The following is a 55,723-nucleotide window of genomic DNA, read 5'->3' on the forward strand; positions in this document are numbered from 1 at the left end:
CTCGATTTCAGGGAATTGCCGGCAGGCAAGACCCGCGTGAGGCGTTTCGACCTTTCGGGGACGGATTGCGGCAAGATCGGCCGCGTTCTGGTCAACAGCGTCACCGAATGCGGCGGCAACCGCATTGAGCCCACCGCTTGCATGCGCGGCCTCAAGACGGCGAACAAGGCCGGCATCGCCTTCGGCGTCTGACGGAAGCGCCACAATGGGAATGGAGCCAGCCTTTTCGCGAACGACCATTGCCTGGCCCCTGGCCGGGGTTGGCGCCATGCCCCCCGAACCGGACGATCCGGTATTCGCAATTCCGCGCGGCGCGCTTCAGCCGGGGATGCGCGATGCCGGCGAGCGCATCTACATTGCCGACACGAAGGCCGAGCTTTCGACAAAACCGTCAGAACCCCTGCACGCCGCGCAAGGCCGCACCCTTGAAAGCAGCGCCAAGTGGAAGATTGCGATCACCTGCTCGCTGCTGCTCCACGCAGCCGTGGCCTGGGCATTCCTGTCTGGATTTTTCGATAACGATATCCTCATCGAGGGGTCCGATCAGGCGGGTGTCCTTCTTCTTGGCAATGCCCCGCAGGACCAGGCTTCGACCGGCGCGCCGGCGAATGAGCCCGACACCCTGCAGGTCACGCTGGTGCCGATGGTTCAGCCGAAGCCTGTCGACAGCATCGAGGCCCTGCCGGTCGAGGTAGCGGAGACGGCGCAGCCGGTCGAAGACGTGGCAACCGAAGCTCCCGTGACGGAAGCCGTTGCGCCTGTCAGCGAAACACCGTCAGAACCGGCGCCTGCTGAGACCCTGACGCCAACGCCGGCCGATCCCAAACCGGAGGTTCTCTCGGCAGACAGCGTTTCGCCGGATGAAGACAACACGGTCCAGCCACCTGTCGCCGAACCGCCGACCAAGGCCGAGGACGTTCCTGCGGCAAAGCCGGCTCCTGCGAGCGAGACCATCGCCCCGGAGCCCCAGCCGGTCGAGAAGCCTAAGCCTGCTGAAAAGCCGAAACCGGTGGACAAGAAGGCGGAACCGAAAGAGCCGCCGACGAAGGGAGTGAAGGCAAAGCCGGCCAAGACTGCCGGAACGCACAGGGAGAAGGCCGAAAAGGCGAAGTCGGCCGAAAAGAAGAAGACGGAGACCGGAAAGACGCGATCTGGATCGCACGGCGAGAATCAAGCCGACTCCAAGCGCGGTGTCGCCGATGGCAAGGCCAGCGGCAAAAATACCGCAGCCGGCAAAAGCGGCAGATCCGCCGCCGGCAACGCCGCCGTATCAAATTATCCGGGCAAGGTGGCGGCGAAACTGCGCCGCGCCATGCGCAGCCTGTCGCGCTCGACGATCTCGAAAGCGCGCCGCGATGTGCGGGTATCCTTCACCGTCAACGCCAGCGGCGGACTGAGCGGGGTCGGCATCGCCAGCAGTTCCGGCTCACCGGACCTCGATCAGGCGGCGCTGGCCATCGTGCGCCGCGCCGCGCCCTTCCCGCCCATTCCGCCAGACGCCGGCCGTTCGAGCTGGTCCTTTACCCTGCCTCTGGGGGTGAAGTGAAACGTGAATAAACATCAAGAAGCCGCTGATTCGAATCAAGCAACCTCTGAGAGGATAGTCGATGTATATTGCCATGAACCGCTTCAAGGTGCGGAAGGGCGGGGAAGACGCCTTCGAAACCGTCTGGAAGACCCGCAATTCCTCTCTCTCCGAGATGGCCGGTTTCAAGGAATTCCATCTGCTGCGCGGGCCGGTGAACGAAGAGGAAGGCTATACGCTCTTCGCCTCGCATACGGTTTGGGCAAGCCATGAGGACTTCATCGCCTGGACGAAATCGGAGAATTTCCGCGCCGCTCACCGCAATGCCGGCTCCGGCAAGGTTTCCTATATCGGCCATCCGCAGTTCGAAGGCTTTTCGGTCGTCGAAGGCGCTTGAGCTTAGGCCGATGCGAGCAGGCTGGCGTTGCCGCCCGCCGCCGTGGTGTCGACGCAGACCGCGCGCTCGTGCGCATAGGCTGCAGGATAAAGCACCTCGCTGACCAGTGGCACCAGCGGGCCGTCGCGTCGCGCTAGCGCTTGGCGCAGCACCCGCATATCGTCGGGATCGCCGAAAAAGGCAACGAGGTCGAACGGCGCTGTCCGAAGGCTGGCGGCATCGACCGCGCCGTCGATGACGGTCAGCGGCAGTTCCTTGCCGGTCAGCGCCGAGAGGATCGCCGGCGCGCCCGGCGCAACAGCGAGAACCGCGTTGCCGGCGCCCAAGGCCTGGATCACCTGCGCCAGAAGCGTGTCCGCATCCGGCCCCAGGCACAGCGCTCTGCCGCGCGGCACCAGCGACAGCGTATTGGCTTCACCCGTCGGGCCAGGCAGATCGACTTGTCCGTAATCCAGGCTCGCCGCCGAAGCTACCGCCGCGGCCCCTTTGCCGCGCAGGTGCTTGCGCAGGATGGCGATGCGGTCGGCCCGCATTGCCCAGTCGGTGGCTGGAGGCGGCATGGCCTTTGTCAATTCGTCAGACGCTACGGTTGCCGTGCCGGGCAAAGAACCTGCGCCCTGCCCGCCTTTGCGAAACCGCCGCAGATAATGCGGCCCGCCTGCCTTCGGGCCGGTGCCGGACAATCCCTCGCCGCCAAAAGGCTGCGAGCCGACGACGGCGCCGATCTGGTTGCGGTTGACGTAGATATTGCCGGCATGGATGCCGTCGACCACGTGCTGGACGCGGCCCTCGATGCGCGTATGCAAGCCGAAGGTCAGGCCGTAGCCCTTGCGGTTGATGGCGGCGATGACGGCATCGATCTCGTCGGCGTCGAAACTGGCGACGTGCAGCACCGGGCCGAACACTTCGCGCTCCATCTCGCCGATGCCTGTGACCCGCAACACGGCTGGCGCGACGAACCGGCCGCTTTCCGGAGCATCCAGCGTAGCAATCGCCCTGCCCTGCGCCGTCATGGCGGCGACATAGTCCCTGATAGAGCCCTGCGCCTCAGCGTCGATCACCGGGCCGACATCGGTGGCGATATCCCATGGGTCGCCGACCTTGAGCGCGGCAAGCGCCCCCCCCAGCATGCCCAGCATCTTCTTCTCCACGTCCTTTTGAACGTAGAGGATGCGTAGCGCCGAGCAGCGCTGGCCGGCGCTCTGGAAGGCAGACGCCAGCACGTCGCGCACGGTCTGCTCCGGCAGCGCGGTGGAATCGACGATCATCGCGTTCAGCCCGCCGGTCTCGGCGATCAGCATGGCATCCGGCGAAGCCGTTTCCGCCAATTGCTTTTCGATCAGCTTCGCGACCTCTGTCGAGCCGGTGAAGCAGACGCCGGCGATACGGGGATCGGCGGTCAGCGGCGCGCCGACCGATGGCCCGTCGCCTGGTAAAAGGTGGAGAACGTCCTTCGGCACGCCGGCCTCATGCAGCAATTCGACCGCACGGAACGCGATCAGCGGCGTCTGCTCGGCGGACTTGGCGAGAACCGCATTGCCGGTCGCCAGCGCCGCCGCGATCTGTCCGGTGAAGATGGCGAGCGGAAAGTTCCAGGGCGAGATGCAGGCGATCGCGCCCCGCGCCTGCGTGCCGGCTTCGGCATGCGCTGCTTCGGAGGCATAGTAGCGCAGGAAATCCACCGCCTCCCGCACCTCGGCAACACCGTCCGCCAGTGTCTTGCCGGCCTCGCGGGTCGCCAGCGCGAAGAATTCCACCGCGTTCGCCTCGTAGAGATCGGCGGCGCGCTGCAGGATCGCGGCGCGTTCGGCCACCGGTGTTGCCGCCCATGCAGGTTGCGCCTCGACCGCAATGCCAACTGCCGTGGCGACCTGTTCTCGTGTCGCCTCCGTCACGCTGCCGACGGTCTCGGACGGATTCGCCGGGTTCAGCACCTGTCGCGCCGCCGCCTTGCCTTCGGCTCGTGTCAGCGCCTTGGCCATCCAGCGGTATGGACTGGCGAACTTCGCCCGTTCCTTGTCGATGGCGGCGAGCGTCATCGCGTCGGTGATGTCCCAGCCCTTCGAGTTGCGACGGGCCCCGCCGAATATCGCCGAAGGCTTTGGTATGGCCGGGTTCGCGGCAGGCCCCTGACTCTCCAGCACGTCCAGCGGATCGCGCGCGATCACCTCGGGCGCAACCTCGTCGTCGGTCAACTGATGCACGAAGGAGGAGTTGGCGCCATTCTCCAAAAGGCGGCGCACCAGATAGGCCAGAAGATCGGAATGCGCCCCCACCGGCGCATAAATGCGGCAGCGGGTGCCCTCACCCTTGCGCACGGCCTCGTGCAGGGCTTCGCCCATGCCATGCAGGCGCTGGAACTCGAAGCGGTCCCGGTCCGGCGTCATCGACAGGATAGTCGCCACGGTGTGCGCATTGTGCGTCGCAAATTGCGGATAGATGCGGTCGGTCATCGACAGCAGCTTTCGCGCGCAGGCCATGTAGGAAACATCGGTGTTGGCCTTGCGGGTAAACACCGGATAACCGGATAGTCCCATCGCCTGGGCGCGCTTGATCTCCGTGTCCCAATAAGCGCCTTTAACGAGACGCACCATGATCCTGCGGTCGAGACGCCCGGCCAGCGCGTGCAGCCAGTCGATGACGTGGAAAGCGCGCGGACCATAGGCCTGGACGACGACGCCGAAACCATCCCAGCCTGCAAGCCGCTCATCGGCCAGCACAGCTTCGATGACGTCCAGCGACAGGTCGAGCCGGTCCGCCTCCTCCGCATCGACGTTGAGGCCCATGCGCGCCGCGCGGGCAGCAAGCGCCAGCGTGGTGAGCCGCTCGGTCATCACCGGCAGCATGGTTTCCTTCTGGGAGACTTCGTAGCGCGGATGCAGCGCCGACAGTTTCACTGAAATGCCGTGATTGAGCCGGATGTCCTCGCTCCTGGTGCTCGGCGCCAGTGCGGCAATCGCATCGGCATAGGCCTTCAGATAGCGCAATGCATCGTGCTCGGTGCGCGCGGCCTCGCCCAGCATGTCGAAGGAATAGACATAGCCTTTCTGCGTCATGGAGCGTCCGCGCTTGACCGCCTCGGCGATGGTGCGCCCGAGCACGAACTGCTCGCCCATCTCGCGCATGGCGGCGGCGACGGCGGTGCGGATGACCGGCTCGCCGAGGCGCCGCACCATCGAGCGCAGCGTGCGTTCGATATTGCCTTCGCCTTCCTCCAGCACACGGCCGGTCAGCATCAGCGCCCAAGTCGAGGCGTTGACGAAGATCGACGACGAGGAGCCGGAATGCGCCGACCAGTCATGCGGCGCGATCTTGTCGGCGATCAGTTCGTCCATGGTCTCGGTGTCGGGTACCCGCAGCAGTGCCTCGGCAAGACACATCAGTGCGACGCCCTCGCGGGTCGACAGGCCGTAGGATGACAGGAAAACCTCCATCAGCCGCGGGTCGGACGACCCGCGCACCTTGCGCACCAGTTTGGCGGCCCGCTCCGAAATCGCCGCGCGGTCAGTGGCTGAAAGCCCGGTCGCGCCGGAGAGCAGCGCCATCGTTTTGGCTTCGTCGGGAAGGGTGTTGGCGCGGATCTGATGGCGGATCGTGTCGAGCGCGGACATGAATTCCTCGAAGACGAACTGGAGTTGGCTGCTTTCTAAAGGCTAGCACGGACCCCTATTTGCAACCGGTCCAAAGAAATCGACTTTATAGTCTAAACATGCTATTTTTCTATTCATTTATAACCTGATTGAGCCATCATAGCCATGATCGAAGACCGATTAGACCGAACCGACAGATCCATCCTCTCCGCCCTTTCCGGCCAGGGCCGCCTCTCCATGGCCGAATTGGCGGAAAAGGTCGGCCTGTCGAAGACGCCGGTGCAGGCGCGGGTGAAGCGGCTTGAGAAGGACGGCTACATTCGCGGCTACGCCGCCATGGTCGACCGGGAGAAGATGGGCGAAGGCCATGTCGCCTTCGTCCAGGTTAAGCTCTCGGACACGCGCTCGGCTGCGCTGGATGCCTTCAACCGCGCCGTCGCCGCCGTGCCGGAAATCGAACAGTGCCACATGATGGCGGCCAGCTTCGACTATCTGCTCAAGGTGCGCACCCGTGACATCGCCGCCTACCGCCGCGTTCTGGGCGAGCGCATCTCCGCCCTGCCCCATGTGGCGCAGACCTCCACCTTCGTGGCGATGGAGACGGTCAAGGACCGTTGACGTCAGTTCAGCGTCTTCAAAAACGCCACCAGCGCCGCGCGTTCCCGTTCGGACAAGCGCAGCGGGTGAAGCTCGGTTTCGCCCTCCACGCTTGCCGGCGCCTTGGCATAGTGCGCCACCACCTCGTCCAGCGACGCGAATTGCCCGGCATGCATGTAAGGCGGCCTTCCGGCCGCGCCGCGCAGCGACGGTGTCTTGTAGGCGCGGATGAGTTCCGGCGCGGCCTTGCTCATGAATTTCAGCTCGCCGCAGGCATCGACCGGTCCGTCGCGATACGCGCCGAGGCAATTGAACGGATCGGCCGTCACCTGCGTCACCGCATCGATGCGGCCGCGATCCACCGGAAATCCGGGGACCGGCGGCACGCCGGTGTTGTGAAAGCTGTCGTCGGTGAAGCGCGGACCGTTGTGGCAGGTAGAACAATTGGCCTTGCCAATGAAGAGCTTCAGCCCCTGCACCTCCTCCGGCGACAGCGCGGCGTCGCTGTCGATTGGCGTGCCCGAAGCCAGCGCCGCGGCGAACCGGTCGAAGCGCGTTTGGGTCGGCATGATCGATCGTTCGAACGCCGCGATCGCCTTGCCGATATTGGCGAACACCCGGTTCACGCTGTCGCGCTGTTCCTCCGACATGCCGTCCCAGGCAGCCTTGTCCGCTTCCGTTCCCAGCGGCCCGGCATTGGCGGGCACGACGGAAAGGTCCGGCAGCGGGCCGAAGATGCGCTCATAGCGTTCGCCGAAACGGTTTTTGACGTAATGGGCATAGGCTGCGCGGTTGCCGCCATGCTCGCGGCCGTCCTCCAGCGGCGTCAGCGCCTGCGCCCACAGGCTGTCGCGCCGTCCGTCCCAGAACAGGAACGGGCTGTAGGCGGCGCCGGCGAGCGGCATGGTGCGGCGGTTCGTCCGCGCCAAGCCCTGCGCCTGCGGCAGGTCATCCTGGAACTGCCGGTCAATCTTGTGGCAGGTCGAACAGGATACGGTTCCGTTGCCGCTCATCGACGGGTCGAAGAAAAGCGTCGAGCCGAGCGCCGCCGCGCCCGGTACATCGGCAAAACGATTGGTCGTGTCGGGTTTGAGCGGGGGCAGCGCCGAGAGGGCGAGCGAGGCGATGGTCCTCTTTTCGGCATCGGAGAAATCCGGCTTGCCGCAGCCGGCCAGCGCCAGAAGGATGCCGAGGATCGGACCGAGCCGGCGCATGGCCGCCTCACAGCACCACGTTGAAGGTGACGGAGTCCGAACCGGCCTTGGCGGAGATGTTGAAGTGCAGTGTCCACCAGCCGCTCATCGAGAACTTGATGCCGTCGATGCGGTACTGACCGCCGCCGAGATAATCGGTCGCCTGCGGGCTGGTCGGCAGGCCATGACTGTGCTGCGGCATGCCGCCGGAAATGTCGATCGCGGCGTTCTCCACAGGGTCGCCGGCGGCGCTCTTGAGCGTCAGCACCCAGCTGTGCAGTTCGCCCTGGGTTATCGGGTCCCGGTCCGGCGCGATGCTGGCGACGAACAGGCCGTTGACCGTTTTCTTCGTCCGCGCAAGGTCGGGACCGGCCTGCCGGGGCGCGGTCAGGTAGACGGCCGCCAGCACGCCTACCAGCACCGCCGCGAGACCGATTGCCGCCAGTATGTATCGCCCCAGAAATGCCAAGCCCGTTACTCCCGAGGCAAGCCGATGAAGCCTTGATTCAGCCTGCCTGCAAAATCTTACGGACCGGAAAAAACCACGCCCGTCAAGGCATGGCGCGGAGGTCGCTTAAGCGCTAAAGCATCGCAAAGTCAAAAATTCCGGGAAAAGCATGACTACGCAAGGCATAGCGGCAATCGGTGAGTGCATGATCGAACTGTCGGACGGCTCCGACGGCAACTGGCGCATGGGATTTGCCGGCGACACCTTCAACACGATCTGGGCGCTTTCGGCGTTGACGGGCGGCCCGGCCACCTACGTCTCCGCCTTCGGCGACGACCCGTTCTCACGCGACCAGATCGCGTTCTTCAAAGCACACGGCATCGGCATCGGGGCCAGCCCCATCATCGCCGGCGCGCGGCCCGGTCTCTATGCCATAACGCTGACCGGCGCCGAGCGGTCCTTCACCTATTGGCGCAACGACGCAGCGGCCAAACAGCTTGCATCGCAGCCTGATTCCATAACGAAAAGCCTGCAAAACCAATCGCTTGTCTATTTTTCCGGAATCACTTTGGCAATTCTCGATGCGCCTGCCCGCAAGACGCTGATGACGGCGATCGCCGCCGCGCGAGCGGCGGGGAGCCGCATCGCCTTCGACCCTAACTACCGGCCGCGCCTGTGGCAAAGCCGCGACGAAGCACAGGCCGCAATCACCGAAGCCCTGGCGGTCACGGACATCGCCCTGCCGACCTTTCCCGACGAACAGATGCTGTTCGGCGACGGCGCGCCGCAGGAAACCGCCGCGCGTTTGGCCGCGCATGTCGGCGAAGTTGTGGTGAAGAACGGCGAGGATGCTGCCCTTGTGGTGGGCGATGGCGGCACAGCCGCGGTACCCGCTGTCACGGTCGCCTCGCCCGTCGACACCACCGGAGCCGGCGATTCCTTCAATGGCGGCTATCTCGCCGCCCGCCTTGCCGGCCATGCGCCGGCCGAAGCGGCAAGGCGCGCGCACCGGGTCGCCGCTGCCGTCGTTCAGGTACGTGGCGCGCTTGCGTCCGCCGACGTGCTGCGGACTGCTTTCGCCGCCTAGCTCGGCCAGGCTCTAAGGAAGCCGGAACCGGTATTCCGAAACGTGATGGTAGGTTTCGCCGGGCATCAGCGTTGCGTGCGGGAAGTATGGCCGGTTCGGCGCATCCGGCCAGATTTGCGACTCAAGACACAGGCCGGCATGTTTGCCATATTTCAGCCCGCCCAGCCCCGGCGATGCCGGCGCGACGTGCTGGCCGACATAGAGTTGCACGCCGGGTTCGGTCGTCCACAACTCCATCTCGACACCCGAGCGCGCACCTTGAAGCCAGGCCGCCTGCTTCAGCGGACCGCGTTCCGGCGCGAGACAGAAATTTTCGTCGTAATCGACCTGTGCCTCATCCGGGTCCGAACGGATGGGCCGCGCCTGACGGAAATCGAACGGCGTGCCGTCCACGGGCTGCACCACGCCCGTCGGGATCAGCTCAGCATCGACGGGCAGATAGGCGGCGGCCGGCAGCATCAGCCTGTGGTCGAGTATGTCGCCGGCGCCGCCATCGTCGAGGTTGAAATAGGAATGCTGGGTCAGGTTGCAGACCGTCGGCTCTTCGCAGGTCGCCGTCAGTTCGATGCTCAGGGTACCCGGTATCTTCAGCCGGTAGGTGCAAGTCACGTCCAGCGCGCCGGGAAATCCCATCGTGCCAGCCGGGTCGTGCAGCGTCAGCGTGACGAAATCCCGCCCGTGCAGCGAAACCATCCAAGGCCTGCCGAAATAGCCTTTGCCGCCGCCATGCAGCATGTGTTTGCCGAGAAAATTGCGGTCGGTCTGGTGACGGGCGCCGGCTAGCGAAAACCGCCCGTCCCTGATGCGGTTGGCATAGCGCCCCACGAGGGCGCCGAAATAGGCCGTGTCGCGCTCATAGGCTTCCAGCGTATCGAAACCCAGGACGAGCGGCGCGTCATGTCCAGCGAGCCTCAAATCCTGGATGATCGCGCCAAAGCCGATGATGTTGGCGCTGAGACCGCCGCCGCGAATGGTGAAGCGGCGGACGGCCTCGCCCGCCTGCGTGATGCCAAATTCTTCGCCGTCCTTCATGGCGTCGCTCTGCCCGCTTCCTGCTGTTGGGCAGACCTATAGGGCTATAAGCCCAGTCCGCCAATACAGACATATTTGGTATCCAGATAATCCTCGATGCCCTGATGCCCGCCTTCCGCGCCGAGACCGGATTCCTTGACGCCGCCGAACGGCGCTTCCGGCGTGGTGATCAGCCCTTCGTTGACGCCGACCATGCCATATTTCAGCCCTTCCATGACGCGGTACGCGCGGCCGAGGTCGCTGGTATAGAAATAGCAGGCGAGGCCGAACTCCGTGTCATTGGCCAGCGAAACGGCCTCTTCCTCCATCTCGAATTTGAACACCGGGGCCACAGGGCCAAAAATCTCTTCCTTCATGAAGCGCATCTTCGGCGAAGCGTTGGAGATCACGGTCGGCTGGAAGAACGAACCGCCGAGCTTGTGCCGCTTGCCGCCGGTCTCGACCTTGCCGCCCTTGGCCGCCGCGTCGGCGATCAGCTCCTCGACCTTTTCCACCGCCTTTTCATCGATGAGCGGCCCCTGCTGCACGTCTTCTTCAGTGCCGGCGCCCACCTTGAGCTTGTTGCTCGCTTCCACCAGCTTTTCCACGAATTGGTCGTGAATGCCCGCCTGGACGAAGAACCGGTTCGTGCACACGCAGGTCTGGCCGGAATTGCGGTATTTCGCCATGATCGCGCCAGCCACCGCGCGGTCGATGTCGGCGTCGTCGAAGACGATGAAGGGGGCGTTGCCGCCGAGTTCCATCGACACCTTCTTCACCGTAGCAGCCGATTTGGCGATCAGGATCTTGCCGACTTCGGTCGAGCCGGTGAAGGTGAGTTTCTTGACCAGCGGGTTGGCGCATATCTCATCGCCGATCTCGCCGGCTGCGCCGGTGACGATGTTGACCACGCCCTTGGGAAATCCGACCTCTTCGACCAGCGCGCCCCAGGCCAGGCCTGAATAGGGCGTCTGCGTCGCCGGTTTGACGACCGCGGTACAGCCGGCGGCAAGTGCGGGACCCAGCTTGCGGGCGAGCATTGACGAGGGAAAATTCCACGGCGTGATGGCGGCGATGACGCCGACGGGCTCCTTGGTGACCAGGATGCGGCGGTCCGCCCATGGCGAAGGCACGACGTCGCCATAGGTCCGGCGGCCTTCCTCCGCGAACCACAGGATGTAGGCTGCGGAAGAACCGATCTCGCCCTTGGATTCGGTCAACGACTTGCCCTGCTCCATCGTCAGCAGTTCGGCCAGCGAATCCTGATTGTCCATCAGCGCGTCATGCAGCTTGCGCAACAGCCTGGAGCGCTCCAGCGCCGAGGTCTTGCGCCAGGTCTGGAAGGCTTTGTCCGCCGCCTCGATGGCGCGCCGCGTCTCGGCCCCGCCCGATTTCGGCACCGTGCCGATCTTCTGTCCGGTGGCAGGATTGGTGACGTCGATCGTCTTGCCGGAATCGGCCTGCACCCATTCGCCATCGATGAGATTGGCCTGGCGCATGAAATGGCTGGTTTTCTGAAGCATGAACGACCTCCGCTCCGCGCCGTGGCGCGCGTTTATCCTGATCCCGTGGTGGATATGGCTAATATAGAGGCCGCACGGACATGTGACAGCCCATCGCCCACCCATAGGTTTAGACCAGGTTCTAGGTGAACGTATGCTGCACCACGAACAGCCAGAACCCCGTGGTGAAGACGGCCAGCGCCGTAGCGATCGTCATCTGGCTTGAGGCCAAAGCCTCGCCGGTGCCGAACTGGGTCGAGATCAGATAGGAATTGACGCCCGACGGCAGTGCCGCCGCCATGACGGCAACCTTGGCGGTCAGTGGCGGCAGGCCGAGCAGCCACACCAGCGCAAACACGATCGCCGGCATGAACAGCAGCTTCAGCCCTGACAGCACCAGCGCCGGCTTGACTGTTCCCGAGATGCCGTAGCGCCGCAGGCCAAGCCCCATGGCAAACAGCGCGACCGGCGCGGCGATCCCTGCCAGCGCGTCGACCAGCCGCCCGGCGAGCGAAGGCAGCGGCAGGCCGGTCAGCCGCCACAACCACCCCAGAAGGATGCCGATGATCAGCGGGTTGGTGAAAATGCGCCGGAAGAAGATGCGCAGGATGCGCGCCGGGTGCAGTTGGCCGTCGCCCTTCGGCCCGAACATCTCGAAGAGGATGATCGATGCCATGATCATGATCGGCAGGTGGATGGAGATCAGCAGCGACAATTGCTGAAAACCCTCCTGCCCCAGAACGCCGAGCATGAACGGCACGCCGAGCAGGACCAGATTGGAAAAGGAGGAGGACACGCCGCCGACAACGCCGCCGCGCGCATCGCGGCCGAACACCCGTGTCGCGATGAGGTGGCCGGCGGTCCAGGTAATGGCTGCGGCGGCGAAATACACGCTCCAGAAGGACCATGGCGCCGAACCGTGGAAATCGGCGTCGATCATGGTGCGGAACAAAAGGAGCGGCATCGCCACGCCGACTGCGAATTCCGAAACAGCTTCGCCCGTCTCGGCCTTCAGATAGCCGGTGAGCCCTGCAATGTAGCCGAGCGCCACCAGGCCGAAGACGAACAATATCGTTTCTGTGAGCGATCCCATTCCCGCCCTGATAGGCGAGCCGCCCCTGCCGCGCAATCGCCCGATCGTACAAGTCGGGGGCATCGGGAGTGCATTCCGCGGGCGACGCTCGACCAACCAAGAGACCACCCACGGTTGCCTCACCGGTGCTGACATTCCTATATGCGGGAGGCCGCCATGCCGCGCGGCTTCCTGAAAGGCCTTCAATGCTGCGATTTCTGGTTGCGCTTTTTCTGCTGGCCTCACCCGCCGCCCACGCGACGGATGCCGGCTGGGCGCTTCTGCGGGAAGGCGGACATGTGGTGTTCCTGCGCCATGCGATGGCGCCGGGAACCACCGAACCCGCCAATTTCGACATCGAGAAATGCTCGACCCAGCGCAATTTGTCGGCGCGCGGAAAGCAGCAGGCGAGCAAGATCGGCGCCCTGTTCGGCGCCCGCGCGGCACCTGTCGAGCGGGTCCTTTCCAGCCGCTACTGCCGCTGCCTCGACACCGCCCGCATCGCTTTCGAAGCGGAACCGGAACCCTTTGCGGCGCTGGACCCGCCGGCAGCCGACGAGGCGTCCCGCAAGACCCAGGAAGCTGACATCCTGGCGCAAATCCGGGATTATTCGGGAACGGACAATCTGGTCATGGTCACCCATGTCGAGAACATCCAGGGCATGACCGGCATCTCGCCTCGCGAGGGCGAAGCGGTTATCGTCGCGCCGGATGGCGACGGCCTGCGCGTTCTGGGACGCATTGTTTTCTGATGAAGTTTTCTGATGAACCCGGGGCGCCGCCCGCACCGCTTTTCGCAGTCCCGCGGCAGCCAGGAAACCGCCCTTATAGACGATACCCGGCAGCTTAATGAAACTTTGTGCCTTTTCCTGTTTATAAAAACCGATTAGACAGCGCGCAAACGCAGAACCTCCATTGCGCGTAAACGAAGGAAGAACCCGTGGCCACCACGTTCGAAAAAGTCGCCAAGATTATCGCCGACACCAGCGAGATCGATATCGACACGATCACCCCGGAAAGCCACACGATTGACGATCTGGGCATCGATAGCCTCGACTTCCTCGACATCGTCTTCGCCATCGACAAGGAATTCGGCATCAAGGTTCCGCTCGAAAAGTGGACGCAGGAAGTCAATGACGGCAAGGCGTCCACCGACGAGTATTTCGTCATGAAGAACCTCTGCGCCAAGATCGACGGCCTCGTCGCCGCCAAGAACGCGACCTGACGATCGTCACGGCAGGCAAAGGTGCTCTTGACGGGCGCTGCCGCCTGCCCCGATAACAGCCTCCCATGAATCCCCGCGACGTCGTCATCACAGGCATCGGCCTTGTTTCCTCCCTGGGCGAAGGCCCGGAGGCGCACTGGCAACGGCTGACCGCGCCCTCTCCTGCGCCGGTGCTCAATGCCGAGCGCTTCGCGCCCTATTCCGTTCACCCGCTGCCGGAAATCGACTGGAACCTGCAGATCGCCAAGCGCGGCGACCAGCGCCAGATGGAAACCTGGCAGCGGCTCGGCACCTATGCCGCCGGGCTGGCGCTCGACGACGCCGGCATAAAGGGTGATGAAGAACTCTGCGCCGCCATGGACATGGTGGTGGCGGCCGGCGGCGGCGAACGCGACATGACGGTAGACGCCGCGATCCTCGCAGCATCCGACACCCGCGCCGACCGCGATGTGCTGCTGAACGAAAAACTGACGACGGAACTGCGTCCGACCCTGTTCCTCGCGCAGCTTTCCAACCTCCTGGCCGGCAACATTTCCATCGTCCACAAGGTGACGGGTTCCTCCCGTACCTTCATGGGCGAGGAAGGCGCCGGGATATCGGCCGTCGAGACGGCCGCAGCGCGCATCCGTTCCGGCCAGTCAACGCACGTTCTGGTGGGCGGCGCGTTCCAGACCGAGCATCCCGACATGCTGCTCGGCTACGAGCTGGGCGGCTACCTGCATCGCGGCGGCTGGAAATCTGTATGGAAGCGCAACGGTTCCGAGGGCGGCGGCGTCGTCACCGGCTCGGGCGGTGCGTTCCTGGTGCTCGAACAGCGCGAACACGCCGAAAAGCGCGGCCGCAGGATATATGCGACTCTCGGCCCGGTCGTGTCGGCGCGGTCGCGCCGTTCGCGTGGCGAACTTGCTGCCGGGATCGAATCGCTGCTGGACAAGGTGGGCCTGCCGAGCGGGCCGCTGCTGGCGATTTCCGCGGCCTCCGGCAGCCATGAAGCCACCGCCGCCGAAAAAGCAGCCCTTGCAGCGCGCGCCGATCTTGCCGTGCGCGGCTTCACCTCGCTGACCGGCCACATGAAGGAAGCGCAGTTTCCCTTCGCCGTGGCGCTGGCCGCGCTCGCCGTCGACCACAAGACGGCCTATCCGGCGTTCGACATTGAAAGCGAGCGGCCATTCGGCGAGGTTCCACGCCAGGTACTGGCAACGGCGATCGGCTATCACCATTTCGAGGGCATGGCGCTGGTCAGCGCCGCCGACTGAGAGGGTCAAGAATGACCAGCCTGAAGGATCATCTGGGCCGGCCCGTCGTGGCCGTCACCGGCATCGGCGTCGTCACCTCGCTGGGCGTCGGCAAGGAAGAGAACTGGGCGGCGCTCACCGCCGGCAAGTCCGGCATCCACCCGATCACCCGATTCCCCATCGATCATCTGAACACCCGCATCGCCGGAACGGTGGATTTTCTCGCGTCCAGTTCCAAGGGCGCGAGCGCGCTGACCTACGAGCTCGCGCAGACGGCAGCCCTGGAGGCTGTCACGCAATCCGGTATCGATGCGACGGATTTCGGCGGCCCGCTGTTCCTCGCGTCGCCGCCGATGGAACTCGACTGGCACGATCGGTTTGCCCTGCATGAAGCCGCCGCCGGTGAGGACGAGGGCGCCCGGCTGCTGGCCGCCGCGCAGCGCCTGAATTCACTCGATATGTTCGGCTCCTCGCAGTTCGGCTACATCGCCGACAAACTCGCCGACCAGTTCGGCGCCACCGGCCTGCCCATCACGCTCTCCACGGCCTGCGCTTCCGGCGCGACGGCGATCCAGCTCGGCGTCGAGGCGATCCGGCGCGGCGAATGCGACCGTGCGCTCTCCATCGGCGCCGATGGTTCGGCGACCGCCGAGGCGCTGATCCGCTTCTCGCTGCTTTCGGCGCTTTCCACCAACAACGACAATCCGGAAAAGGCCTCCAAGCCGTTTTCCAAGGACCGCGACGGCTTCGTCCTGGCCGAAGGGTCGGCGGCGCTCGTCCTGGAATCGCTGGAAAGCGCACTTGCCCGTGGCGCGACCGTGCTCGGCATCCTGCGCGGCTGCGGCGAGAAAGCCGACGATTTCCACCGCACCCGTTCCAAGCCTGACGGTTCGCCGGCAATCGGCGCTGTCAAGGCCGCCCTTGCCGACGCCGGCCTGAAGGAGGACGAAATCGACTACATCAACGCCCACGGCACCTCGACGCCGGAAAACGACAAAATGGAACATATGTCGCTTTCCACCGTGTTCGGCGAACGGATCGGCTCCATTCCGATCTCCTCCAACAAGTCGATGATCGGCCACACGCTTTCGGCGGCGGGTGCGATCGAGGCGGCTTTCTCGCTGATGACGATGCGCGAAGGCGTCATTCCACCGACCATAAATTACGACAATCCCGATCCCGCCATCGTCCTCGACCTGGTGCCCAACACCAAGCGCGTCGCCAAGGTCGGCACCGTGCTTTCCAATTCCTTCGGCTTTGGCGGCCAGAACACCTGCCTTGTCATGGCGCGGGAACCTGTTTAGTAGCCTCACTTCGGTGTTGACCGCTATAGATATTGCGGTGCGTCCTTCGAGGCTCACTCAGAGCGCACCGATCTGATTTCAGGAAAAACGATGCGCGCACTGCAACTCATCGAGGACCGCCGGCTTGAAACGGTCGACGTTCCCCTGCCCCCGGCCCCGGCGCTCGGCGAGGTCACGCTGCGCATCAAGGCGGTGGCGCTCAACCACATCGATGTATGGGGTTGGCGCGGCATGGCCTTCGCCAAGCGCAAGCTGCCGCTGACCATCGGCGCGGAAGCCTCCGGTGAGGTCGAGGCTGTCGGCCCCGGCGTATCCGGCCTCGTGCCCGGGCAGCTCGTATCGATTTACGGCGCGCGTACCTGCGGCCTCTGCCGCGCCTGCCGTGAGAAACGCGACAATCTGTGCGAAAACGTCTCCGGCGTTCACGGCTTCCACCTTGACGGCTTCGCGCAGGAGAAGATCAACCTGCCGGCGCGACTGCTGGTGCCCGCGCCGCCCGGCGTCGATGCCATTGGCGCAGCCGTTGCGCCTGTCACCTTCGGCACCGTCGAGCACATGCTGTTCGACAATGCCAAGCTCGAGCCGGGAGAAACCATACTGATCCACGCCGGCGGCTCGGGCATCGGCTCGGCGGCGATCCAGCTTGCCAGGAAAATGGGCTGCACCGTCATCACCACGGTCGGTTCGAACGACAAGATCGACAAGGCGAAGGCGCTTGGTGCCGATCACGTCATCAACTACCGCGAGGACCGTTTCGAGGGCGTTGTCCGCAAGCTGACGAAAAAGAAGGGTGTCGATGTCGTGTTCGAACATGTGGGGGCCGATACCTGGGCGGGATCGATGCTGTCGCTCAGGCGCGGCGGCCGCCTCGTCACCTGCGGCTCGACCTCGGGCGTTTCAACGCAGATGAATTTGATGCAGCTCTTCCAGCAGCAGCTGAAACTGCTCGGCTCCTTCGGCTGCCGTATGGAAAACATGGCCAATGCCATGCAGAAGATGGCGGCCGGCCTCGTTCATCCGGTGATCGACACCGAAGTCGGCTTCGACGGGATCGACAAGGCGTTGAAGCGCATGGAAGGCCGCGACGTCTTCGGCAAGATCATCCTTCGCATCGAGACATGAGCGGCTCGCGCGGCAAGCTGCGGCGGGACCTGAAGTTCGGCTTCGCCATGCGGCTGCAGAAGCTGAACTACTGGCTGCTGGCGCGTCTGGCCATGACGGTGATCGCCGTCCTGAGGCTGTTGCCGGTCGACAAGGCGCTGAATTTCGCCGATCGCGCCGCCCGCCGTATCGGGCCATGGATCGGCAGGCACCGCGTAGCCGTTTCCAATCTGCGCGCCGCTTACCCTGAGAAAAGCGACGAAGAGATCCAGGCCATCGCGCTCGACATGTGGGGCAACATGGCCCGCCTGGCGGCCGAATATGTCTTTCTCGACCAGTTGTTCGACTATGACCCCCACGCCGCCACTCCAGGCCGGGTGGAAGTCGTGGGCGCCGACAATTTCGAGCGTATCGCCGCCGAGAACAAGGCGCATATCGTCTTCACCGGTCATCTCGGCAATTTCGAACTGCTGCCGGTTGCCGCCGCCACATTCAGCATGAAGATCACCGCGCTTTTCCGCCCGCCCAACAACCCCTATCTGGCCGACTACATCCTCTCGACCCGCCGCTCCAACATGGGCGACCTGCTGCCTTCGGCCAACGGAGCGTCCTTTGCCTTGGCCGGCATCCTGTCGCGCGGCGGCAATATCGGCGTTCTTGTCGACCAGAAATTCCATCGCGGCGTCGAGACGACATTCTTCGGCCGGCGCTGCCACAGCAATCCCGTGCTGGGCATGCTGGCCCGTCACTATGAGTGCGACGTCTACCCTGCCCGCTGCGTCCGCCTGCCGGGTAACCGTTTCCGGCTTCAGATTGAGGACAAGCTCGTCCTGCCGCGCGACGAGAAGAACGAGGTGGACGTGCAGGCGACGACACAGTTGCTGTGCGACGTCGTGGAGCGGTGGGTGCGTGAAGATCCCGGCCAGTGGATGTGGTTCCACAAGAGGTGGCATATCAGCCCGCGCGGCGGCCGGCGGTCGAAAAAGCCGGCAGGCAATGGCGTGTCTGGCGGCGGCTGACACTTTCTCATCCCAAAACTGGGACGGCAGCCTTTTTTGCTTGATCGTTAATAATTTCCAGCGAGAATAAAAACGCTTGGGGGTAAGCGTATGATCAAGACAAGTACCAGTAGGGGAAGCACCGCACTCTGGACGCCATGGGGCGAGGAGCGCATTCTCAAACCCGGCGAAAAATTCGCAAAGCTCCGCAACCTGGCCAAAAGGCTGCGGGCGGCGCGCGGAAAAAAGCTCCCGCGCCCAAAACTTCTGGATTGAACGCCGCCTTGCTTCGGGTCGGCGGAAAAGCCTAGTTCGTCACCACGATACGCGTATTGCTCGGGCCGAGTTCCTTGACCATCGAATAGAAGGTCGCGGCGTTGGCCGTATGCAGCCGCACGCAGCCGTGCGAGGCAGGACGTCCGAGTTGCCTGACGGCCCCGGTGCCGTGGATGGCATAGCCGCCGCGGAAGAACACGGAATACGGCATCGGCGACATGTCGTATTTGCGCGAATACCACATGCGATGCATGCGCTGCGGCCGATAGCTGCCGCGCGGCGTGATATACCCCTGGCGCGCTGTCGAAACCTTCCAGCGGTAGATGACCAGCCCGTTCCGGCTTACAGTCATTGTCTGCGTGGAGACATTGATGTTAGCCACCAGCGCCGCTGCACTTGCGCCCACGGAAGACCCTATAAGCATAGCGCCAAGCGCTATTGCCATGAGAAACATCTTCTTCATGCGTCAACCCCCTCTTAGATTGCCCTTGTCTACCCCGACGCGTGCTATTTCACGCAGTTTTTCATTCTTTTAAAGATGCCACGCTCACTTTAGCCGCGAGTTGTTTCGAAAATGACCGATCCGAACCGGAAAATTTAAACAATTTCCTGTGAAATCGCTCTGCCCGCCTCTGTGCCGGCAAAATCCTCGTCCCTGCACCAAGACTCCGGCCCTTGCAAAACGGGGCTGTTCCCTGCTCAACTCCAAGCATGAACGACCGACTTTTCCGCGCCGTCGATTCCCGCCGGGACGATCTGGTGACGCTGACCGCCGAACTGATCCGATTTCCCACGGTCAACCCGCCGGGCGAGGCCTATCGCCCCTGCGCTGAATATATCGGCGAGCGCCTGCGCGAACGCGGGTTCGGCGTCGAGTTCATTCGCGGCGAAGGCGCGCCCGGCGACACTGACCGCTATCCGCGCATCAATGTCGTCGCCCGTTTCGACGGCCGCGTGCCCGGCCCGACCGTGCATTTCAACTCGCATATCGACGTGGTCGAGGCCGGTGAAGGCTGGACGGTCGATCCCTTCGCCGGCGAGGTGAAGGACGGGCGCGTCTATGGGCGCGGCGCCTGCGACATGAAGGGCGGACTGGCTGCCTCCATCATCGCGGTCGAGGCGTTCATGGAAACCTATCCGGATTTCCCCGGCGCCATCGAGATTTCCGGCACGGTCGACGAAGAGTCCGGCGGCTTCGGCGGCGTCGCGCATCTGGCCAGGCTCGGCTACTTTTCAAGGCCGAAGGTCGACCACGTCATCATTCCCGAACCTCTCAACAAGGACCGCATCTGCCTCGGCCATCGCGGCGTCTGGTGGGCCGAAATCGAGACCCACGGCCAGATCGCGCATGGCTCGATGCCGTTCCTCGGTGACAGCGCCGTGCGCCACATGAGCGCCGTGCTGCAAGCCTTCGAGGAAGAGCTTTTCCCGGCGCTCGACCGCAAGATGACGGCGATGCCGGTGGTGCCGGAAGGCGCGCGGCGTTCGACCATGAACATCAATTCCATCCATGGCGGCCAGACCGAGGATTTCCGGCCCGGCCTGCCCGCGCCCAACGTTCCCGATTCCTGCCGCCTCACCATCGACCGCCGTTTCCTGCTGGAGGAAAAAATCGAAGAGGTGAAGGCAGAGGTAACATCGATCCTCGACCGGCTGAAGCGCGACCGGCCGAAATTCAACTACGATATCCGCGACCTGTTCGAGGTGTTGCCGCTGATGACCGAGCGCGACGCACCCGTGGTCAAGGCGGTGGCGCAAGGCATCATGGAGGTGTTCGACCGCGAGCCGGACTACGTCATTTCGCCCGGCACCTATGACCAGAAGCACATTGCGCGGATCGGCCACATCTACGACTGCATCGCCTACGGGCCGGGCATTCTCGACCTTGCCCATCGGCCGGACGAGTGGGTTGGCATCGACGACATGGTGCAATCCGCCAAGGTGATGGCGATCGGCCTGAATGTGCTTTTGCGTGGCAAGGCCGGGGACTGAGGTGGTGCCGCCGATTTACTCTGCGGCCAAATCAGGCTTCTATCCTGCGAACGGGAAAATGGGAGTAGGCAGATGAATTCGTGGAAGAGCGTTCTGGCGGCGACAGCCCTCGCACTGGCGTCGGCAACATCGGCAATGGCCGCGCGGACCGACATCGTGATCGGCATCCCGCTCGAGCCGCCTCACCTCGATCCCACCGCCAGCGCCGCCGCCGCCATTGACGAGGTGCTTTACGCCAATGTCTTTCAGGGCCTCACCCGCATCGGACCGAGCGGCGAGGTGCTGCCCGATCTTGCCGAGAGCTGGACCATCTCCGACGACGGCAAGACCTACACCTTCAAGCTGCACAGCGGCGTGAAATTCCACGACGGCAGCGACTTCAATGCCGACGACGTGAAGTTCTCGCTCGACCGGGCGCGCGGCGAAAAATCGGCCAATGCCCAAAAAGCCCTGTTCGCCGCCATCGACACGGTCGAGGTGGTCGATCCCGCGACCGTCAAGATCACACTCAAGAACCCGCAGGGCTCCTTCCTCTACAATCTCGGCTGGGGCGATGCGGTGATCGTGGCGCCGGAATCAGCCGACACGAACAAGGAAAAGCCGATCGGCACCGGGCCGTTCAGGTTCGAGAACTGGGCCAAGGGCTCTTCGATCACGCTGGTGAAATCCGCCGACTACTGGGGCGAGCCGGCCTTCCTGGACAAGGCCGAGTTCCGCATCGTGCCTGACGCAGCCGCCGCCGTGCCGGCGCTGCTTTCGGGCGACGTACAGGCGTTTCCGTTCTTCCAGCCGGACGGCGTCGCGCAGATCGAGGGCGATCCGCGCTTCAGCGTCGTCGTCGGCGCCACCGAGGGCGAGACGCTGCTGTCCATGAACAACAAGAAGCCGCCCTTCGACAATCTCAAGGTGCGGCAGGCGATCTCCTACGCGCTGGACCGCGCCGCCATCGTCGAGGGCGCCTCCGCCGGCTTCGGCAAGCCGATCGGCTCGCACCAGTCACCGGCCAGCAAGGATTACGTCGACCTGACCGGCATGTACCCGCACGACGTCGCCAAGGCCAAGGAACTGCTCAAGGAGGCTGGCCTTGAAAACGGCTTCAAGGCGACGCTGAAGCTGCCGCCGCCCTCCTATGCCCGTCTCGGCGGCGAGATCATCGCCTCGCAACTGCGCGAAGTCGGCATCGACCTCGAGATCATTCCGGTCGAATGGGCGCAGTGGCTGGAGCAGGTGTTCAAGGGCAAGGATTTCGACCTCACCATCGTCTCCCACACCGAGCCGAACGACATCGATATCTATTCGCGCAAGGACTACTATTTCAACTACGACAATCCCGCCTTCGACAAGGTGATCGGGGAACTGAAGGTCACCTCCGACGAGGCCAAGCGCAAGGATTTGCTCGGCCAGGCGCAGAAAATCCTCGCCGAGGACGCCGTGGTCGGCTTCCTTTTCGAGCTTCCCAAGGTTGGCGTCTGGGATGCCAAGCTGGAGGGATTCTGGACGGACGCGCCGATCCAGGCCAACGACATCACCAAGGTGAAGTGGAAGGATTGAGGACAGCTTCCTTCTCTCCGTTCACGGGGAGAAGATGCCGGCAGGCAGATGAGGGGCGAGCTGACTTTGGAAATATTCATGCTGCCCCTCATCCGGCCCTTCGGGCCACCTTCTCCCCGTAAACGGGGAGAAGGAAAAGTGCTACAATCGCCATGACCGCCTATCTCCTCAAGCGTATCGCCATAGCCATCGCCACGCTGGTGCTGGCCTCGCTTGTCGTCTTCGCCGTGCTGGAGATCGTGCCGGGCGATCCGGCCCGCCTGATGCTCGGGATGAACGCCAGCGCCGAGCAGGTCGAGCAGTTGCGCACGCAGATGGGCCTCAACGACCCGCTGCTGCTGCGCTATCTGCATTGGGCGGGCGATCTGCTGACCTTGGATCTCGGCCGCTCCCTCACCTACTCTGTCCCGGTGCTCGACCTCGTGCGCGAGCGCGTCGCGGTCTCCCTGCCGCTGGCGCTCATCGCGCTGGCGCTTTCGGCCGTCATCGCCATTCCGGTCGGGCTCTATTCCGCCAGCCGCCGCGGCCATGCCGGCGACACGCTGGCCATGGGGGCGGCGCAGATCGGCGTCGCGATACCGAATTTCTGGTTCGCGCTGATGCTGATCTACCTGTTCGCCGTATGGCTGCGGCTGGTGCCGGCCGGCGGCTTCCCCGGCTGGGGCAACGGCATCTGGCCGGCGCTCAAATCCCTGCTCCTGCCGGCGGTGGCGCTGGCCCTGCCGCAGGCGGCGATCCTCGCCCGCGTCACCCGCTCGGCGCTGATCGACGTGCTGAACGAGGACTATATCCGCACAGCCCGCGCCAAGGGCCTGCCTTACCGCGCCGTTCTATGGCAGCACGCGCTGCGCAACGCGATGATCCCGGTGCTCACCATCCTCGGCCTGCAATTCGCCTTCCTGCTGGCCGGCACCATCATCATCGAAAACGTCTTCTACCTGCCGGGTCTCGGTCGCCTCGTCTTCCAGGCGATCACCCAGCGCGACTTGATCGTGGTGGAGAGTGTCGTGATGCTGCTGGTCGCCGCCGTCATCGCTGTCAACCTCATCGTCGACCTGTCCTACGCAATCGTCGATCCGCGCCTCAGAGGCCGCGAATGACGCTGCCTGTCGATGTCTCAAGGGAGAAACCGGAGCGGCTTGTCGCCAGGGCCTTCGCCAACCGCTCTTTCGTGATCGGCTTTGTGATTGCGGTGTCCGTCGTCGCCATGGCGCTGCTGTCGTTTTTCTGGACGCCATTCGATGTGACAAAACTGGTCATCGCCGACAAGACGCAGGCGCCGTCCCTCACGCACTGGTTCGGCACCGATCATTTCGGCCGCGACATCCTGTCCATGGTCATGGTTGGCGCGCGCAATTCCATCGCCGTGGCGCTGGTGGCGGTCGGCATCGGCATGGGCATCGGCGTTCCGCTGGGCTGCCTCGCCGCCGCGCGCGGCGGCTGGCTGGACGAAATCGTCATGCGGCTGAACGACCTTGTCTTCGCCTTCCCTGCCCTGCTCTCCGCCATCATGATCACCGCGATCTTCGGACCCGGCGCAGTCAACGCCATCATCGCCATCGGCATCTTCAACATTCCCGTCTTCGCGCGCGTTTCCCGCGCCGGCGCGCTCGCCATCTGGCCGCGCGAATACATCCTCGCAGCGCGAGCCGCCGGCAAGAACCGCACGCTGATCACGCTTGAACATGTCCTGCCCAACATCGCCACGCTGCTTCTGGTGCAGGGCACCATCCAGTTCGCGCTCGGCATCCTCGCCGAGGCCAGCCTGTCCTATGTCGGCCTCGGCTCGCAGCCGCCGATGCCGAGCTGGGGCCGCATGCTGTTCGAAGCACAGACCCGCATGGCCATCGCGCCGTGGATGGCGATCTTCCCCGGCATGGCCATCGTCGTCACCGTGCTGGGCCTCAATCTGCTCGGCGACGGCATCGCCGATATCCTCGACCCTAAATCGCGGCGGCGTTCATGAGCCCGCCCAAAGGTCTGCTCCAGATCGAGAACCTGTCCCTCGAGATCGGCGGCGTACCGGTGCTGAAGGACGTGGACCTTGCCATCGAGCGCGGCGAGGTGATGGGGTTGGTCGGCGAATCCGGCTCTGGCAAGTCGATGACGGCGCTGACGATCATGCAGTTGCTGCCCCACGCCGCCCGCGCCAGGGGCAGCGTCATCTTCGACGGCATCGACATTCTTGCCGCGACCGAAGACCAGATGTGCGCCCTGCGCGGCGACGATATCGGCATGGTCTTTCAGGAGCCGATGACGGCGCTCAATCCGGTCAAGACCATCGGCGGGCAAGTGGCGGAGGGCATACGCTGGCACACCCGCGTCTCGCGCGCCGAGGCCGAGGATCGTGCCCGTCAAATTCTCGACCGGGTCGGCCTGCCGGAAGCGAAGTTCCCGCTGTCGCGCTATCCGCACGAACTGTCCGGCGGCCAGCGCCAGCGCGTCGTCATCGCCATCGCCTGCGCGCTGAAGCCGAAGCTGCTGATCGCCGACGAGCCAACCACGGCGCTCGACGTCGTGCTGCAGGCGCAGATCCTCGACCTTTTGCGCGATCTCGTCGCCGAGAACCGCATGGGCCTGCTGCTGATCTCGCACGACCTCGCCGTCGTCACCGAAATGGCCGACCGCATCACCATCCTGCGGCACGGCGAGGTGATGGAAGCCGGCGAAACGGCCCGCGTGCTGTCGGAGCAAGAACATCCCTACACACGTCAACTGGCGCAGGCCTCGATGCATGTGCCGAGGCGGAAAGAGACGGCAATCGGCAGATGGGCAATCGGCAGTCGGGAAGGTTCGGATAATGTCCGATTGCCGACTGCCGACCTGCCGACTGCCATTCCTCTCCTCTCCGTCCAGTCCATCTCCCGCCTCTACCCCGGCCGCCGCACTTCGCTCTTCCGCCGCGATGCGCCGGTGCATGCCGTCGACGATGTGTCGTTCACCATTGCCCCTGGCCAGTCAGTCGCCCTTGTCGGCCGCTCAGGCTGCGGCAAGTCCACCCTCGCCCGCATGATCCTCGCCCTGGACAAACCGTCATCCGGCGAAATCCGCTTTCGCGGCGAGACGATCACCGGCAGGTCGGAGGCCGATCTCAAACCGGCCCGGCGCGACATGCAGGTCGTGTTCCAGGACCCTTACGGCTCCTTCGATCCGCGCCAGAAGGTGGAGAAGCTTGTCGCCGAGCCCCTGCATCTTCTGGAAGCACAGCCTTCGCCCGCCGAGCGGCGCGACATGGTGGTCCACGCGCTGCGCGAAGTCGGCTTGTCCGAAACCGATCTCAACAAATACCCGCACGAATTTTCGGGCGGACAGCGCCAGCGCCTTTCCATCGCCCGCGCCCTGATCACCCGGCCCAGACTGATCGTCGCCGACGAGCCGGTCTCGGCGCTCGACGTTTCGATCCGCGCGCAGGTGCTCGACCTCTTCGCCGATCTCAACGACCGGCTGGGGGTTGCGTATCTCTTCATCACCCACGACCTGACGGTGGCGCGGGCCATAACAGACGAGGTCATGGTCATGCATGACGGGCGGATCGTCGAACGAGGACCCACCCCCTCGGTGCTGGACAGTCCGCGTTCGGAAGCCGCCCAGGCGCTGGTCGCGGCCGCGCCCGATCTCCATCGCGCGCTGGCCAAAAAGATACGGGAACAGGGGTGAGTGGCGAACTACGGCTCGGTCGGCGCTCTCACCGCATCGACCGGGCTGATATCCAGAAGCTCCAGCGTCCGGCGCAGCAATCTCACCTCGTTCTCCGCCAGGTGACGATCGGCCTTGGCGATTTCCGCCATGTGCCGCGCCAGCAGCCGGCGGCGCTCGATGTCCAGCCCACGGAACATGGCGATCGCCTGCGAACCGGTCGTCTCGTAACCGAAGTCGTTCAGATACTCGACGACCCCGTCCATGCTCTCTGCGGAGATACCGAACGACTCCGCGCAGATGCGCCGCAACGTCTCCATTTCGTTCTCGCTGACAGAGCCGTCCGCCAGGATCATCCGGAACAGCATCAGCAGTTCGGCCGAAAGCACGGGATCCTCGGCCACCTTGCGGACGCCGGGATCGCCGTCGAGCGCGGCGCGTATCTGGTCTAGCAATGCGATGGCCATGCGTGTCCCCCATGGAAGCTGGTCCGATAGTTAGCGCCAAATCGGCCTTGCGCAAAAGGGGTGGCTGTGGTCGAACGCCTTATCCCGCAGGCAGCGCAGCCTTTACCCGAACATGTTCGATCTTACCCTCCAGACCGTGGCCTTGCTGGCGTTTGCCGCCTTCTGCGCCGGTTTCATCGATTCCATCGCCGGCGGTGGCGGACTGGTCACCGTGCCGGCGCTGCTGCTGGCCGGCCTTTCGCCGGTCGAGGCGCTTGGCACCAACAAATTGCAGGGCCTGTTCGGCTCAGGCTCTGCGACGCTCGCTTATGCCTCGAAGGGGCAGGTCAATCCGCGCCGCCAGCTTCCCTCCGCCCTTCTCTGCTTTGCCGGCAGCGCCATTGGCGCCCTGGCCGCCACCGTGGTTCCCGGCGAAGTCCTCAGTGCAGCTCTCCCCATAGTCCTGATCGCCATTGCGATCTATTTCGCCGTCAAGCCCAACATGGGCGATGTCGACAGAGCCGAGCGCCTGTCGCCCTTCCTGTTCGGGCTCACCGTGGTGCCTGTCATCGGCTTCTATGACGGGCTGTTCGGGCCGGGCGCCGGCTCGTTCTACATGCTCGCCTTCGTGGCGCTGGCGGGCTACGGCGTGCTCAAGGCTACGGCCCACACCAAGCTGCTCAATTTCGCTTCCAATCTCGGCGGTTTCGCCGTGTTCGCCGCTGTCGGCGTCATTCATTGGAAGATCGGCCTGATGATGGGCGTTTGCCAATTCCTCGGTGCCCGCGTCGGGGCCCTGCTGGCCGTGCGTATCGGCGCCCGGCTGATCAAGCCGCTGCTGGTGCTGGTCTGCGTGGCGCTGGCGATCAAGCTGCTTTCCGATCCGCAAAACCCGCTGCGCACCGCCATTGGTGTGTGATCCGGTAGGCTGGTATCATGGTGCCGCATCGAATCACGATGCGGAGGAGGCAATGATGAATCTCAGTGCACCTAAGCAGATCGTTTTCATCATAACCGTCATCATCGCGGTCATCGCGTTGCTGATGGCGTTCGGTATTTTCAGTCTCGGCGCGTTGTCCGCCTTCTGGGTCATGACCATCGCCTATGTCGTGCTGGCGGTCGCCTGCCTGATCCGCGGCGCCTAAATCTCCACCTCGGAGCCGAAGCGCCGGCGCGGCTGTATGTGGCCGGCGCTTCGATCCGAACTTAGCGGGCCAGCGAAAAAATCGCCTCGCAGTCGAGATGTTCCTCGAGCTGCGCCGCGATGCGGTCCAGCGCATCCTCCACCCCTTGACGGTAGTCGATGCCGCCGCCCTTGACCCCAAGGCTTTCGAGAAACTTGGCGCGGAAGGCATCGGCGCCGAACAATCCGTGCAGATAGGTGCCGAACACCTTGCCGTCGGCCGAAACCGCGCCGTCCTCCACCCCGTTGATCAGCGTCCCCGGTCTGGCGCAATCCGGCCCGAAGGTGCGGCCGAGGTGAATTTCATAGCCTGCCAATGGCAGGCCTAACGGCACCGAGCTTGCCGTGACCTCCCGCACGGTCTTTTCCGGCTCCATCACCGTTTCGACATCGAGCAATCCCAGACCCGGCGCCTCAGCAGCCCCGCCTTCGATGCCATGCGGGTCATGCACCGTGCGGCCCAACATCTGGAACCCGCCGCAAAGGCCGACGACATGACCGCCGCGCTTCACATGGGCGGCAAGGTCCCGGTCCCAGCCATTCTCGCGAAACCGCAACAGATCGCCGATCGTCGACTTGGAGCCAGGAATGACCACCAGTCCCGCATCCGTGGGCAACGGGTCGCCGGGCGGGACGAACACCACCTCCACCTGCGGTTCGGCGCGCAGCGGATCGAGGTCGTCGAAATTCGCGATGCGCGACAGCATCGGCACAGCCACCTTGAGCGCGCGCTTCTCGCCCTTGGCCAAGCGCTCCAGCACGACGGAATCTTCCGACGGCAATCGGGCCGCCGCATCCAGCCACGGCACCACGCCGAAACACCGCCAGCCGGTGAAACCATCGATGGCTTTGATGCCTTCATCGAACAGCGAGACGTCGCCGCGAAACTTGTTGATGATGTAGCCCGCCACCATGCGCCGGTCCTCGTCCGGCAGGATGAGATGGGTGCCGGCCAGCGAGGCGATGACGCCGCCGCGGTCGATGTCGCCGACCAGGACGACCGGCACGTCTGCCCGCGTGGCGAAGCCCATATTGGCAATGTCGCGGCTGCGCAAATTGACCTCGGCCGGCGAGCCCGCGCCTTCGACGATCACCAGATCGGCCCCTTCGCCAACCCTCGACCATGAATCCAGCACCGCTTCCATCAGCTTCGGCTTCAGCGCCTGATAGTCGCGCGCCCGCGCCTCGCCGGCCATTTTTCCCTGCACGACGACCTGCGAGCCGATATCGGTCTGCGGCTTCAGCAGCACCGGGTTCATGTGGACGGTGGGCTCGACCCCGCAGGCCAGTGCCTGCAGCCACTGCGCCCTACCGATTTCACCCGCCCCGGCCTGCCCCGGTATGGCAGCCACGGCGGCATTGTTGGACATGTTCTGCGGCTTGAATGGCCTGACCGCCAGACCGCGCTTTCTGGCAGCCCGGCACAGGCCGGCCACCAGCACGCTTTTGCCGACATCCGATCCCGTGCCCTGCAGCATGACCGCCCGCGCCATCGCTAGATCCCTGCCCTGACGGCGGCCCCAAGCGATGGTCCGATGTTGAAAATTGTCGTCACTGAAAGGCTCCGGGTCTTCATTTTTGCACAGCCGCTTCGCAGATGGTCGGATTGCGCGATGGCATCATTGGTCTAGATTGCGGAATGCGCATAGCCCAAAACGACATTTCGGGAGGACGTCATGGATAGCGCGGTTCAAGCGGCCGGCGGCCAGTTCGAGCTCAACGAGGACCAGCGGGCCATCCAGACAATGGCGCAGGATTTCGCCGCCGAGCGCGTTGCCCCCCATGCGCTCGAATGGGACCGCGACAAGCACTTTCCGACCGACGTCATCCGCGAAACAGGCCCGCTCGGGCTGGGCGGCATCTATGTGCGCGACGATGTCGGCGGCTCCGGCCTCGGCCGCCTCGACGCGGTGCTGATCTTCGAAGCGCTCGCACATGCCTGCCCGGCGTTCTCCTCCTTCATCTCCATCCACAACATGGCGGCATCGATGATCGACCGCTTCGGCAATGAGGAGCAGCGCCAGCGCTTCCTGCCGAAGCTGACCTCGATGGAATGGCTGGCCAGCTACTGCCTGACCGAGCCCGGCTCCGGTTCCGACGCGGCGGCGCTGAAGACCAGGGCGGTGCGCTCGGGCGGCAACGGTTCGGACTATGTGCTGAACGGCGCCAAGCAGTTCATTTCCGGCGCCGGCGACAGCGACGTCTACATCGCCATGGTCCGCACCGGCGCGGAAGGCCCGAAAGGCATCTCCACCGTCGTCGTCCCGAAGGATGCGCCCGGCCTCTCCTTCGGCGCCAATGAGCACAAGATGGGCTGGCACATGCAGTCGACCCGCCAGGTCATCTTCGAGGACTGCAAGGTGCCGGCGGAAAACCTGCTCTCGACCGAGGGCGCTGGCTTCGGCATTGCCATGGCGGGCCTCGATGGCGGCAGGCTCAACATTGCCGCCTGTTCGCTCGGCGGCGCGCAGTCGGCCCTCGACAAGGCGCTTGCCTATACGGCCGAGCGCAAGGCATTCGGCTCCGCGTTGAACCAGTTCCAGGCGCTGCAGTTCAGGCTCGCCGACATGGAGACAGAACTCCAGGCTGCGCGCATCTTCCTCTACGCGGCGGCCTCGAAGCTCGACGCCAAGGCCCACGATGCCTCGAAATGGTCGGCCATGGCCAAGCGCTTCGTCACCGACACCGGCTTCGAAATCGCCAACCAGGCTTTGCAGCTTCTTGGCGGCTACGGCTATCTGCATGACTACGGCATCGAGAAACTGGTGCGCGACCTGCGCGTCCATCAGATCCTCGAAGGCACCAACGAGATCATGCGCGTCATCATCGCACGGCAATTGATTGGGCGGCAGTAAGCAATCGGGAAATTCCAACTGCCAACTGCCGACTGCCCCTACTGGAGGAACCAATGACCACCATCGCCTTCATCGGCCTCGGCAATATGGGCAATCCCATGGCTGCAAATCTGGTCAAGGCCGGACACGCGGTGCAGGGCTTCGACCTGATGCCGGAAAACCTGACCGTAGCGCGCGAGCAAGGCATCACCGTCATGGCCAATGCGACGGCCGCGGTGAAGGGCGCGGAGGTCGTCATCACCATGTTGCCAGCCGGTAAGCATGTGCTGTCCGTCTACGAAGACATCGCGTCGAAAGCAGAAAAAAGTGCGCTGTTCATCGATTCCTCGACCATCGATGTCGAATCCGCCCGCAGGGCTCATGCGATCGCCAAAAAGCACGGCCTGCTTTCGATCGACGCGCCGGTTTCAGGCGGCACGGTAGGCGCCGCAGCCGCCACCCTTACCTTCATGGCCGGCGGTGCGGTGGAGGCCTTCGCGGTTGCGGAGCCGGTTCTGAAGCCGATGGCCCGGCGGATCGTCCATTGCGGCGAAGATGGCGCCGGCCAGGCAGCCAAGATTTGCAACAACATGATCCTCGGAATCTCGATGATCGGCGTCGCCGAGGCCTTCGTGCTGGCCGAAAAGCTCGGCCTGTCGCATCAGGCGCTTTTCGATGTCGCCTCCACCTCTTCCGGCCAGTGTTGGGCGCTCACCACCAACTGCCCGGTCCCGGGGCCGGTGCCGGCTTCGCCCGCCAACAGGGATTACAGGCCGGGTTTTGCCGCGGCGCTGATGCTCAAGGATTTGAAGCTCAGCCAGGAGGCCGCCCAGGGCGCTGGCGCGGTGACGCCGCTCGGTGCCGAAGCCACGCAGCTTTATGCGCTCTTCGCAGCGCAAGGACTGGGCGGCGAAGATTTCTCCGGCATCATCAATTTCCTGCGCGGCGACAGGTGACGCCGACAGGCAGAAACGCTCGCCGCCGCTTCGACCACAAAAAGCCTATATTTAGGTTTGCTTAAGCTCTCGATAACCCCACGGTAACGATGTGCCTGTAGAACGGAACGCGAGGCGGATTTCCGCCCGGCGCTCCGGATCAGGTCTCGCGTCCCGGAGCCAGGTTTTAGTACTCGAGTAAAAAGTGCCATGCGTATTTGGCAAAGCCGCGTTCCTAACGGAGCGCGGCTTTTGCATTTGAGTTGTCGTCACTTCGGTGACAGGCGACGATAATTCGCGTTGACGGCCCGGCTGGCAGGGCCAAGTGCGGCAAGGATGGAACGCTCAGCTGCGACACCGCTGATCAGCGCCGGTGTCTTGCCGGCGAAAACATCCGTCCAGAAATCCGCGGCGGATTGGACCAGCGACAGTTGTGCTGCGACCACGCCCTGCGCGAAAGCCGCATTCTTCTCCAGGATGGCGCGCCGGGCTTCCTTGCCCATGCCATGAACACCCCCATTCTCCGCCGCCATCAGCGGTATGCGCATGGCCATCACCATGGGCGTCAGCATCAAGCTCCCGGCAATGGCTGCACGGTCCGCCTTGCGGATTTTTCGTACTGTCATGGAAATTCCCCTGGCGACCGCTATCGGGCGCGCCTTTAAACGCGTCGTAAGGAGGAACGTTCCGCCGGGGTTGCAGCGCACGCACTTGTCACGGCCCGTTGCGTGGCCGCACAAGCAATGGACGGCATCCAGCAGGAAACATCATGTCGTTTTGCTCGCCCTTCTAGTCGCCGCTTCCGCACTGGGCGCGCCGGGCGCAGTCCATTATCAGCCGCGAAGCGTCCGGTTTCCGAGGTGTTCATGAGCGCCGAACTGCATTCTGTCGAACCGGCACTTGCTGCCGACCGCAACCGGCGCGGCGGCCGCGCCGGCAAGCGCTCCAGCGGCGCCGGCGCCTTCGAACAGCCGCCTTTCCGGCAGCTCAGGAACCCTTTGACGCCCACGAAATTCGTCTCCGACGACGAACTGGAGTCGATCCACCTCGCCTCCCTGCGCGTCCTGCGGGAAATCGGCGTCGACGTGCTGCACGACGAGGCCCGTCGCATCATGAAGGCGCATGGCGCAGACTTACGCGACGGCTCCGACCGCGTGCGTTTCGACAGCGACATGATCCTCGAACTGATCGCGCATTGCCCGGCGGAATTCACGCTGCACGCGCGCAACCCCGCTCACAATGTCCGCATGGGCGGCGACAACGTCATCTTCTCGCAGATGGCTTCGGCACCCAACTGTTCTGACAAGGAGGGCGGCCGCCGTGCCGGCAACCAGCCGGACTTCCGCAACCTGGTGAAGCTCGGGCAGATGCACAACATCCTGCATGTAACCGGCGGCTACCCGGTCGAGCCTGTCGATATCCACCCGTCGATCCGCCATCTCGAATGCCTGCGCGATTTCGTGGTGCTGACCGACAAGGCCTTTCACGCTTATTCGCTCGGGCTGGAGCGCAATCTCGACGGCATCGAGATCGCCCGCATCGGCCGCGGCATCTCGCGTGAGCAGTTGCTGGAAGAGCCGTCGCTCATCACCATCATCAACACCAATTCGCCGCTCAAGCTCGACGTCCCGATGATGGAAGGCATCATCCAGATGTCGTCAGCCGGACAGGTGGTGGTCGTCACCCCCTTCACCCTGTCGGGCGCCATGGCGCCCGTCACCATCGCCGGCGCGCTGGTGCAGCAGAACGCCGAGGCGCTCGCCGGCATCGCCTTCACGCAGATGGTGCGCAAGGGCGCGCCGGTCGGCTATGGCGGCTTCACCTCCAATGTCGACATGAAATCCGGCGCGCCGGCCTTCGGCACGCCCGAATACATGAAGGCGCAGCTCGTCGGCGGCCAGCTCGCCCGCCGCTATCGACTTCCTTACCGCACTTCGAATGTCTGCGCCGCCAACGCAGTGGATGCGCAGGCTGCCTATGAAAGCGTCTTTTCCCTGTGGGGCTGCATCCAGGGCGGCGGCAATTTCATCAAGCACGCTGCCGGCTGGCTTGAGGGCGGGCTGACCTGTTCCTACGAAAAGACCATTCTTGACATCGATCTTTTGCAGATGGTGACGGAATTCCTGACACCGCTGGACCTGTCGGAAGACGCGCTCGCCATCGACGCCATCCGTGACGTCGGCCCCGGAGGCCATTTCTTCGGCACGCCGCACACGCAGTCGCGCTACAAGAATGCCTTCTATGCACCGATCCTGTCGGACTGGCGGAACTTCGAAACCTGGAGCGAGCACGGCGCGCCAACCGCCTTCGAGAAGGCCAACCGCATCTGGAAGGAGCGGCTGGCCATGTATGAGGAACCCTATCTCGACCCGGCGATCCGCGAGGAACTCGACGCCTTCGTGGAGAAGCGAAAAGCCGAAGGCGGCGCTCCGACGGATTTCTAAAACTCGGATCACCATCAGCGCAATTCCGGAATCATTGTCTCCACATACGGACCCATCCCCATGAAATCCCATGCAAAAGCGGTTGTCATCGGCGGCGGTGTCGTCGGCTGCTCGGTTCTTTATCATCTCGCCAAGGCCGGCTGGACCGATGTCGTCCTTATCGAGCGCTCGGAACTGACCTCCGGCTCGTCCTGGCACGCCGCCGGCGGCTTCCATACGCTGAACGGCGACCCCAACGTCGCCAAGCTGCAGGCCTACACCGTGCAGCTCTACAAGGAGATCGAGGAGCTTTCCGGCCAGTCCTGCTCGCTGCACCTGACCGGCGGCGTGATGATGGCCGATACGCCGGAACGCATGGACTTTCTGCGCCTCGCCCACGCCAAGGGCCGCTATCTCGGCATGGACACCGAGCTTATCACGCCATCGGAAGCCAAGGCGATGTTCCCGCTGATGGACGAGACCAACTTCGCCGGCGCCATGTGGGACCCGGTCGAGGGCCATCTCGATCCGTCCGGCACGACCCACGCCTACGCCAAGGCGGCGAAAAAGCTGGGCGCGGAAATCGTGCTGCGCAACCGCGTCATCGAGTTGACCCAGGAGCCGGACGGCACCTGGAATGTCGTCACCGAACAGGGAACGATCAAGGCCGAGCATGTCGTCAATTGCGGCGGCCTGTGGGCGCGCGAGATCGGCCGCATGGTCGGGCTGGAACTGCCGCTGCTTGCCATGGAGCACATGTATCTGCTGACCGAGCCGATGCCGGAAGTCGAGGCCTTCAACAAGGAAACCGGCCGCGAAATGGTCGGCGTGCTCGACTTCAAGGGCGAGATCTACACGCGTCAGGAACGCAATGGCGTACTGCTCGGCACTTATGAGAAGGCCTGCAAACCGTGGTCGCCGGTCGACACGCCATGGGATTTCGGCCACGAGCTGCTGCAGCCGGACATCGACCGCATCGCGCCTTCGCTGGAGATCGGCTTCAAGCATTTCCCCGGCATCGAGAAAGCCGGCATCAAGCAGATCATCAACGGCCCCTTCACCTTCGCGCCGGACGGCAACCCGCTGGTCGGCCCGGTGCAGGGCCTGACCAATTTCTGGTGCGCCTGCGCCGTCATGGCCGGCTTCTCGCAAGGCGGCGGCGTCGGGCTGGCGCTGTCCAACTGGATGGTCCATGGCGATCCGGGCTTCGATGTCTGGGGCATGGATGTGGCGCGCTGGGGCGAATGGGCGACGCTGCGCTACACCAACGCCAAGGTGCGCGAAAATTATTCACGGCGATTCTCGATCCGCTTTCCCAATGAGGAACTGCCGGCGGCCCGGCCGGCGCAAACCACCCCGCTCTACGACACGATGGTGGCGCAGAACGCCGTCATGGGCGACAGCTGGGGCCTCGAAACGCCATTGTGGTTCGCGCCGAAAGGCACTGAGCCGAAGGATATCGTCTCCTTCCACCGCTCCAACGATTTCGAGCATGTCGGCAACGAGGTGCGCGCCACGCGCGAGCGGGTCGGCGTGACCGAGATCGCCAATTTCGCAAAATATGAAGTCAGCGGAACGGGTTCGGAGGATTTCCTGAATCGCTTGATGACCAACAGGATGCCGAGGGCCGGCCGCATCGTGCTGACGCCGATGCTCAACGAGTTCGGCAGGCTGATCGGCGATTTCACCATCGCCAAGGCAGGCGAGGATCGCTTCATGATCTGGGGATCGTCGGCGGCCGCGAAATATCATATGCGCTGGTTCGAAAAGCACCTGCCGAAGGATGGGTCGGTTCGCATCCACCGTTTCGACCAGACGCTGGTCGGCCTTTCCATCGCCGGGCCGAAATCCCGCGACCTGCTTCGGAAGCTGGCCGATGTCGACGTCTCGACCGAGGCCTTCCGCTTCATGGATTTCCGCGAAATGGCGGTCGGCGGCGCGCCCTGCATGGTGAACCGCATCACCTATACCGGCGATCTCGGCTACGAGATCTGGATGCAGCCTGCTTATCAGCGGCTGGTCTATCAGGCGATCAAGCTGGCCGGCGAAGAGTTCGGCATCGTCGATTTCGGCATGCGCGCGCTGCTTTCCATGCGCCTGGAGAAGAATTTCCCCACCTGGTTCCGCGAGCTTCGGCCGATCTACGGACCGTTCGAAGGTGGCATGGACCGCTTCATCAAGCTGGACAAGAACGACTTCATCGGCCGCGAAGCGGCGGCAAAGGAACAGGCGGACGGCCCGAAGCTGCGCCGGGTTTCTTTCGTCGTGGATGCCGCTGACGCCGATGTCATGGGTGACGAGCCCATCTGGGCCAAGGTTTCCACCGACTACGGCACGATCGACCCGCCGCACGGCTATGGCGCCCCGCGTTTCGACGCAGCCGGCAAGGAGGTGCGCACCTCGAAGGCGGCCGAAGGCGCCTCCGCGGTGCGCGGCATCGTCGATGGCGACTGGCGCGTGGTCGGATGGGTAACGTCCGGCGGCTATGCGCATTTCGTGCAGAAATCCATGGCCCAGGGCTACATCCCCGCGGCCTTGGCGGACGACGAAAGCGCCGGCCGGTTCGAGATCGAAATCCTCGGTCATCGCCGCCCGGCCCGCATCAACGTCGAGCCGCTTTTCGATCCTGCCGGGGACAAGATGCGCGCCTGACAGAGTATCTGGATGTAAGGACGATTGTGCGGCCTCGCCGGTCGTGCTTATAGAGCCGTCATGCAGGCGGCTTGGGCGCAAAAATATCTTCCCGCACATGTGGCGCGGGCAAACTGGCTGGCTGAGGGCCGCGTCGGATCTATCAGTGCGGTGTTCGTAGCGCTCGCGGCCTATTTCCTGATCCAGATCGTCATCATGACGGCGCTCTCGCACATCGTCGGCACCGGCGTCGGCGTCGATGATGCCGAACAGCTCATGTATATGGGCGAGTTGCGCGCCGGCTATGGCGGTTCGCAGCCGCCTCTATACAGTTGGTTTGCCTGGACGGTGGCGCAGATATTCGGCCCGACCGTGCTGACGTTGAAGATCGTCAAATATGCGATGGTCTTCACCGGCCTGGCTTCGATTGTGCTGGCTGTCCTGCGCATGGGATATTCGCGGCACACCGCCCTGACGGCCATGTTCGGCGTGGCGCTGTTCCCGCAGATTTTGTGGGAAATGCAGCACACGCTGTCGCACTCGGTGGCGGTGTTCTGCTTCTGCTCGCTGCTTCTCCTGGCCTTCGTCGAACTGGTGCAGCGGCGCACGACACCCGCCTATGCCGCTTTCGGGCTGGCCTTGGCGGCGGCAATCCTGGCCAAATACAACGATCTTTTCCTGATCGGCGCCCTGCTCGCGGCAGCGCTGTCGCTGCCGTCCATCCGGCCCGCGATCATGGACCGGCGAATCCTGCTCAGCGTCGCGATCGCCCTGCTGGCCTGCGCGCCGACGCTCTATTGGAATCTCAGCCATCCCGAGGAATTCCTGTCGCGCGGCTACAAGTTCGGCATTGGCGCCAGCGGCGGACCATTGACCGTCGCACTGGCCGGCATCGGCGAATATGCCGAAGCCATCGTCAACTTCTCGCTGCTGCCGGTCGCCGTGTTCGGACTGGTCAGCCTGGCTTGTGGCATTTCCGGTTTCCGCGTCACCGGCCCGGCACGCGACATGGAAAGGCTGCTGTGGCGAACCTTGGCAGTCGGCGTGGGCGTCGTCCTGATACTCGTGCTGGCCAGCGGCGCAACCGCTTTCCGTGACCGCTGGATGCTGCCGATCCTGCTGTTTCTTCCGCTCGCCATGGCCATGCGCATGGAGCGTCTCGGCGAAAAGGGCCGCACCGCGCAGATCGCGGTCATCTGCCTGGCGGCAGGCGCGGCCCTGCTGGTCATGCCCTTCACCTGGTACATCCATCTTCATGGCGGCTCGGACCGAAGCAGCATCGCCCGCATGGATTATTCCACGCTCTACCGCGACCTGACGGCCGACGGCCCGATCAACACGGTCATCGCGGACTGGCACTGGATCGGCAATCTGCGGCTGGCCGATCCGGACCTGGTCATCATGTCGACCGAGGTCCCGGGCTTTGCCGAACGGCTGCGGGAGCCGGCACGTCTGCTGTCGCTCGACCGGCCGGAGCCGCGCGGCGACATCGTCGACCGCATCCGCCGGGCTGGCTACGAACTGGCTGGCCCGCCGCGTGAGCTCACTGTTCCGATGCTGTTCACCTGGGACCGGGAGAAGAAGGAACGCCGCGTTTTCGTTGCCGACATCAAGAAATCGGTTGCGGCGCCGGCCGGATCGGCGCCAGCAGCTTCGCCAACAGCGGCTCCGGCGTCCTAGTTATCTCCCCACAACAGCCGTTGGGTCACTCTAGCGCCGCCAGCACCTCCCGCGAGACCGCGACGACCTCAGCAGGTATCGCTGCCGCCGCGATATAGGGCAGGCCCTTGCGCCGCGCCGTCCAGCCCACAACCGCAAGCGCCTTTGCCGCCGGCTCGAAACGTTGCGCCATCGCCCAGCTACGGCAATCGATGGCGGCGACATCGGCGTCGCCCTGCGCCACCGCGCGGATGGACGCCCGATGGCCGCCGCTTTCCGATCGGCTGGCGAACAGGTCGAGGCTTTCGCCCAGGGCGTCAAGGTCGCGCGTCAGCGCCAGGATGCCGGACATGGAGTCCACGCTGTTGTAGATGAAGCGTTGGCTGCGCAGCAGGTGAATTGGGATGAATCGGGCACCGTCGGCAGGCGCCCCGACACCCTCCCCCTTGTGGGGGTCCGAAGGACGGGCGAGACCCGTGGCTCGCCCCGGAAAGTCGGCGAGGGTGCTTTGCGCAGCAAAGGTCTTGAGGCGGGGTGGGGGTGACGCCAGTGACGCACCCGCACCCCGTTCGGCTTCGTTGTCCGACCCTCCCCACAAGGGGGAGGGTAAAGTGCGCCGCATCACGATCGCGCTCGAATAAAACACCCCCTGCCCGCCTTCAAAGGCCGAATAGTCCGGCTGGCCCAACAGCTGAACATGCCGGGCGAGGCCAAGCTCCATCGGCCCCCAGCAGGTCTGGGCGAACAGCAGCACTCGATGGCGCCAGAGCGTCGGATAGTCGAGTTCATCGGGCGGCAGCGTCGCCGGGTCTGGCGCGATGACCTCGCCGGACGCATCGCGGATACCGCCCGGCACCGGCGGCATGTCGGCATTACGGCGGACGAGCTGCTCCGGCGCATCGACGCCGGCCTGGCGCAGACTGTCGCGCAGCCGCGCCCATTCGGCGTCGATCTCGGCCCGCACCTCCGGCCAGTCATACATGGGCAGCGCGGCAATGAATTCACTCATGCCGCGATCTGACAATGTTGGAAGGGAGCGCGCAAGGCCGTGCTTCGGCGACAGCCGAGCCTATTCTTTCGGCGGCTCGGCCGGAACCGGCGCCGTGCCGAGACCATGAACGTTGCGGGCGCGCACGCGCGGCTTGAATGCCCTGCCCCGCTCGGCGACGCGGCGCAGAACCGGGTGGACCACCGGCTCTTTCGTCTTGAAGGCGTAGGCTTTGAGAAGCGCCAGATAATTCGGATAGACATAGCCGTTGTTGGCCCGCAGCCAGCCCTCACGATCGGCGTGGAAAAGACGCGGCAGCCTGTACCAGGCGACGGTCGGTTTCTTGTGGTGGACGAAATGCAGATTGTTGTTGAGGAACAGCAACGACAGCGCCGAGCGCTCGACGATCACCGTCCGGCCCTCCGGGTTCTCGGACCACTGATGCTCGGCAAAGGTGCGGATGGCGATGAGCGATTGCCCGAACCACACCGGCACCAGCAGATAAAGCCAGAGCGGAATGCCGAAGCCGAACTGCACAACCAACAACACCACGGCCAGGCCCACGAGATGAAGAAGCCAGGCGCGGCCGATCACAGCGTCGCCGGCGGCGATCTGCTTCGCATCGTCCATATAGAAGCCGGTCGCCGACAGCCACGGCCCGAGGAAGAAACGGCCGACCATCGTATTGTTGGCGCGCAGCAGCGCCTTCATCCAGCGCGGCATGTCGTTGTGATGCCACAGGGCCTGATAGTAGCTCTCCGGATCGTCCAGCGGATCGGTCAGCCGTTCGTCGGCGTGATGGCGCAGATGCAGCGTCTTGAAGCGGCGGAACGGCCACACGACACCGAGCGGCAGGAAGACGAACGCCTCGTTGACCAGCGCGTTGCGCGTCGGATGGCCATGCAGCACCTCATGAACCAGCGAGGATTGCAGCGCCACCGTTAGCGTCATGACAACGAGCGCCATCAGAGGATGGGACGGCCACAGATACAGGCCAGCGGCAAACCAGATGCCGTAACAAGCAAGGGCGAGCATCACCGTCGGCCATTCGACCGTGCCCTGCCGTCCATGCCTGTCTTGTAGCTGTGCCATTTGTCGACTGCTGTTCTGCCTGCGGAACCGATTCGAGTTCCTGACAGCATTGTGTCAGCAGGGTTGCCTCATCAGCAACGCGATAATGCGCACAAAATGTTGTGATTGCGCATGTTAAGCCTCAAATGTTATCTTTAGTAAACAAGAGGAAGATTCATTTGTGGTGAAAGTCGCCACCAGACCTGCCTCACGCAAATCTATCCTCTCAAAGAGGTGATTCTGAAATGGACAAACGAGACCTGTCGGCCGTCTTCCGGGATCGGCTCAAGCTGCTCCTGACACGATCCGATCTCAATCAGTCGAGTTTCGCCGCCGCGGTCGGGATCGATCGTTCCGCCCTGTCGCAACTGCTGTCGGGCGCATCGACCCGCCTGCCCCGCGCCGAAACGCTGCTCAACATCGCCGCACAGTTCAAGGTGTCGCTCGACTGGCTGCTTGGCCTCAGCCAGGATGAAGGCGTCACCGGCGAAATCCGCGAAAGCCTGGAAATCGAGGAGGCTGCGGGCGGTTTCGACCGAACCCTGCTGGCCAGGTGGCATGCCGAGGCGCTTGGCACCAAGATACGCTACGTGCCGGCCGGCATTCCCGATCTTCTGCGTACAGAAGCGCTGGTCGACTACGAGGCCGGCATCTCCAACAAAAGCGCCCAGGCGCAGGCGGTCGAGACGCAGTACCGCATCGACTACAACCGGCGGCCGGAGACCGACATGGAGGTCTGTATGCCGCGCCACACGCTGGAGATCTTCGCCCGCGGGCTTGGCGTCTGGAGCAACTTCCCCGCCGAGGACCGGCGCAGGCAGCTCCTGCACATGGCCGAACTGCTGGACGACCTCTACCCGACATTCCGCCTGTTTCTCTATGACGGGCGGCTGCGCTACTCGATCCCCTACACGATCTTCGGGCCCTATCGCGCCGCCATCTATGTCGGCGACATGTATCTGGTGTTGAACGCCACCGCGCCGATCCGCACGCTGACGGGACATTTCGACAATCTCATCCGCGCCGCCGACATAAATGCTCATGAATCGGCTGCCTTCGCGCTCAAGCTCGCGCAGACCGGATTCGACGTCTGACGCGCCGCACGACATTGACGTCATATAAAGGAATCTTTATATCCCACTCTCAACACCCAAACAGGGCCGCTTCTCATGACCAATCCGATCGATGCGCTGATCGCCGAAAAAGGCGTGCTTCTGGCTGATGGCGCCACCGGCACGAACCTTTTCGCCATGGGTCTCCAGGCAGGTGAAGCGCCGGAACTGCTGAACGAGACGGCGCCGGATACGATCACCGCGCTGCACCAGAATTTCGTCGATGCCGGCGCCGACATCATCCTCACCAATTCCTTCGGCGGCACCCGCCACCGGCTGAAGCTTCACGACGCGCAGGACCGCGTCTTTGCCCTGAACAAGCGCGCCGCCGAGATCGCCCGCGCAGTGGCCGACAAGGCCGGCCGCAAGGTCATCGTCGCCGGCTCGGTCGGCCCGACCGGGGAACTGCTGGTTCCGCTCGGCGCGCTGACCTATGAGGGCGCTGTCGAAGCCTTTGCCGAACAGATCGAAGGCCTGAAGGCTGGCGGGGCCGAAGTCGCCTGGATCGAAACGATGTCGGCTCCGGATGAAATCCGCGCCGCCGCCGAAGCCGCCATCAAGGTCGGCCTGCCCTACACCTACACCGGCTCGTTCGACACTGCGGGGCGCACAATGATGGGCCTGCTGCCCAAGGACATCCACGCCGTGGCGGATGGCCTGGCCGAAGCGCCGCTTGGCGTTGGCGCCAATTGCGGCGTGGGCGCGTCCGATATCCTGGCCTCGCTGCTCGACATGACCGAGGCCAGGCCGGAGGCCACCGTGATCGTCAAGGGCAATTGCGGCATTCCTGAATTCCGCGGCTCGGAAATCCACTATTCAGGCACGCCCGAACTGATGGGCGACTATGTGCGGCTTGCCGTCGATGCCGGCGCCACGATCATCGGCGGCTGCTGCGGCACGTCGTTCGAGCATCTGGCCGCGATGCGCAAGGCGCTGGACACCCATCACAAGGCGTCTCGGCCCACGGTCGAGACCATCGTCGAGCGCATCGGGCCGCTGCGCAACAAGGTGGCGACCGCCACCCCTTCGGAAAGCGGCGACGGCCGCCGCGAGCGGAGACGCTCGCGGGGCTGAAGGCGGTCAGGCTTTCTGGTTCAGCCAAGCTTGCTCAGGACGCGGTAGTAACGTTCATCCTGCTTCTCCAGCCAGGCATAGGCCCGCGGCCAACTTTTCGGATCGGTCACCGGCAGCGGATGGTTGATGAGGTAGCAACAGCCCTCATAGCCGCCGAGGCTGGCGCTGAGCGCTTGGCCGAGTTGAGGTTCGTGAACGGCCAGGCGATTGAGGGTCGTGCGATAGCGTTCCCCGCGCTGCCCCCGGACGAACAGGCCGACGCTTCGGTTCGTCAGGTAAAGCGAAATCACCAGATCGTCCGACACATGCCGCCAGCGCGAGTAAAGGCTGCCGCGCTCGATCGGAACCGGATGGCGATGAGTGATGTAGCCGTTCCAGAACGCCTTGATCTCCGGCGAAGAGATGGAGCGCAGCCCTCGGTGCGCTATGTCCCATTCGTCGAGTTTGCCATTCGACATTGTGTCGCCTGCCGTTCCACTGCCCGCAGGCAAAAGAAAGCAATCTTAGTCCAACACGGATCCCGATCACCAGAGCGGGATCAGTCGCCGTTTTCACCATAAGCGGAAATCACCGATTTTTGGTCGGCGCTGGCGCCGCCGTCGGACTGCAATTGCAGAACCGTATCCGAAACCGCCGGATTGTTGGCGAGCAGTTCCAGCGCCGCGTGAAAACGCTCGTTGTTGAGTGCCGACAGCGCCGCGTTCTTCGCGGTGCGGACGTCGTGACGCACGCTGCTGGTTCCAGATTGCGAGGCCGCCGGAGCTGCCCGCGATCCTTCGTCGGTTCGGACGGGCGCCCAAACCATGTTGCTGCCGATATGCAATTTTAATCCCTCAAAAGTCCCGACCACCCCGTTGTAGCACCGACAGGTTGCAAAGCCGTGCTGCCAATCCGCAAAACTTTAAGGAAAGGCCGGCAAGGTTTCTATTGCCGGCCTTTTCCACAGGATAGAGCGGATGGGCTAACGCTTGTCGCCGAGCGCCGCGGCCAGACGCACCAGCGAGAGAAACTCCGACCGGTAGCCGAACGGGTCGGCGCCCCGCGCAGCCGTGGCGATCTCGCTGATCCGGTCCCAGCCGAAACCGGCGGTGGCGTCCTCGTTGCGCAGCTTTTGGCCAAAGGCGGCCACCGCGACGGAGAAACGCTGGTCCGTGCCGGCGGCATCGAAGGACGGCACCTCGTTGGCCGCCGTCACCGGCGTCGTTATCAGCTTGGAAGCGTCTTCGCCGGGAAGCTTGTAGCGGATCTTGACGAAGGCATACTCGCCCGCGCCTGCCGCGCCGTTACTGACTGTGGAAGGCTTGCCATAGCGCAGATCGTCGATCTGCTGCGGCGCGCCCTTCGGCGTGATCTCGTAGATCGCGGTGACGGCATGGCCCGAACCGATTTCTCCCGCATCGACGCGGTCGTTGTTGAAGTCCTCGCGGTTCAGCGCCCGGGTCTCGTAGCCGACGAGGCGATATTCCGAGACCTTCTCCGGGTTGAATTCGACCTGGATTTTCACGTCGGCGGCGATGGTGAACAGCGTCGAAGACGCGTCTTCCACCAGCACTTTCTCGGCTTCCGCCAGCGTGTCGATGTAGGCGGCGGTGCCGTTGCCGTTCTGGGCGATGGTCTGCATCATCTGGTCGTTCAGATTGCCGCGCCCGAAACCGAACACCGACAGGAAGACGCCGGTCTTGCGCTCTTCCTCGATCAGCCGCTTCAACTCGTCGTCGTCGCTCTGGCCGACATTGAAATCGCCGTCGGTGGCGAGCATCACCCGGTTGACGCCGCCCTTGACGAAGGACTTCTCCGCCAGCCGGTAGGCTTCGCGGATGCCTGCCTCGCCGGCCGTCGAGCCGCCGGGCTTCAGCGTATCGATGGCGCGCAGGATCTTTTCCTTTTCCGATGCCTTGGTCGGCTCCAGCACCGTGCCGGCGTCACCCGCATAAGTGACGATGGAGACGGTATCGTCGGGGCCGAGCCTGTTGACCAGCAGACGGAACGCCGACTGCAGCAGCGGCAGCTTGTCCTGCTCGTTCATCGAGCCGGACACGTCGATCAGGAAGACGAGATTGGCCTTGGGCTGCTCGGCGGGCTTCACGTCGTAGCCCTTGATGGCGACGTGCATCAGCTTGTGCGCGGCATTCCAGGGCGCCGGCATGACGGTGACAGTGGAGTTGAACGGCGTCGCCGCCGAATCCGGGCCTTTCCAATCGTAAGGGAAGTAGTTGACCATCTCCTCGACGCGCACTGTGTCGGCCTGCGGCAGCAGGCCTTCCTTGAGAGAGCGGCGGACAAAGGAATAGGAGGCGGTGTCGACATCGATCGAGAAGGTCGAGACCGGATCTTCCGCCGCGGAACGCACCGGGTTGGTCTTGAAGTCCTGTATGCGGTCACGGTTCTCCTGCCGCGGCGGCATGATGGCATCGGCAGGCGCCGGCAGCGGCTGCACCGCCATCCTTGTCGTGAACATTTCGCGCATATGGCCGCCGGCCGGAGCGTTCTGGATCGCAGGCGCAGGCTCCGCCGCGCCGGGTGCGAGCGCATCCTGCTGCTGCACCTGCCCTCCCGCCATCGCGTCCGGCTTGGGCGGCGATGCCGGGGCGATTTCCATCGCCCGGCTTTCGGTTTCCGCCTCGGCTTTTTTCGCCTTGGCCGCTTCGCTGACCGGCGCCTTCGCCGGCTTGTCGGCCAGCGTTTCGGTGACGTTGCGGTCACCGCCGAGATTGAATGTCTGTCCGTCCATCAGATAAAGCGCCGTAACGCCGGCGATCGGCAGGACAATGAGGCCGGCGATGGCCGGCGTCGCGATGAGCTTCTTCTGCATGATTTCCCTCCAGAGTTGGGTTGCTCGAGAGGTGAGACGAAGCTTGGCCATCGATCCTTGGGCGGCCTGCGGATTTTCTTTCGGCTCGTCATAAGCGGCCATCGCCGCCTGCAGCGCGCGCGCCTTCGCGTCGGCGTCCGGAGCGGGGACGGCGATGCGGCGCAGCCTGTTCAGTTCCAAGTCGTTCAGTTCATTCTCGTCGACCATGGTCACTCTTCCCCGGCCAGAGGTTCGCGCATCAGCACCTTCAGCCGTTTCTTCGCTTCATGGATGTGCCAGGACACCGTTGTTTCCGAGATCGCCATCGCTTGGGCCACGGCGGCATGGGCGAGGCCTTCGCCATAGACGAGCAAGACCGCGTCGCGCTGCTTGTCCGGCAGTTGCCGCACCGCTGCCCAGAGGTCGTCCAGACGATCCTGCGGCTCGTCGCTCGCCTCGCCGCCGGTCAGCACATGCACGCCGTACGCCTCGGTCTTGGCGCTGTCGCGCGCGCCCTTGCGCATCATGTCGCGCGCCGCGTTCAGGGTGATGCTGTAAAGCCACGTCGTGAAAGCGCCGCCGCCGCGATAGTCGCGGATGGCGCGGCCGAGCCGCACGCAGACTTCCTGGGCGATGTCCTCGGCATCGGCCTTGCGGCCGCACCAGCGATAGGCGACGCGGTAGACGAAGTCATAGTGTCGTTCGAGCAGAATGCCGAACGCTTCACGATCGCCGGTCCTGGCCAGTCCGACCAGATCGCTATCGGAAACGCCATCCTTGTCCAGCATCATCGCCATCATTTGCCCGTTGGACGAAGGCTATTGGCGATTCCTTGGCCCGATGGAAAGATTTTTCTTCAGCCTGCCCTCCGATCAACCCGGAGCCATGGACGCCGATTATTTCAGCGCCTCGACGAAGAACGCCAGCAGGCGCTTCCAATGGCGTTCGGCTCCCTCTGCATCGAACACGGCATGGTCCGGCACGGCCCAGCCATGGCCCATGCCGACGTAGCTTTCCATGATGTAGTCGACCTCGGCAGCCGTCAGCGCTTCGGCCAGCCGTCCTGCCTGGTCCGGCGGAAAGCTGTGGTCGACCGCGGCGCTGCCGACATAAACCTTCGCCTTGATCTCCCTGGCGCGCAGATGCGGGCTGTCCGGCTTGTCCGAGGCCAGATTGCCGGCGTGGAAGCTGGCGGCCGCCTTGATCCGGTCGGGATAGGTCGCGGCGGCGGTCAGCGCCCTCGCCCCACCGATGCAATAGCCGACCGCCCCGATCGGGCCGGTGACGCCATGGCTGGCCAGTGTGTCGAGAAAGGCTTTGCCGTCCTGATCGGCTTGATCCGACGAGGTGGCCCGCATGATCGCCAGCAAGGCCTTCTTGCGTTCGGGGATCGAGAAGGTCGTGCCGGCGGCGAACGGTCCGTAGGGCCAGTTGCGGTAGAACAGGTCCGGCACCAGAACCACATAGCCTTCCCGTTCGAGGCGTTCGGCCATCTCGTCCATCGCCGGCCGCAGACCGAAGGCGTCCATGTAGAGGATGACGCCGGCCTTGCCCGAACCTTCGCCTGCGCCGAAGATCGCCGCATTGGCGGTGCCGTCCGGCGTCCTGATCTCGATATCCTGCTTCATGCTTCTTCCCGCATCCTTTGAACTGCGCTGCCCGTGATAGGAAATAGCGCCGGCGGCCACAACGAAGCACATCAAAACGGCGTGACGGGCCTGTTGACAACCCCGGCCGCGGTTGCCCGGCCGGGAAAGCCCATGTCATAAGCCGACCTCCCGAAATTGGTTAAGAGAGCGTTGATGACCTACCGGATGTTTCTGATTGCCGGTGCACTGGTTCTGGCGGGCTGCGTTTCGCAGGACGATCAGAAGGCGGAAGCGACCCAGCAGTCCGGACTTTCTCAGGCTGAAATCACGCCGGGCCTGACCGGCGGAGCGGCGAGCTCTCAGGCCATAACCACCATGCCGATGGCGGCCAACGCGGCGGCGCCAGTCACTGCTGCCCCGCCTCCAGCCACGGCGTATCCTTTTCCGTCGCAGCCGGCACAGCCCGCGGCGAGCGCCATTGCTCCAGGCATGCCGATGCCGGCAGCGCCCTCGAGTTGCAAGACCACCGACGGCACCACGGTCTGCACCGCCGACGCTCCAGCGAATCCCGAAGGCGACCGCTACAACACCAATTGACGCTCAGCCGGCGAAAGCCGCCATGTGGAAGGCCTGCACGGACGCAGGATAGCGATATTCGATGCCATAAGGACAGGCGTTGCGGTCGAGGCAGCCTTGGCTCCGGCACGCGCCGCCCGCCCCGCCGCGCACATGCGCGAGGCACCGTTCGTAAGCGAAGCCATCGGCGGAATAGGCCTCGACCGGACAGGATTTCACGCAGGGTTTTCCGATACATGCGTCGCAAAGATGATTCGGTTTCGGAGCCGCTTCGAACGCCATCTCCTCCTGGAACAGCAGCGCCCCGCGATAGGCATGCCAAAGCCCGTATTCCGGATGTATCAGGATACCAAGCGGCGACGGCCGCAGCCCTTCCGCCCGCATCGCCCATTGCTGGAATGGCAGATAGGGTCGATCCGAGGGCGAGACCGCGCGCCCGCCAAACTCGTCCGCGACCGCACCGATCACCTGCCGCGACCACGTATCGAGCGGATCGGCCATGTCGGCGGGCTGTGTCTGCCGCCATTCGAGAAAATATGGCCACGGCGCCGCGCCCGCCTGCCCGACCAGCAAAAGCGAGCGTGCCGGCCGGCCATCCCGCCACTCGGGAACGGCCTCATCGGCAACGAAGTTGAACCCGCCGCGCAGAATGAAGCCATTTCGAGCTAGTTCAGCACGGATGGCGTCGCACGGCGCGTGGTTGATCGTCGTCATCCGTTGTCGCCGCGAAACGCGCTGCGCCAGACTTCCCGGTGGATCAGCTTGGCGACTTTAGCCCCGCCTGACTCGGGCTCCTTTCAAGTGAAGGCGTCGGGCATCGATTCCTTCTTGGTGGCGATGAAATCCTTCAGCCCGTCGTCGATACCGGCATCCAGCGCCGGCGCCTCGTAGCTTTCCAGCCAGCGGCGGGCGAGGTCGTTGGCGCGCTGCGGCGCGGTCTTTTCGCCTTCCGCCAGCCACTGCTCGTAGGAATTGTTGTCGGCGATGCTGGAGCGGTAGAACGCCGTCTGGAAATTCGCCTGCGTGTGGTCGCAGCCGAGATAATGGCTGCCCGGGCCAACCTGCCGAATGGCGTCCATCGCCTGGCCGTTCTCGGAAAGATCGACCCCCTCGGCGAACTTCTGCTGCATGCCGAGCTGGTCGACATCCATCATGAATTTTTCATAGCAGGAGGCCAAGCCGCCCTCCAGCCAGCCGGCAGCGTGCAGCACGAAATTGGTGCCGGCCAGGATGGTCGAGTTCAGCGTGTTGGCGCTTTCATAGGCGGCTTGCGCATCCGGCGCCTTCGAGGCGCAGAGCGAACCGCCGGTACGGAACGGCAGACCGAGCCGCCGCGCGAGCTGCGCCGCGCCATAGGAAACCAGCGACGGCTCCGGCGTGCCGAAGGTCGGCGCACCCGACTGCATCGATATGGACGACGCGAAGGTTCCGAACAACACCGGCGCACCGGGCCGGATCAACTGCGTGAACGATGCGCCGGCCAGCACCTCGGCCAGCACCTGCGTCAGCGTGCCGGCCACCGTCACCGGGCTCATCGCACCGGCGAGGATGAACGGCGTGACGATGCAGGCCTGGTTGTGACGGGCATAGACCTTCAGCGCGCCCAGCATGGTCTCGTCGAACACCATCGGCGAGTTCGCGTTGATGAGCGACGTCAGCACCGTGTTGTTTTCGACGAAATCATCGCCGAACACGATCTTGGCCATCGCCACCGTGTCTTCCGCGCGTTCCGGCGCGGTGACCGAGCCCATGAACGGCTTGTCCGAATATTTGATGTGCGCATAGACCATGTCGAGGTGGCGCTTGTTCACCGGCACATCGACCGGCTCGCAAACGGTACCGCCGGAATGGTGGAGTGACGGCGCCATGTAGGCAAGCTTCACGAAGTTCTGGAAATCCTCGATCGTCGCGTAGCGCCGCTTGCCGTCGAGGTCGCGCACGAAGGGCGGGCCGTAGACCGGCGCGAACACGGTGGCGTTGCCGCCAACCTGCACGGACCGCTCGCGGTTGCGGGCGTGCTGGATGTATTGCGACGGCGCGGTCTTGAGCAGCGAACGGCAAAGTCCCTTGGGAAAATGCACACGTTGGCCTTTGACATCGGCGCCGGCCTGCTTCCACAGCTCCAGCGCCTCCGCGTCGTCGCGAAACTCGATGCCGATCTCTTCCAGAACCGTGTCGGTATTGCGCTCGATGATCGACAGGCCCTCCTCGTCGAGGACCTCATAGGCCTTGATCTTGCGCCGTATGTAGGTGAGTTGCGTTCCCGGCCCGCCGCCGGTGCGCGCGGCACGCCGCGCCGCCGCCCCGCCGCTGGCCCCGCGCCCCCGCCTTGCGTTCGACGCTTCCTGATCGACTGCCGCGTGTTCGCTCATGACGTATCTTCCTGAAATCCACTTGCGCCGCGGTGAGCGGCTTTTGCCGGATCGTAGCCAAGCACCCTATTCGAAACGGCTTGCCAGCGCCAAGCGCTGTCGCAAAATCGACAAGGAAACCGGTAAGCTCCGGGCCGGATTGCGGTCGCTTTCCTTTTGCACAAAGTCGCAAATCGGCTATGGAGAGGCGCCCGTCGCGCGATACGTATTGGAGCGACATACGAGCAGGCCGCAGCCGCTGGCCATCTGGAGCTGGATACCATGTCCGACGACGAGATCATCCTGTCCGAGCTTTCCGACGAAGAACTCGTGCAGCAGATGCATGACGACCTCTACGACGGGCTGAAAGAGGAGATCGAGGAAGGCACCAACATCCTGCTCGAGCGCGGCTGGGTGCCCTACAAGGTGCTGACCGAAGCGCTGGTCGAGGGGATGCGCATTGTCGGCGAGGATTTCCGCGACGGCATCCTGTTCGTGCCGGAGGTGCTGCTGTCCGCCAACGCCATGAAGGCAGGCATGTTCATCCTGCGCCCGCTTCTCGCCGCCACCGGTGCGCCGAAGCAGGGCAAGATGGTGATCGGCACCGTGAAGGGCGACATCCACGACATCGGCAAGAACCTCGTCGGCATGATGATGGAAGGCGCCGGTTTCGACGTCATCGATCTCGGCATCAACAATGCGGTCGAGAAATATCTGGCCGCGATCGAGGAACATCAGCCCGATATCGTCGGCATGTCGGCGCTTTTGACCACGACCATGCCCTACATGAAGGTCGTCATCGACACGCTCAAGGAAAAAGGCATCCGCGACGATCTGATCGTCCTGGTCGGCGGCGCGCCGCTCAACGAGGAATTCGGCAAGGCTGTCGGCGCCGATGCCTATTGCCGCGACGCGGCCGTGGCGGTGGAAACGGCCAAGGAACTGGTCAAGCGCAAGCACAATGTGCGGGCATCCGCCTGAGTAGGGAAAGGCCGCGTCTTGTGGCGCGGCCCTAATATCACCAGTTATGGAAGACAGGCTACCTTACGCTGTCGTCCACTGCATCGGCGGTGTTCTTGATATCCTGACCAGCGCCGCGCACGGTGTTGGCGCAACCGGCCAGCGCCAGCGCGCAAAGGACGGCTGCAATCGGGGCAATGCGTAGCAGTTTCATGGATGGTCTCCCTCGCTTGATGACTAGAAAGGGACCAACGAAAGCCGGCTGAACTGGTTCCATGGTCGAGGCACGAAAAGACAACGCGAACAAGAGTGACCGTCTGCTGGTCATCGCCTGCGGCATGATCGCGCGCGAAGTGCTGGCTGTGAAAGAGCAGGCCGCGCTCGATCACCTAGACCTTACCTGCCTTCCGGCGGACTTCCATTTCCACCCCGACCGCATTCCGCCGGCCATGGACAAGGCGATCACCGACGCCAGGGCGGAAGGTTATCGCAACATCTTCGTCGGTTACGCCGATTGCGGGACCGGCGGCATGCTGGATCGCATCTGCGAGAAGCACGGCGTCGAACGTATGGAGGGCCCGCACTGCTTCGCCTTTTACCAGGGCATGAATGCCTACGCCCAGGTCGCTGAGGACGACATGATGTCCTTCTACATGACCGATTTCCTGTGCCGGCAGTTCGACGCCTTCTTCATGAAGCCGCTCGGGCTGGACCGCCATCCGGAGCTGATTCCGGACTATTTCGGCAATTACGAGAAGCTGATCTATCTGGCTCAGACAGACGATCCCGAGCTGGATAAAGTGGCCGAACGGGCGGCAAAGCTGCTCGGCCTTGTCTACGAACGCCGCGCCACTGGATATGGCGACCTCACGCAAGGCCTCGTAAAAGCCGCGGCACCACCTGCAAGCGCGGTGCCGTGATTTCGGCTTGAAAGCCTGTAAAGTCTTCCGAAACGGAATCGGAGAACCTCATGCGCCGGACTGCCCTTGCTCTCGCTATCGTTTCTGCTTTTGTCGCCGGACCGGCCCTTGCCGATGGCGAGGTGCAGAACATCATGACACCTGCCGACAAGACACGGCTGGAAAAATACGGCGAGACGCGCAAGGTGGCGCTTGAGGAAGCCAGGGCCGGCAGCGCCGCCGAAGTCAAAATCCTCGACGAGGTTCTGGCCCGGCCGCTCGTCGCCTTCTCCGACAAGGACCTGACGGGCAACTGGCAGTGCCGCACCATCAAGGCCGGCGGCATCGGCGCGCTGGTCGTCTACGACTGGTTCAAGTGCAAGGTCACCGACGACGGCTCCGGCTGGATGCTGGAGAAGCTGACCGGCTCGCAACGCACCAAGGGCCGCTTCTACGACGATGGCGAGAAGCGCTCGATCTATCTCGGCAGCGGATTCATCGCCGGCGACGCGGCAAAGCGCTACGGCAGCGGCCCCGAGGCCGATCAGGTCGGCTACGCCTTCCGTACCGGCGCCGACGCCTGGCGCATCGAATTTCCGGCGCCGTACTACGAATCCAAGCTCGACATTCTGGAATTGAAGCGCTGAGGGCCGCGGCCCTCGTCCTCCTTTTCTCGTCTCCGGTCGATCGGTCAATTTGCGGCGCATTTCCGCGTCGCTTTTGAATGCGCGCGCGTCGTGCCATGAGAAGCAGGCGCACATTGCTTGCGGCAATGCTTCAAACGAGCAGGAGTTGAACATTCATGGCCGATCTGATCGTCGTCTACTGGCGCGATATCCCCGCCCAGATCATCGTCAGGAAAGGCCGGACCAGCGCCAAGCGCGAGTTGCCGCTGCGATTCACCGAGGCGATCGACATGGCGGCCATGCGCTCGGGCGCTGCCGAGACCGATGCGTATCTGGCGGAATGGCGCAAGGCCGAGCCGGTTCCTGTGGGCGACGACCTCGAAGCCGAGGCCGACAAGGCGGCGGCCGATTTCGACGCGCGATATGGGCAGGAGCGGCTGGTCGCGCTTGCCAAGGCAGGCGGCAAGGAAAATGGATAGCACCCGGCCGAAATCCGAAACGGCATCCACAACGGCGAAAGGCCCGGCCGGTACGGACGCGGCGCTGCCGCCGGCCGCGCCCGAAGGCGTCACCCAGGCCAGCGTCGTCAAGAAGACGGCGCCGAAATCGGACTATAAACCCGCCGACGTCTCGCCGCAGCGGCGCGTGCAGCGTTCCTTTGCTGTTCGGTTATGGTCAATTCGGCATTCGCGCCTGCTGGAATGGTTTTATTCACGTTTCGCCGACGCCTTCCTGATGCTGCATCCCCTGTGGAAGGGCATCGGCTATGGCCGTGTCGAAGGGCCGGTCAAATTCATCGAGAAGCGCGTCAAGGGCTTCATGTTCGACTGCCGGATGTGCGGCCAGTGCATTCTCTCCTCCACGGGCATGTCCTGCCCGATGAACTGTCCCAAGCAGTTGCGCAACGGACCGTGCGGCGGCGTACGCGCCAACGGCAATTGCGAAGTCGAGCCCGACATGCCGTGCGTCTGGGTCAAGGCATGGGAAGGCTCGCGCAACATGCAGCGCGGTGATTCAATTCTGAATGTGCAGAAGCCGGTCGACCAGTCCCTGCGCGAAACTTCCGCATGGCTGCGGGTGACCGCCCAGGCCGCTGCGGCGAAGGAAGCGGCCAAGGCGGGTGCGGTATGATCTCCCCTCGCGCGCCCCAACCCGACGAAAACCCCGCTGGCATCCACCTGCCGCTCGATCCCCTGCCCGGCCACACCTCGCGCGGCCGGCTGGAGCGCGTACTGCGCCGCGGCGAATTCGCGGTGACGACCGAGCTCAACCCACCTGACAGCGCCGACCCTGAAGACGTCTACAACCGCGCGAAGATCTTCGACGGCTGGGTGGACGCCATCAACGCCGTCGATGCTTCCGGCGCCAACTGCCACATGTCATCGGTCGGCATCTGCGCGCTGCTGACCCGCATGGGCTACGCACCGATCATGCAGATCGCCTGCCGCGACAGGAACCGCATCGCCATCCAGGGCGACGTGCTGGGCGGCGCGGCCATGGGCGTCGCCAACATGCTGTGCCTGACCGGCGACGGCGTCCAGGCGGGCGACCAGCCGGGCGCCAAACCGGTTTTCGACCTAGACTGCATGTCGCTGTTGGAGACCATCCGCGTCATGCGCGATAATGGAAAATTCCTGTCCGGACGCAAGCTGACGACCCCGCCGCAGCTGTTCCTCGGCGCGGCGATCAATCCCTTTGCCCCGCCCTATGATTTCCGCCCGCATCGCCTCGGCAAGAAGATCGCCGCCGGCGCGCAGTTCGTGCAGAGCCAGTACTGCTTCGACGTGCCGATGTTCCGCACCTACATGCAGCGCGTACGCGACCTCGGCTATACCGAGAAGGTCTTCGTCCTGTGCGGCGTCGGTCCGCTGGCTTCAGCCAAGACGGCCAAATGGATTCGCTCCAACGTGCCGGGCATCCACATCCCGGACGCTATCATCAAGCGGCTGGAAGGCGCGCAGGACCAGAAGAAGGAAGGCAAGCAGCTCTGCATCGACATCATCGACGAGGTGAAGGAAATTCCCGGCGTGTCGGGCATCCACGTCATGGCCTACCGGCAGGAGGAATATGTCGCCGAGATCGTCGATGAGTCCGGCGTCCTCAAGGGCCGCCAGCCGTGGAAGCGCGAGGCCCGCGCCGACGACCGGATGGTTGCGGACCGGCTGGAAAGCATCCTGAAGGACGACATCACCGAGACCCAGGTCGACATGGTGAAGACAGCGCATTGACGGCCCTACGGCTTGATCCAGATCAGATAACGATATAAAGAAATCTTTATATCCCTAGACGGAGACCTTCATGACCCGCACCATCGTTGCCTCTGCCAGCCGCGAGATCGTCATCGGCTTCGACCAGCCCTTCTGCGTCATCGGCGAGCGCATCAATCCGACCGGCCGCAAGAAGCTGGCCGCCGAGATGGTCGCCGGTAATTTCGAGACCGTCATCAAGGACGCGCTGGAGCAGGCCGCGGCGGGCGCCACCATGCTCGACGTCAACGCCGGCGTCACCGCCGTCGACCCCAACGCAACCGAACCGGCGCTGCTGGTGCAGACGCTGGAGATCGTCCAGAACCTGGTCGACCTGCCGCTGTCGATCGACTCCTCCGTCACGGCTGCTATCGAGGCTGCGCTCAAAGTCGCCAAGGGCCGCCCGCTGGTGAACTCCGTGACCGGCGAGGAGGAGAAGCTTGAGGCAATCCTGCCGCTGGTGAAGAAGTACAACGTGCCGGTCGTCGCCATCTCCAACGACGAGACCGGCATCTCCATGGACCCGGATGTCCGCTTCGCGGTGGCGAAAAAGATCGTCGAGCGCTGCGCCGATTTCGGCATTCCGGCGCATGACGTGGTGGTCGATCCGCTGGTCATGCCCATCGGCGCGCTGGGCGATGCCGGCCGCCAGGTGTTCGCGCTGCTGCGCCGCCTTCGCGAGGAACTCAAGGTCAACACCACCTGCGGCCTCTCCAACATCTCCTTCGGCCTGCCGCACCGCCACGGCATCAATGCCGGCTTCATCCCCATGGTGATCGGCGCCGGCATGACCAGCGCCATCATGAACCCTGTCCGCCCGCAGGAGATGGAAGCCGTGCGCGCAGCCAATGTGCTGAACGGCACCGACAAGGACTGCATGAACTGGATCAAAACCTACAAGGACTACAAGCCGGGCGAGGCGCATGCCCCTGCCCCGGTAGCGGTCAACGCGCCGGGCGACGGCGCAGCCGCCGGTGGGCGTCGTCGTGGCGGACGCGAGGCACGGATGGGCCGGGGGTGAATTATGGTGCGTCCTTCGAGGCTCGCCCGCCAAACATCGCACCAATATTGGGCAGATTGCTGCGGGCTCGCACCTCAGGATGAGGGAGGTTCACGCACAGCTTCCCTCATCCTGAGGTGCGAGCCTCGAAGGACGTACCCTTTAGTCTCCCGAAATCAGATGACTCCGGCGCGAAAGCTCCGGCAGGGTCTCATAAGCCAAGGCAATAAGAGCTTCCTTCTTGCGCCGCGACCATCCTTTGATTTGCCGCTCGCGGGCAATGGCGTCCGTGATGCGCTCATAGCTTTCCGTGAATACAAGTTCGACAGGGCGGCGACGTGCCGTGTAGCTGTCGAGCGGCAGATTGTTGTGTTCCCATATACGGGCTTCAACTTCCTGTTTGGGAGACCCAACATAGTAGGAGCCGTCCGCGCATCTAAGAATGTAAACCGTCATTTCGAAATGCATCGCCATGATCCTCACCGCTTGATACTGAATTGCAGACAATGCAGTAGCAAGACTGTAGTGCGTCCTTCGAGGCTCGCTACGCTCGCACCTCAGGATGAGGATGGTAGCTGCAGCTCATCCA

At 64.0% G+C, this 55,723-nt stretch carries 54 protein-coding genes (1 of these 54 only partly in view); 33 read left to right on the forward strand and 21 right to left on the reverse strand.

The genetic code is table 11. The features are described 5' to 3' along the window. The 3 genes from ASD44_RS06855 to ASD44_RS06865 all read left to right on the forward strand — a co-directional run. Positions 1–192 carry the 3' portion of a hypothetical protein gene (locus ASD44_RS06855; protein ID WP_056110082.1) on the forward strand. Its footprint begins 249 nt before the window's first position, so 192 of the gene's 441 nt are visible here — the last part of the coding sequence; its start codon lies beyond the left edge, outside the window; it ends in the stop codon at positions 190–192. A gap of 76 nt (positions 193–268) precedes the next feature. Then, on the forward strand, positions 269–1,546 hold the full coding sequence (locus ASD44_RS06860) for an energy transducer TonB (RefSeq protein ID WP_162246415.1): 1,278 nt from the start codon (positions 269–271) through the stop codon (positions 1,544–1,546). A 61-nt stretch (positions 1,547–1,607) separates the two neighbouring features. Further along, entirely contained in the window at positions 1,608–1,922 is a 315-nt protein-coding gene (locus tag ASD44_RS06865) for an antibiotic biosynthesis monooxygenase (RefSeq protein WP_056110086.1), read from the forward strand. Between the two features lie 2 nt (positions 1,923–1,924). On the opposite strand, the gene putA is transcribed toward ASD44_RS06865, so the two are convergent. Then, positions 1,925–5,533, reverse strand: a complete 3,609-nt coding sequence (putA, locus tag ASD44_RS06870) for a bifunctional proline dehydrogenase/L-glutamate gamma-semialdehyde dehydrogenase PutA (RefSeq protein WP_056110088.1) — start codon at positions 5,531–5,533, stop codon at positions 1,925–1,927. A 144-nt stretch (positions 5,534–5,677) separates the two neighbouring features. On the opposite strand from putA, the gene ASD44_RS06875 reads away from it, so the two are divergent. Beyond that, positions 5,678–6,130 carry an Lrp/AsnC ligand binding domain-containing protein gene (locus tag ASD44_RS06875; RefSeq protein ID WP_056110089.1) on the forward strand — a complete coding sequence of 151 codons (453 nt, stop codon included), beginning with the start codon at positions 5,678–5,680 and terminating at the stop codon, positions 6,128–6,130. Between the two features lie 2 nt (positions 6,131–6,132). Here the strand turns inward: ASD44_RS06875 and ASD44_RS06880 are convergent, their stop codons facing one another. Next, positions 6,133–7,323: a cytochrome c peroxidase gene (locus ASD44_RS06880; protein WP_056110092.1), complete on the reverse strand. Its 1,191-nt coding sequence runs from the start codon at positions 7,321–7,323 to the stop codon at positions 6,133–6,135. A 7-nt stretch (positions 7,324–7,330) separates the two neighbouring features. Next, the gene (locus ASD44_RS06885) at positions 7,331–7,771 is read right to left on the reverse strand and encodes a FixH family protein (RefSeq protein WP_056110093.1); all 441 of its coding nucleotides are present in this window, start codon (positions 7,769–7,771) and stop codon (positions 7,331–7,333) included. Positions 7,772–7,919: 148 nt separating this feature from the next. Here ASD44_RS06885 and ASD44_RS06890 point away from each other — a divergent pair, with 148 nt between their 5' ends. After that, the gene (locus ASD44_RS06890; RefSeq protein WP_056110095.1) at positions 7,920–8,837 is read left to right on the forward strand and encodes a sugar kinase; all 918 of its coding nucleotides are present in this window, start codon (positions 7,920–7,922) and stop codon (positions 8,835–8,837) included. A 12-nt stretch (positions 8,838–8,849) separates the two neighbouring features. On the opposite strand, the gene ASD44_RS06895 is transcribed toward ASD44_RS06890, so the two are convergent. The 3 genes from ASD44_RS06895 to ASD44_RS06905 form a co-directional block, all read right to left on the reverse strand. Then, a complete protein-coding gene (locus ASD44_RS06895) occupies positions 8,850–9,869 on the reverse strand; it encodes an aldose epimerase family protein (protein ID WP_056110097.1) in 1,020 nt (339 codons plus the stop codon). 44 nt (positions 9,870–9,913) lie between these two features. Continuing rightward, a complete protein-coding gene (locus ASD44_RS06900) occupies positions 9,914–11,371 on the reverse strand; it encodes an NAD-dependent succinate-semialdehyde dehydrogenase (protein ID WP_056110099.1) in 1,458 nt (485 codons plus the stop codon). Between the two features lie 121 nt (positions 11,372–11,492). Next, a complete protein-coding gene (locus tag ASD44_RS06905; RefSeq protein WP_056110101.1) occupies positions 11,493–12,443 on the reverse strand; it encodes an AEC family transporter in 951 nt (316 codons plus the stop codon). 185 nt (positions 12,444–12,628) lie between these two features. Here ASD44_RS06905 and ASD44_RS06910 point away from each other — a divergent pair, with 185 nt between their 5' ends. From ASD44_RS06910 to ASD44_RS06935, 6 genes are all read left to right on the forward strand, one after another. Further along, on the forward strand, positions 12,629–13,174 hold the full coding sequence (locus tag ASD44_RS06910) for a histidine phosphatase family protein (protein WP_056110103.1): 546 nt from the start codon (positions 12,629–12,631) through the stop codon (positions 13,172–13,174). Positions 13,175–13,362: 188 nt separating this feature from the next. Next, positions 13,363–13,647: an acyl carrier protein gene (locus ASD44_RS06915; protein WP_056110104.1), complete on the forward strand. Its 285-nt coding sequence runs from the start codon at positions 13,363–13,365 to the stop codon at positions 13,645–13,647. A gap of 65 nt (positions 13,648–13,712) precedes the next feature. Next, complete coding sequence (locus ASD44_RS06920) at positions 13,713–14,903, forward strand: beta-ketoacyl-ACP synthase (protein WP_056110107.1); 1,191 nt, start codon at positions 13,713–13,715, stop codon at positions 14,901–14,903. Positions 14,904–14,914: 11 nt separating this feature from the next. Then, positions 14,915–16,186: a beta-ketoacyl-ACP synthase gene (locus tag ASD44_RS06925; protein ID WP_056110109.1), complete on the forward strand. Its 1,272-nt coding sequence runs from the start codon at positions 14,915–14,917 to the stop codon at positions 16,184–16,186. 90 nt (positions 16,187–16,276) lie between these two features. Continuing rightward, positions 16,277–17,308, forward strand: coding sequence for a zinc-binding dehydrogenase (locus ASD44_RS06930; RefSeq protein WP_056110112.1), 1,032 nt, complete (start codon positions 16,277–16,279; stop codon positions 17,306–17,308). Beyond that, positions 17,305–18,306 carry a lipid A biosynthesis lauroyl acyltransferase gene (locus ASD44_RS06935; RefSeq protein ID WP_056110114.1) on the forward strand — a complete coding sequence of 334 codons (1,002 nt, stop codon included), beginning with the start codon at positions 17,305–17,307 and terminating at the stop codon, positions 18,304–18,306. The genes ASD44_RS06930 and ASD44_RS06935 overlap by 4 nt, the downstream gene beginning before the upstream one ends. 286 nt (positions 18,307–18,592) lie before the next feature. Here ASD44_RS06935 and ASD44_RS06940 read toward each other — a convergent pair whose 3' ends face one another. Continuing rightward, positions 18,593–19,024 (reverse strand): L,D-transpeptidase, encoded by a 432-nt coding sequence (locus tag ASD44_RS06940; RefSeq protein ID WP_056110116.1) that lies wholly within the window; start codon positions 19,022–19,024, stop codon positions 18,593–18,595. 248 nt (positions 19,025–19,272) lie between these two features. Here ASD44_RS06940 and ASD44_RS06945 point away from each other — a divergent pair, with 248 nt between their 5' ends. From ASD44_RS06945 to ASD44_RS06965, 5 genes are all read left to right on the forward strand, one after another. Then, positions 19,273–20,553 carry an acetylornithine deacetylase/succinyl-diaminopimelate desuccinylase family protein gene (locus ASD44_RS06945; RefSeq protein ID WP_056110118.1) on the forward strand — a complete coding sequence of 427 codons (1,281 nt, stop codon included), beginning with the start codon at positions 19,273–19,275 and terminating at the stop codon, positions 20,551–20,553. A 72-nt stretch (positions 20,554–20,625) separates the two neighbouring features. Continuing rightward, entirely contained in the window at positions 20,626–22,104 is a 1,479-nt protein-coding gene (locus ASD44_RS06950) for an ABC transporter substrate-binding protein (protein ID WP_056110120.1), read from the forward strand. Between the two features lie 152 nt (positions 22,105–22,256). Next, a complete protein-coding gene (locus ASD44_RS06955; protein ID WP_056110122.1) occupies positions 22,257–23,204 on the forward strand; it encodes an ABC transporter permease in 948 nt (315 codons plus the stop codon). Continuing rightward, positions 23,201–24,070 (forward strand): ABC transporter permease, encoded by an 870-nt coding sequence (locus ASD44_RS06960; protein ID WP_056110124.1) that lies wholly within the window; start codon positions 23,201–23,203, stop codon positions 24,068–24,070. The genes ASD44_RS06955 and ASD44_RS06960 overlap by 4 nt, the downstream gene beginning before the upstream one ends. Next, complete coding sequence (locus tag ASD44_RS06965; protein WP_056110126.1) at positions 24,067–25,761, forward strand: dipeptide ABC transporter ATP-binding protein; 1,695 nt, start codon at positions 24,067–24,069, stop codon at positions 25,759–25,761. The genes ASD44_RS06960 and ASD44_RS06965 overlap by 4 nt, the downstream gene beginning before the upstream one ends. Positions 25,762–25,769: 8 nt before the next feature. Here ASD44_RS06965 and ASD44_RS06970 read toward each other — a convergent pair whose 3' ends face one another. After that, the gene (locus ASD44_RS06970) at positions 25,770–26,207 is read right to left on the reverse strand and encodes a TerB family tellurite resistance protein (protein ID WP_056110128.1); all 438 of its coding nucleotides are present in this window, start codon (positions 26,205–26,207) and stop codon (positions 25,770–25,772) included. Positions 26,208–26,319: 112 nt separating this feature from the next. On the opposite strand from ASD44_RS06970, the gene ASD44_RS06975 reads away from it, so the two are divergent. Then, positions 26,320–27,105: a TSUP family transporter gene (locus tag ASD44_RS06975; RefSeq protein WP_056110130.1), complete on the forward strand. Its 786-nt coding sequence runs from the start codon at positions 26,320–26,322 to the stop codon at positions 27,103–27,105. 55 nt (positions 27,106–27,160) lie between these two features. Then, positions 27,161–27,331: a hypothetical protein gene (locus ASD44_RS18570; protein ID WP_200946406.1), complete on the forward strand. Its 171-nt coding sequence runs from the start codon at positions 27,161–27,163 to the stop codon at positions 27,329–27,331. A gap of 61 nt (positions 27,332–27,392) precedes the next feature. Here ASD44_RS18570 and ASD44_RS06980 read toward each other — a convergent pair whose 3' ends face one another. Further along, the gene (locus ASD44_RS06980) at positions 27,393–28,862 is read right to left on the reverse strand and encodes a cobyric acid synthase (protein WP_056110132.1); all 1,470 of its coding nucleotides are present in this window, start codon (positions 28,860–28,862) and stop codon (positions 27,393–27,395) included. Between the two features lie 183 nt (positions 28,863–29,045). Here ASD44_RS06980 and ASD44_RS06985 point away from each other — a divergent pair, with 183 nt between their 5' ends. Together ASD44_RS06985 and mmsB are read left to right on the forward strand one after the other, a co-directional pair. Continuing rightward, positions 29,046–30,224, forward strand: coding sequence for an isobutyryl-CoA dehydrogenase (locus tag ASD44_RS06985; RefSeq protein WP_056110134.1), 1,179 nt, complete (start codon positions 29,046–29,048; stop codon positions 30,222–30,224). A 53-nt stretch (positions 30,225–30,277) separates the two neighbouring features. Continuing rightward, positions 30,278–31,159 carry a 3-hydroxyisobutyrate dehydrogenase gene (mmsB, locus tag ASD44_RS06990; protein WP_056110136.1) on the forward strand — a complete coding sequence of 294 codons (882 nt, stop codon included), beginning with the start codon at positions 30,278–30,280 and terminating at the stop codon, positions 31,157–31,159. 248 nt (positions 31,160–31,407) lie between these two features. Here mmsB and ASD44_RS06995 read toward each other — a convergent pair whose 3' ends face one another. Then, a complete protein-coding gene (locus ASD44_RS06995) occupies positions 31,408–31,764 on the reverse strand; it encodes a hypothetical protein (RefSeq protein ID WP_056110137.1) in 357 nt (118 codons plus the stop codon). 240 nt (positions 31,765–32,004) lie between these two features. On the opposite strand from ASD44_RS06995, the gene ASD44_RS07000 reads away from it, so the two are divergent. The 3 genes from ASD44_RS07000 (at position 32,005) to ASD44_RS07010 (ending at position 37,872) form a co-directional block, all read left to right on the forward strand. Further along, the gene (locus tag ASD44_RS07000) at positions 32,005–33,582 is read left to right on the forward strand and encodes a trimethylamine methyltransferase family protein (protein WP_056110139.1); all 1,578 of its coding nucleotides are present in this window, start codon (positions 32,005–32,007) and stop codon (positions 33,580–33,582) included. 60 nt (positions 33,583–33,642) lie between these two features. Further along, entirely contained in the window at positions 33,643–36,213 is a 2,571-nt protein-coding gene (locus tag ASD44_RS07005) for an FAD-dependent oxidoreductase (protein WP_056110142.1), read from the forward strand. 150 nt (positions 36,214–36,363) lie between these two features. After that, the gene (locus tag ASD44_RS07010; protein WP_162246416.1) at positions 36,364–37,872 is read left to right on the forward strand and encodes a glycosyltransferase family 39 protein; all 1,509 of its coding nucleotides are present in this window, start codon (positions 36,364–36,366) and stop codon (positions 37,870–37,872) included. A 25-nt stretch (positions 37,873–37,897) separates the two neighbouring features. Here ASD44_RS07010 and ASD44_RS07015 read toward each other — a convergent pair whose 3' ends face one another. Continuing rightward, positions 37,898–38,860, reverse strand: coding sequence for a PhnD/SsuA/transferrin family substrate-binding protein (locus tag ASD44_RS07015; RefSeq protein WP_056110146.1), 963 nt, complete (start codon positions 38,858–38,860; stop codon positions 37,898–37,900). Positions 38,861–38,920: 60 nt separating this feature from the next. After that, on the reverse strand, positions 38,921–39,931 hold the full coding sequence (locus ASD44_RS07020; protein WP_056110147.1) for a fatty acid desaturase: 1,011 nt from the start codon (positions 39,929–39,931) through the stop codon (positions 38,921–38,923). A 224-nt stretch (positions 39,932–40,155) separates the two neighbouring features. Between ASD44_RS07020 and ASD44_RS07025 the strand changes: the two genes are divergently transcribed. Together ASD44_RS07025 and bmt are read left to right on the forward strand one after the other, a co-directional pair. Next, positions 40,156–41,004: a helix-turn-helix transcriptional regulator gene (locus ASD44_RS07025; protein WP_056110150.1), complete on the forward strand. Its 849-nt coding sequence runs from the start codon at positions 40,156–40,158 to the stop codon at positions 41,002–41,004. Positions 41,005–41,079: 75 nt separating this feature from the next. Next, a complete protein-coding gene (gene bmt / locus ASD44_RS07030) occupies positions 41,080–42,096 on the forward strand; it encodes a betaine--homocysteine S-methyltransferase (RefSeq protein WP_056110152.1) in 1,017 nt (338 codons plus the stop codon). A 20-nt stretch (positions 42,097–42,116) separates the two neighbouring features. Here bmt and ASD44_RS07035 read toward each other — a convergent pair whose 3' ends face one another. The 5 genes from ASD44_RS07035 to ASD44_RS07055 form a co-directional block, all read right to left on the reverse strand. Beyond that, positions 42,117–42,554, reverse strand: coding sequence for a hypothetical protein (locus ASD44_RS07035; protein ID WP_056110155.1), 438 nt, complete (start codon positions 42,552–42,554; stop codon positions 42,117–42,119). Positions 42,555–42,634: 80 nt separating this feature from the next. Beyond that, positions 42,635–42,826 (reverse strand): hypothetical protein, encoded by a 192-nt coding sequence (locus ASD44_RS07040; protein ID WP_156459803.1) that lies wholly within the window; start codon positions 42,824–42,826, stop codon positions 42,635–42,637. 231 nt (positions 42,827–43,057) lie between these two features. Next, positions 43,058–45,115: a VWA domain-containing protein gene (locus ASD44_RS07045; protein WP_056110159.1), complete on the reverse strand. Its 2,058-nt coding sequence runs from the start codon at positions 45,113–45,115 to the stop codon at positions 43,058–43,060. Positions 45,116–45,117: 2 nt separating this feature from the next. Further along, positions 45,118–45,684, reverse strand: coding sequence for an RNA polymerase sigma factor (locus ASD44_RS07050; protein ID WP_056115602.1), 567 nt, complete (start codon positions 45,682–45,684; stop codon positions 45,118–45,120). 99 nt (positions 45,685–45,783) lie between these two features. Beyond that, positions 45,784–46,515 (reverse strand): dienelactone hydrolase family protein, encoded by a 732-nt coding sequence (locus ASD44_RS07055; protein WP_056115605.1) that lies wholly within the window; start codon positions 46,513–46,515, stop codon positions 45,784–45,786. A 174-nt stretch (positions 46,516–46,689) separates the two neighbouring features. Here ASD44_RS07055 and ASD44_RS07060 point away from each other — a divergent pair, with 174 nt between their 5' ends. Further along, positions 46,690–47,073: a hypothetical protein gene (locus tag ASD44_RS07060; protein ID WP_056110162.1), complete on the forward strand. Its 384-nt coding sequence runs from the start codon at positions 46,690–46,692 to the stop codon at positions 47,071–47,073. 3 nt (positions 47,074–47,076) lie between these two features. Here the strand turns inward: ASD44_RS07060 and ASD44_RS07065 are convergent, their stop codons facing one another. Together ASD44_RS07065 and ASD44_RS07070 are read right to left on the reverse strand one after the other, a co-directional pair. Further along, complete coding sequence (locus ASD44_RS07065) at positions 47,077–47,766, reverse strand: 4Fe-4S dicluster domain-containing protein (RefSeq protein ID WP_056110163.1); 690 nt, start codon at positions 47,764–47,766, stop codon at positions 47,077–47,079. An 83-nt stretch (positions 47,767–47,849) separates the two neighbouring features. Then, positions 47,850–49,424, reverse strand: a complete 1,575-nt coding sequence (locus ASD44_RS07070) for a trimethylamine methyltransferase family protein (RefSeq protein WP_056110165.1) — start codon at positions 49,422–49,424, stop codon at positions 47,850–47,852. A 261-nt stretch (positions 49,425–49,685) separates the two neighbouring features. Between ASD44_RS07070 and ASD44_RS07075 the strand changes: the two genes are divergently transcribed. Then, a complete protein-coding gene (locus ASD44_RS07075) occupies positions 49,686–50,384 on the forward strand; it encodes a B12-binding domain-containing protein (RefSeq protein ID WP_056110167.1) in 699 nt (232 codons plus the stop codon). A gap of 58 nt (positions 50,385–50,442) precedes the next feature. Here the strand turns inward: ASD44_RS07075 and ASD44_RS18120 are convergent, their stop codons facing one another. Continuing rightward, positions 50,443–50,577, reverse strand: a complete 135-nt coding sequence (locus ASD44_RS18120; RefSeq protein WP_082542402.1) for an entericidin A/B family lipoprotein — start codon at positions 50,575–50,577, stop codon at positions 50,443–50,445. A 61-nt stretch (positions 50,578–50,638) separates the two neighbouring features. On the opposite strand from ASD44_RS18120, the gene ASD44_RS07080 reads away from it, so the two are divergent. From ASD44_RS07080 to ASD44_RS07105, 6 genes are all read left to right on the forward strand, one after another. Continuing rightward, positions 50,639–51,283: a DUF1638 domain-containing protein gene (locus ASD44_RS07080; RefSeq protein WP_056110169.1), complete on the forward strand. Its 645-nt coding sequence runs from the start codon at positions 50,639–50,641 to the stop codon at positions 51,281–51,283. Between the two features lie 50 nt (positions 51,284–51,333). After that, positions 51,334–51,909: a DUF4893 domain-containing protein gene (locus tag ASD44_RS07085; protein WP_056110171.1), complete on the forward strand. Its 576-nt coding sequence runs from the start codon at positions 51,334–51,336 to the stop codon at positions 51,907–51,909. 155 nt (positions 51,910–52,064) lie between these two features. Next, positions 52,065–52,367: a virulence factor gene (locus ASD44_RS07090; RefSeq protein WP_056110179.1), complete on the forward strand. Its 303-nt coding sequence runs from the start codon at positions 52,065–52,067 to the stop codon at positions 52,365–52,367. Continuing rightward, positions 52,360–53,019 (forward strand): methylenetetrahydrofolate reductase C-terminal domain-containing protein, encoded by a 660-nt coding sequence (locus ASD44_RS07095; RefSeq protein ID WP_244478729.1) that lies wholly within the window; start codon positions 52,360–52,362, stop codon positions 53,017–53,019. The genes ASD44_RS07090 and ASD44_RS07095 overlap by 8 nt, the downstream gene beginning before the upstream one ends. Beyond that, positions 53,016–54,116: a methylenetetrahydrofolate reductase gene (locus ASD44_RS07100; protein ID WP_056110181.1), complete on the forward strand. Its 1,101-nt coding sequence runs from the start codon at positions 53,016–53,018 to the stop codon at positions 54,114–54,116. The genes ASD44_RS07095 and ASD44_RS07100 overlap by 4 nt, the downstream gene beginning before the upstream one ends. Positions 54,117–54,186: 70 nt before the next feature. Further along, positions 54,187–55,155: a methyltetrahydrofolate cobalamin methyltransferase gene (locus tag ASD44_RS07105; RefSeq protein WP_056110182.1), complete on the forward strand. Its 969-nt coding sequence runs from the start codon at positions 54,187–54,189 to the stop codon at positions 55,153–55,155. 141 nt (positions 55,156–55,296) lie between these two features. Here ASD44_RS07105 and ASD44_RS07110 read toward each other — a convergent pair whose 3' ends face one another. Continuing rightward, positions 55,297–55,608 (reverse strand): GIY-YIG nuclease family protein, encoded by a 312-nt coding sequence (locus ASD44_RS07110; protein WP_244478730.1) that lies wholly within the window; start codon positions 55,606–55,608, stop codon positions 55,297–55,299. Positions 55,609–55,723: the final 115 nt, after the last annotated feature.

Origin of the sequence: Mesorhizobium sp. Root554, from assembly GCF_001427025.1 — a bacterium.
Classification (GTDB): Bacteria; Pseudomonadota; Alphaproteobacteria; order Rhizobiales; family Rhizobiaceae; genus Mesorhizobium.

Excerpts from the sequence above, each read along its gene's own strand:
- ASD44_RS06860 (WP_162246415.1), top strand. The coding sequence starts at position 269 with ATGCCCCCCGAACCGGACGATCCGGTATTCGCAATTCCGCGCGGCGCG.
- ASD44_RS06865 (WP_056110086.1), top strand. The coding sequence starts at position 1,608 with ATGTATATTGCCATGAACCGCTTCAAGGTGCGGAAGGGCGGGGAAGAC.
- putA (WP_056110088.1), bottom strand. The coding sequence starts at position 5,533 with ATGTCCGCGCTCGACACGATCCGCCATCAGATCCGCGCCAACACCCTT.
- ASD44_RS06875 (WP_056110089.1), top strand. The coding sequence starts at position 5,678 with ATGATCGAAGACCGATTAGACCGAACCGACAGATCCATCCTCTCCGCC.
- ASD44_RS06880 (WP_056110092.1), bottom strand. The coding sequence starts at position 7,323 with ATGCGCCGGCTCGGTCCGATCCTCGGCATCCTTCTGGCGCTGGCCGGC.
- ASD44_RS06890 (WP_056110095.1), top strand. The coding sequence starts at position 7,920 with ATGACTACGCAAGGCATAGCGGCAATCGGTGAGTGCATGATCGAACTG.
- ASD44_RS06895 (WP_056110097.1), bottom strand. The coding sequence starts at position 9,869 with ATGAAGGACGGCGAAGAATTTGGCATCACGCAGGCGGGCGAGGCCGTC.
- ASD44_RS06900 (WP_056110099.1), bottom strand. The coding sequence starts at position 11,371 with ATGCTTCAGAAAACCAGCCATTTCATGCGCCAGGCCAATCTCATCGAT.
- ASD44_RS06905 (WP_056110101.1), bottom strand. The coding sequence starts at position 12,443 with ATGGGATCGCTCACAGAAACGATATTGTTCGTCTTCGGCCTGGTGGCG.
- ASD44_RS06910 (WP_056110103.1), top strand. The coding sequence starts at position 12,629 with ATGCTGCGATTTCTGGTTGCGCTTTTTCTGCTGGCCTCACCCGCCGCC.
- ASD44_RS06920 (WP_056110107.1), top strand. The coding sequence starts at position 13,713 with ATGAATCCCCGCGACGTCGTCATCACAGGCATCGGCCTTGTTTCCTCC.
- ASD44_RS06925 (WP_056110109.1), top strand. The coding sequence starts at position 14,915 with ATGACCAGCCTGAAGGATCATCTGGGCCGGCCCGTCGTGGCCGTCACC.
- ASD44_RS06930 (WP_056110112.1), top strand. The coding sequence starts at position 16,277 with ATGCGCGCACTGCAACTCATCGAGGACCGCCGGCTTGAAACGGTCGAC.
- ASD44_RS06935 (WP_056110114.1), top strand. The coding sequence starts at position 17,305 with ATGAGCGGCTCGCGCGGCAAGCTGCGGCGGGACCTGAAGTTCGGCTTC.
- ASD44_RS06940 (WP_056110116.1), bottom strand. The coding sequence starts at position 19,024 with ATGAAGAAGATGTTTCTCATGGCAATAGCGCTTGGCGCTATGCTTATA.
- ASD44_RS06945 (WP_056110118.1), top strand. The coding sequence starts at position 19,273 with ATGAACGACCGACTTTTCCGCGCCGTCGATTCCCGCCGGGACGATCTG.
- ASD44_RS06950 (WP_056110120.1), top strand. The coding sequence starts at position 20,626 with ATGAATTCGTGGAAGAGCGTTCTGGCGGCGACAGCCCTCGCACTGGCG.
- ASD44_RS06955 (WP_056110122.1), top strand. The coding sequence starts at position 22,257 with ATGACCGCCTATCTCCTCAAGCGTATCGCCATAGCCATCGCCACGCTG.
- ASD44_RS06960 (WP_056110124.1), top strand. The coding sequence starts at position 23,201 with ATGACGCTGCCTGTCGATGTCTCAAGGGAGAAACCGGAGCGGCTTGTC.
- ASD44_RS06965 (WP_056110126.1), top strand. The coding sequence starts at position 24,067 with ATGAGCCCGCCCAAAGGTCTGCTCCAGATCGAGAACCTGTCCCTCGAG.
- ASD44_RS06970 (WP_056110128.1), bottom strand. The coding sequence starts at position 26,207 with ATGGCCATCGCATTGCTAGACCAGATACGCGCCGCGCTCGACGGCGAT.
- ASD44_RS06975 (WP_056110130.1), top strand. The coding sequence starts at position 26,320 with ATGTTCGATCTTACCCTCCAGACCGTGGCCTTGCTGGCGTTTGCCGCC.
- ASD44_RS18570 (WP_200946406.1), top strand. The coding sequence starts at position 27,161 with ATGAATCTCAGTGCACCTAAGCAGATCGTTTTCATCATAACCGTCATC.
- ASD44_RS06980 (WP_056110132.1), bottom strand. The coding sequence starts at position 28,862 with ATGGCGCGGGCGGTCATGCTGCAGGGCACGGGATCGGATGTCGGCAAA.
- ASD44_RS06985 (WP_056110134.1), top strand. The coding sequence starts at position 29,046 with ATGGATAGCGCGGTTCAAGCGGCCGGCGGCCAGTTCGAGCTCAACGAG.
- mmsB (WP_056110136.1), top strand. The coding sequence starts at position 30,278 with ATGACCACCATCGCCTTCATCGGCCTCGGCAATATGGGCAATCCCATG.
- ASD44_RS06995 (WP_056110137.1), bottom strand. The coding sequence starts at position 31,764 with ATGACAGTACGAAAAATCCGCAAGGCGGACCGTGCAGCCATTGCCGGG.
- ASD44_RS07000 (WP_056110139.1), top strand. The coding sequence starts at position 32,005 with ATGAGCGCCGAACTGCATTCTGTCGAACCGGCACTTGCTGCCGACCGC.
- ASD44_RS07005 (WP_056110142.1), top strand. The coding sequence starts at position 33,643 with ATGAAATCCCATGCAAAAGCGGTTGTCATCGGCGGCGGTGTCGTCGGC.
- ASD44_RS07015 (WP_056110146.1), bottom strand. The coding sequence starts at position 38,860 with ATGAGTGAATTCATTGCCGCGCTGCCCATGTATGACTGGCCGGAGGTG.
- ASD44_RS07020 (WP_056110147.1), bottom strand. The coding sequence starts at position 39,931 with ATGGCACAGCTACAAGACAGGCATGGACGGCAGGGCACGGTCGAATGG.
- ASD44_RS07025 (WP_056110150.1), top strand. The coding sequence starts at position 40,156 with ATGGACAAACGAGACCTGTCGGCCGTCTTCCGGGATCGGCTCAAGCTG.
- bmt (WP_056110152.1), top strand. The coding sequence starts at position 41,080 with ATGACCAATCCGATCGATGCGCTGATCGCCGAAAAAGGCGTGCTTCTG.
- ASD44_RS07035 (WP_056110155.1), bottom strand. The coding sequence starts at position 42,554 with ATGTCGAATGGCAAACTCGACGAATGGGACATAGCGCACCGAGGGCTG.
- ASD44_RS07045 (WP_056110159.1), bottom strand. The coding sequence starts at position 45,115 with ATGGTCGACGAGAATGAACTGAACGACTTGGAACTGAACAGGCTGCGC.
- ASD44_RS07050 (WP_056115602.1), bottom strand. The coding sequence starts at position 45,684 with ATGGCGATGATGCTGGACAAGGATGGCGTTTCCGATAGCGATCTGGTC.
- ASD44_RS07055 (WP_056115605.1), bottom strand. The coding sequence starts at position 46,515 with ATGAAGCAGGATATCGAGATCAGGACGCCGGACGGCACCGCCAATGCG.
- ASD44_RS07060 (WP_056110162.1), top strand. The coding sequence starts at position 46,690 with ATGACCTACCGGATGTTTCTGATTGCCGGTGCACTGGTTCTGGCGGGC.
- ASD44_RS07065 (WP_056110163.1), bottom strand. The coding sequence starts at position 47,766 with ATGACGACGATCAACCACGCGCCGTGCGACGCCATCCGTGCTGAACTA.
- ASD44_RS07070 (WP_056110165.1), bottom strand. The coding sequence starts at position 49,424 with ATGAGCGAACACGCGGCAGTCGATCAGGAAGCGTCGAACGCAAGGCGG.
- ASD44_RS07075 (WP_056110167.1), top strand. The coding sequence starts at position 49,686 with ATGTCCGACGACGAGATCATCCTGTCCGAGCTTTCCGACGAAGAACTC.
- ASD44_RS18120 (WP_082542402.1), bottom strand. The coding sequence starts at position 50,577 with ATGAAACTGCTACGCATTGCCCCGATTGCAGCCGTCCTTTGCGCGCTG.
- ASD44_RS07080 (WP_056110169.1), top strand. The coding sequence starts at position 50,639 with ATGGTCGAGGCACGAAAAGACAACGCGAACAAGAGTGACCGTCTGCTG.
- ASD44_RS07085 (WP_056110171.1), top strand. The coding sequence starts at position 51,334 with ATGCGCCGGACTGCCCTTGCTCTCGCTATCGTTTCTGCTTTTGTCGCC.
- ASD44_RS07090 (WP_056110179.1), top strand. The coding sequence starts at position 52,065 with ATGGCCGATCTGATCGTCGTCTACTGGCGCGATATCCCCGCCCAGATC.
- ASD44_RS07095 (WP_244478729.1), top strand. The coding sequence starts at position 52,360 with ATGGATAGCACCCGGCCGAAATCCGAAACGGCATCCACAACGGCGAAA.
- ASD44_RS07100 (WP_056110181.1), top strand. The coding sequence starts at position 53,016 with ATGATCTCCCCTCGCGCGCCCCAACCCGACGAAAACCCCGCTGGCATC.
- ASD44_RS07105 (WP_056110182.1), top strand. The coding sequence starts at position 54,187 with ATGACCCGCACCATCGTTGCCTCTGCCAGCCGCGAGATCGTCATCGGC.
- ASD44_RS07110 (WP_244478730.1), bottom strand. The coding sequence starts at position 55,608 with ATGGCGATGCATTTCGAAATGACGGTTTACATTCTTAGATGCGCGGAC.